This is a genomic window from Lactobacillus laiwuensis (genome assembly GCF_019972835.1).
Classification (GTDB): domain Bacteria; phylum Bacillota; class Bacilli; order Lactobacillales; family Lactobacillaceae; genus Lactobacillus; species Lactobacillus laiwuensis.
In genome coordinates this window covers 288,358-346,028 of record NZ_BPPB01000001.1, presented here as the reverse complement: position 1 = coordinate 346,028, position 57,671 = coordinate 288,358, and the positions used below count along the sequence as shown (strand labels likewise).

Annotated in this window: 54 protein-coding genes and 1 other RNA gene (2 of these 55 only partly in view); 10 read left to right on the top strand and 45 right to left on the bottom strand. The window is 34.2% G+C overall.

The window, feature by feature from the left end; all coding sequences use genetic code 11:
* From LDM92_RS01660 to LDM92_RS01630, 7 genes are all read right to left on the bottom strand, one after another.
* Positions 1–289 carry the 5' end (the start) of a formate--tetrahydrofolate ligase gene (locus LDM92_RS01660; RefSeq protein WP_223901763.1) on the bottom strand. It extends 1,388 nt beyond the left edge of the window, so only the first 289 of its 1,677 coding nucleotides appear in the window; it begins with the start codon at positions 287–289; its stop codon lies beyond the left edge, outside the window.
* A 261-nt stretch (positions 290–550) separates the two neighbouring features.
* Complete coding sequence (locus LDM92_RS01655) at positions 551–883, bottom strand: acyltransferase (protein ID WP_223901762.1); 333 nt, start codon at positions 881–883, stop codon at positions 551–553.
* Positions 884–895: 12 nt separating this feature from the next.
* Positions 896–2,125: a metallophosphoesterase gene (locus tag LDM92_RS01650; RefSeq protein WP_223901761.1), complete on the bottom strand. Its 1,230-nt coding sequence runs from the start codon at positions 2,123–2,125 to the stop codon at positions 896–898.
* A complete protein-coding gene (locus LDM92_RS01645) occupies positions 2,115–3,245 on the bottom strand; it encodes a THUMP domain-containing class I SAM-dependent RNA methyltransferase (protein WP_223901760.1) in 1,131 nt (376 codons plus the stop codon). Before LDM92_RS01645 ends, LDM92_RS01650 begins: the two co-directional genes overlap by 11 nt.
* 67 nt (positions 3,246–3,312) lie before the next feature.
* Positions 3,313–3,681, bottom strand: an RNA gene (gene rnpB / locus LDM92_RS01640) — RNase P RNA component class B.
* A 26-nt stretch (positions 3,682–3,707) separates the two neighbouring features.
* Positions 3,708–4,148: a DivIVA domain-containing protein gene (locus tag LDM92_RS01635; protein WP_223901759.1), complete on the bottom strand. Its 441-nt coding sequence runs from the start codon at positions 4,146–4,148 to the stop codon at positions 3,708–3,710.
* A gap of 91 nt (positions 4,149–4,239) precedes the next feature.
* Complete coding sequence (locus LDM92_RS01630) at positions 4,240–4,806, bottom strand: SLOG family protein (protein ID WP_223901758.1); 567 nt, start codon at positions 4,804–4,806, stop codon at positions 4,240–4,242.
* A gap of 69 nt (positions 4,807–4,875) precedes the next feature.
* Between LDM92_RS01630 and recU the strand changes: the two genes are divergently transcribed.
* Both recU and LDM92_RS01620 read left to right on the top strand, forming a co-directional pair.
* A complete protein-coding gene (recU, locus tag LDM92_RS01625; RefSeq protein WP_223901757.1) occupies positions 4,876–5,508 on the top strand; it encodes a Holliday junction resolvase RecU in 633 nt (210 codons plus the stop codon).
* Positions 5,498–7,864: a transglycosylase domain-containing protein gene (locus tag LDM92_RS01620; protein WP_223901756.1), complete on the top strand. Its 2,367-nt coding sequence runs from the start codon at positions 5,498–5,500 to the stop codon at positions 7,862–7,864. The genes recU and LDM92_RS01620 overlap by 11 nt, the downstream gene beginning before the upstream one ends.
* A 52-nt stretch (positions 7,865–7,916) precedes the next feature.
* Here LDM92_RS01620 and LDM92_RS01615 read toward each other — a convergent pair whose 3' ends face one another.
* The 8 genes from LDM92_RS01615 to LDM92_RS01580 form a co-directional block, all read right to left on the bottom strand.
* On the bottom strand, positions 7,917–8,126 hold the full coding sequence (locus LDM92_RS01615) for a DUF3923 family protein (protein ID WP_223901755.1): 210 nt from the start codon (positions 8,124–8,126) through the stop codon (positions 7,917–7,919).
* A 63-nt stretch (positions 8,127–8,189) separates the two neighbouring features.
* Positions 8,190–8,819: an endonuclease III gene (nth, locus tag LDM92_RS01610; RefSeq protein WP_223901754.1), complete on the bottom strand. Its 630-nt coding sequence runs from the start codon at positions 8,817–8,819 to the stop codon at positions 8,190–8,192.
* Positions 8,820–9,461 carry a DnaD domain protein gene (locus LDM92_RS01605; protein WP_223901753.1) on the bottom strand — a complete coding sequence of 214 codons (642 nt, stop codon included), beginning with the start codon at positions 9,459–9,461 and terminating at the stop codon, positions 8,820–8,822.
* A 75-nt stretch (positions 9,462–9,536) separates the two neighbouring features.
* On the bottom strand, positions 9,537–10,835 hold the full coding sequence (gene asnS, locus LDM92_RS01600) for an asparagine--tRNA ligase (RefSeq protein ID WP_223901752.1): 1,299 nt from the start codon (positions 10,833–10,835) through the stop codon (positions 9,537–9,539).
* 67 nt (positions 10,836–10,902) lie between these two features.
* Positions 10,903–11,385, bottom strand: coding sequence for a hypothetical protein (locus LDM92_RS01595; protein WP_046332113.1), 483 nt, complete (start codon positions 11,383–11,385; stop codon positions 10,903–10,905).
* A complete protein-coding gene (gene dinG / locus LDM92_RS01590) occupies positions 11,372–14,161 on the bottom strand; it encodes a helicase C-terminal domain-containing protein (RefSeq protein WP_223901751.1) in 2,790 nt (929 codons plus the stop codon). The genes LDM92_RS01595 and dinG overlap by 14 nt, the downstream gene beginning before the upstream one ends.
* 22 nt (positions 14,162–14,183) lie before the next feature.
* Positions 14,184–17,831, bottom strand: a complete 3,648-nt coding sequence (gene addA, locus LDM92_RS01585) for a helicase-exonuclease AddAB subunit AddA (RefSeq protein ID WP_223901750.1) — start codon at positions 17,829–17,831, stop codon at positions 14,184–14,186.
* 2 nt (positions 17,832–17,833) lie between these two features.
* The gene (locus LDM92_RS01580; RefSeq protein ID WP_223901749.1) at positions 17,834–21,307 is read right to left on the bottom strand and encodes a PD-(D/E)XK nuclease family protein; all 3,474 of its coding nucleotides are present in this window, start codon (positions 21,305–21,307) and stop codon (positions 17,834–17,836) included.
* Between the two features lie 75 nt (positions 21,308–21,382).
* Between LDM92_RS01580 and mvk the strand changes: the two genes are divergently transcribed.
* From mvk to fni, 4 genes are read left to right on the top strand one after another with little or no spacing between them, the layout of a single operon-like run.
* A complete protein-coding gene (mvk, locus tag LDM92_RS01575) occupies positions 21,383–22,291 on the top strand; it encodes a mevalonate kinase (RefSeq protein WP_223901748.1) in 909 nt (302 codons plus the stop codon).
* Positions 22,292–22,296: 5 nt separating this feature from the next.
* Positions 22,297–23,256 (top strand): diphosphomevalonate decarboxylase, encoded by a 960-nt coding sequence (mvaD, locus tag LDM92_RS01570; protein ID WP_223901747.1) that lies wholly within the window; start codon positions 22,297–22,299, stop codon positions 23,254–23,256.
* Positions 23,257–23,292: 36 nt separating this feature from the next.
* A complete protein-coding gene (locus LDM92_RS01565) occupies positions 23,293–24,375 on the top strand; it encodes a phosphomevalonate kinase (RefSeq protein WP_045928093.1) in 1,083 nt (360 codons plus the stop codon).
* A 9-nt stretch (positions 24,376–24,384) separates the two neighbouring features.
* Positions 24,385–25,401, top strand: coding sequence for a type 2 isopentenyl-diphosphate Delta-isomerase (gene fni / locus LDM92_RS01560; protein ID WP_223901746.1), 1,017 nt, complete (start codon positions 24,385–24,387; stop codon positions 25,399–25,401).
* A 60-nt stretch (positions 25,402–25,461) separates the two neighbouring features.
* Here fni and LDM92_RS01555 read toward each other — a convergent pair whose 3' ends face one another.
* The 4 genes from LDM92_RS01555 to LDM92_RS01540 are packed head-to-tail and all read right to left on the bottom strand — an operon-like array spanning position 25,462 to position 29,344.
* Positions 25,462–26,247, bottom strand: a complete 786-nt coding sequence (locus LDM92_RS01555; RefSeq protein ID WP_223901745.1) for an HAD family hydrolase — start codon at positions 26,245–26,247, stop codon at positions 25,462–25,464.
* A gap of 14 nt (positions 26,248–26,261) precedes the next feature.
* A complete protein-coding gene (locus LDM92_RS01550; protein WP_223901744.1) occupies positions 26,262–27,644 on the bottom strand; it encodes an RsmB/NOP family class I SAM-dependent RNA methyltransferase in 1,383 nt (460 codons plus the stop codon).
* Positions 27,628–28,602: a hypothetical protein gene (locus LDM92_RS01545; protein ID WP_223901743.1), complete on the bottom strand. Its 975-nt coding sequence runs from the start codon at positions 28,600–28,602 to the stop codon at positions 27,628–27,630. The genes LDM92_RS01550 and LDM92_RS01545 overlap by 17 nt, the downstream gene beginning before the upstream one ends.
* Positions 28,592–29,344, bottom strand: coding sequence for an SAM-dependent methyltransferase (locus tag LDM92_RS01540; RefSeq protein ID WP_223901742.1), 753 nt, complete (start codon positions 29,342–29,344; stop codon positions 28,592–28,594). The genes LDM92_RS01545 and LDM92_RS01540 overlap by 11 nt, the downstream gene beginning before the upstream one ends.
* Before the next feature lie 85 nt (positions 29,345–29,429).
* Here LDM92_RS01540 and lepB point away from each other — a divergent pair, with 85 nt between their 5' ends.
* The gene (gene lepB, locus LDM92_RS01535) at positions 29,430–30,008 is read left to right on the top strand and encodes a signal peptidase I (RefSeq protein ID WP_223901741.1); all 579 of its coding nucleotides are present in this window, start codon (positions 29,430–29,432) and stop codon (positions 30,006–30,008) included.
* A 56-nt stretch (positions 30,009–30,064) separates the two neighbouring features.
* Positions 30,065–30,256, top strand: coding sequence for an LBP_cg2779 family protein (locus LDM92_RS01530; protein WP_046324857.1), 192 nt, complete (start codon positions 30,065–30,067; stop codon positions 30,254–30,256).
* A gap of 451 nt (positions 30,257–30,707) precedes the next feature.
* Here LDM92_RS01530 and LDM92_RS01525 read toward each other — a convergent pair whose 3' ends face one another.
* From LDM92_RS01525 to LDM92_RS01420, 22 genes are all read right to left on the bottom strand, one after another.
* Entirely contained in the window at positions 30,708–31,610 is a 903-nt protein-coding gene (locus tag LDM92_RS01525; RefSeq protein ID WP_223901740.1) for a phosphotriesterase family protein, read from the bottom strand.
* A 5-nt stretch (positions 31,611–31,615) separates the two neighbouring features.
* A complete protein-coding gene (gene dgoD / locus LDM92_RS01520; protein WP_223901739.1) occupies positions 31,616–32,761 on the bottom strand; it encodes a galactonate dehydratase in 1,146 nt (381 codons plus the stop codon).
* Between the two features lie 15 nt (positions 32,762–32,776).
* Entirely contained in the window at positions 32,777–34,051 is a 1,275-nt protein-coding gene (locus LDM92_RS01515; RefSeq protein ID WP_223901738.1) for a PTS galactitol transporter subunit IIC, read from the bottom strand.
* A gap of 18 nt (positions 34,052–34,069) precedes the next feature.
* The gene (locus LDM92_RS01510; protein ID WP_223901737.1) at positions 34,070–34,369 is read right to left on the bottom strand and encodes a PTS sugar transporter subunit IIB; all 300 of its coding nucleotides are present in this window, start codon (positions 34,367–34,369) and stop codon (positions 34,070–34,072) included.
* Between the two features lies 1 nt (position 34,370).
* Positions 34,371–34,829, bottom strand: coding sequence for a PTS sugar transporter subunit IIA (locus tag LDM92_RS01505; RefSeq protein ID WP_223901736.1), 459 nt, complete (start codon positions 34,827–34,829; stop codon positions 34,371–34,373).
* 13 nt (positions 34,830–34,842) lie between these two features.
* Complete coding sequence (locus LDM92_RS01500; RefSeq protein ID WP_223901735.1) at positions 34,843–35,460, bottom strand: bifunctional 4-hydroxy-2-oxoglutarate aldolase/2-dehydro-3-deoxy-phosphogluconate aldolase; 618 nt, start codon at positions 35,458–35,460, stop codon at positions 34,843–34,845.
* Positions 35,447–37,501 (bottom strand): BglG family transcription antiterminator, encoded by a 2,055-nt coding sequence (locus tag LDM92_RS01495; RefSeq protein ID WP_223901734.1) that lies wholly within the window; start codon positions 37,499–37,501, stop codon positions 35,447–35,449. Before LDM92_RS01495 ends, LDM92_RS01500 begins: the two co-directional genes overlap by 14 nt.
* Before the next feature lie 259 nt (positions 37,502–37,760).
* The gene (locus LDM92_RS01490; protein ID WP_223901733.1) at positions 37,761–38,600 is read right to left on the bottom strand and encodes a hypothetical protein; all 840 of its coding nucleotides are present in this window, start codon (positions 38,598–38,600) and stop codon (positions 37,761–37,763) included.
* Positions 38,600–39,307 carry an ABC transporter ATP-binding protein gene (locus LDM92_RS01485; RefSeq protein WP_223901732.1) on the bottom strand — a complete coding sequence of 236 codons (708 nt, stop codon included), beginning with the start codon at positions 39,305–39,307 and terminating at the stop codon, positions 38,600–38,602. The genes LDM92_RS01490 and LDM92_RS01485 overlap by 1 nt, the downstream gene beginning before the upstream one ends.
* A complete protein-coding gene (locus LDM92_RS01480; RefSeq protein ID WP_223901731.1) occupies positions 39,307–39,672 on the bottom strand; it encodes a GntR family transcriptional regulator in 366 nt (121 codons plus the stop codon). The genes LDM92_RS01485 and LDM92_RS01480 overlap by 1 nt, the downstream gene beginning before the upstream one ends.
* A gap of 149 nt (positions 39,673–39,821) precedes the next feature.
* Entirely contained in the window at positions 39,822–40,661 is an 840-nt protein-coding gene (locus LDM92_RS01475; RefSeq protein ID WP_223901730.1) for a hypothetical protein, read from the bottom strand.
* Positions 40,662–40,739: 78 nt separating this feature from the next.
* Positions 40,740–41,567 (bottom strand): hypothetical protein, encoded by an 828-nt coding sequence (locus LDM92_RS01470; RefSeq protein WP_223901729.1) that lies wholly within the window; start codon positions 41,565–41,567, stop codon positions 40,740–40,742.
* Positions 41,568–41,611: 44 nt separating this feature from the next.
* Positions 41,612–42,421, bottom strand: a complete 810-nt coding sequence (locus tag LDM92_RS01465) for a hypothetical protein (protein ID WP_223901728.1) — start codon at positions 42,419–42,421, stop codon at positions 41,612–41,614.
* A complete protein-coding gene (locus LDM92_RS01460) occupies positions 42,421–43,125 on the bottom strand; it encodes an ABC transporter ATP-binding protein (RefSeq protein ID WP_109586302.1) in 705 nt (234 codons plus the stop codon). Before LDM92_RS01460 ends, LDM92_RS01465 begins: the two co-directional genes overlap by 1 nt.
* 11 nt (positions 43,126–43,136) lie before the next feature.
* Positions 43,137–43,490 carry a GntR family transcriptional regulator gene (locus LDM92_RS01455; RefSeq protein ID WP_223901727.1) on the bottom strand — a complete coding sequence of 118 codons (354 nt, stop codon included), beginning with the start codon at positions 43,488–43,490 and terminating at the stop codon, positions 43,137–43,139.
* Positions 43,491–43,566: 76 nt separating this feature from the next.
* A complete protein-coding gene (locus tag LDM92_RS01450) occupies positions 43,567–44,331 on the bottom strand; it encodes an ABC transporter permease (RefSeq protein ID WP_223901726.1) in 765 nt (254 codons plus the stop codon).
* An 18-nt stretch (positions 44,332–44,349) separates the two neighbouring features.
* Positions 44,350–45,105 carry an ABC transporter permease gene (locus LDM92_RS01445; RefSeq protein WP_223901725.1) on the bottom strand — a complete coding sequence of 252 codons (756 nt, stop codon included), beginning with the start codon at positions 45,103–45,105 and terminating at the stop codon, positions 44,350–44,352.
* A gap of 5 nt (positions 45,106–45,110) precedes the next feature.
* Complete coding sequence (locus tag LDM92_RS01440) at positions 45,111–45,998, bottom strand: ABC transporter ATP-binding protein (protein ID WP_223901724.1); 888 nt, start codon at positions 45,996–45,998, stop codon at positions 45,111–45,113.
* Positions 45,999–46,328: 330 nt separating this feature from the next.
* On the bottom strand, positions 46,329–47,570 hold the full coding sequence (gene pepT, locus LDM92_RS01435) for a peptidase T (protein ID WP_223901723.1): 1,242 nt from the start codon (positions 47,568–47,570) through the stop codon (positions 46,329–46,331).
* A 13-nt stretch (positions 47,571–47,583) separates the two neighbouring features.
* Positions 47,584–48,381, bottom strand: coding sequence for a Nif3-like dinuclear metal center hexameric protein (locus LDM92_RS01430; protein WP_223901722.1), 798 nt, complete (start codon positions 48,379–48,381; stop codon positions 47,584–47,586).
* Positions 48,374–49,057 carry a tRNA (adenine(22)-N(1))-methyltransferase gene (locus tag LDM92_RS01425; RefSeq protein WP_223901721.1) on the bottom strand — a complete coding sequence of 228 codons (684 nt, stop codon included), beginning with the start codon at positions 49,055–49,057 and terminating at the stop codon, positions 48,374–48,376. Before LDM92_RS01425 ends, LDM92_RS01430 begins: the two co-directional genes overlap by 8 nt.
* A 72-nt stretch (positions 49,058–49,129) precedes the next feature.
* Positions 49,130–50,713: an ATP-binding cassette domain-containing protein gene (locus tag LDM92_RS01420; protein WP_223901720.1), complete on the bottom strand. Its 1,584-nt coding sequence runs from the start codon at positions 50,711–50,713 to the stop codon at positions 49,130–49,132.
* A 173-nt stretch (positions 50,714–50,886) separates the two neighbouring features.
* Here LDM92_RS01420 and LDM92_RS01415 point away from each other — a divergent pair, with 173 nt between their 5' ends.
* Complete coding sequence (locus LDM92_RS01415; protein WP_223901719.1) at positions 50,887–51,327, top strand: 8-oxo-dGTP diphosphatase; 441 nt, start codon at positions 50,887–50,889, stop codon at positions 51,325–51,327.
* An 11-nt stretch (positions 51,328–51,338) separates the two neighbouring features.
* On the top strand, positions 51,339–52,568 hold the full coding sequence (locus LDM92_RS01410) for a CPBP family intramembrane glutamic endopeptidase (protein WP_223901718.1): 1,230 nt from the start codon (positions 51,339–51,341) through the stop codon (positions 52,566–52,568).
* A gap of 45 nt (positions 52,569–52,613) precedes the next feature.
* Here LDM92_RS01410 and rpoD read toward each other — a convergent pair whose 3' ends face one another.
* The 4 genes in view from rpoD to glyQ are tightly spaced (at most 14 nt apart) and all read right to left on the bottom strand, a layout consistent with a single transcriptional unit that may run on beyond the window.
* The gene (gene rpoD, locus LDM92_RS01405) at positions 52,614–53,735 is read right to left on the bottom strand and encodes an RNA polymerase sigma factor RpoD (protein WP_223901717.1); all 1,122 of its coding nucleotides are present in this window, start codon (positions 53,733–53,735) and stop codon (positions 52,614–52,616) included.
* 13 nt (positions 53,736–53,748) lie between these two features.
* A complete protein-coding gene (dnaG, locus tag LDM92_RS01400; RefSeq protein WP_223901716.1) occupies positions 53,749–55,554 on the bottom strand; it encodes a DNA primase in 1,806 nt (601 codons plus the stop codon).
* 14 nt (positions 55,555–55,568) lie between these two features.
* Positions 55,569–57,635: a glycine--tRNA ligase subunit beta gene (glyS, locus tag LDM92_RS01395; RefSeq protein WP_223901715.1), complete on the bottom strand. Its 2,067-nt coding sequence runs from the start codon at positions 57,633–57,635 to the stop codon at positions 55,569–55,571.
* Positions 57,628–57,671 carry the 3' portion of a glycine--tRNA ligase subunit alpha gene (gene glyQ, locus LDM92_RS01390; RefSeq protein WP_223901714.1) on the bottom strand. 874 nt of this gene lie beyond the right edge of the window, so only the last 44 of its 918 coding nucleotides appear in the window; its start codon lies beyond the right edge, outside the window; it ends in the stop codon at positions 57,628–57,630. Before glyQ ends, glyS begins: the two co-directional genes overlap by 8 nt.

Below are 57,671 nucleotides of genomic sequence, written 5' to 3'. Positions count from 1 at the left end.
CTCTCAAAGCAATCATGGTTTTCTGATGCAGCTGATTGTTTATGGCGTCTCCTAAACCAATTGTCATAGTTGACTTACCCTCTCCAGCTGGAGTGGGTGAAATAGAAGTAACCAATATAAGTTTACCAAGGTGCTTCTTAGCCATTATACGCTTTATTGCCTGCCAGTTAATTTTAGCCTTGTCATTGCCATATGGTTCAATGTCGGTTTCACTTAAGCCTACTTTAGCGGCTATTTCTTTAATGGGTAATGCGTGAGCTTCTTGTGCGATTTGAATATCTGATTTCATTGCGCATGCCTCTTTCTATATATTTAAATTTTTAAATCTAACTTTTCATTTTACGTAATATCCTTTTCATATTAGAATTTAGGTCCCACCTTTTGTTTAATCAATTGTAATTATATCAAACATTGATCATTTTTTATCCATTGCTAGCTACAAATTAAGAATTACGTTAAATTTAATTTTCAGCAACACGAAAAACAGGCCCGCCTCTAGGTATAACTACCAAATTTTGGGAGTTATATCATTTTCAAATACTTGCCTGCTTTATTTTTCAAGTCTTAATAAATAATATTGACCAAATTCTGCAATTTTGATTTTGTAAATTTTTAAAAACCGCCATTCGGAAATCATTACTGGTTTAGAAATTCTTTTTGCTTTGGCGCGAAATGGCAACTTAAATATTTCATCAGTCCAATAAGAATTAAAGTAAGTATAAGCTAATAAAATTAAGAAAATTAAAGCAAAAATTAAAGCTGGCCAGTTGAAAGATTTTGTACTTTCATATAAGAAAATTAGACATAAGAAGAGAACAATTAAAACCCAGCTAAAATAAATTAATCCACTACGACCCAAAATAATGAAATGTTTTTTTCTCATAAAGGCTCCTTTTCAATACCAAATTTCTGTTTCAAGGTTGCTATGATCAGTAGTATCGAATAAAGTTCTCATGTAATTGCTAAAACGTGGTCTTTGTTTGACCAAAAGCTTAAATTCAGGAGAAGAATATAACTTTTTTAACTGCTCTTTTTCAATATGATTATGTCCAGTAAAATATTGATAATTCATTTCTATAAACAAATGATTTACCTTCTGCAATAGCTCAGATTGTTCACTCTGTAAATTATCTTTCTTATTGGAATTTCCTTTCAAATTTTTAATCTGAATTTCCTTCAAATAATGGTGAAAATGAGCCAAATTTTGTTCTTCCAACTCTCTTTTAGTTAGAAATGGTTTCATGTTAAACGTATGACGTTGATATTCAATATGGTCCTGACTTACCTTGATTACACCATATCCCTGATCATATGAACAAAAACTGGAGGTTACTATTTCTACGGTAGGTGTTTTTTCTACTGGTCCAACTATATTTTGAGCATGTATATGACCGGAAAAAGCAAGTTTAATATTGAAGTCCTGACATAAGCGGCATAAAAGTTGAGCATTATTTAGGACAAAGCCGCGATTTACAGCAGGATTATGAACATATAGATTGTGATGCATAAATAAAAGAGGTCTCAGCTGATTTCTTTTAGCACTTTCCAACTGTTCTTCTAACCAAATAATTTGTTCTTCATTTATTTGTCCTTCGGTCATCGGCGCACTATTAGACTCCTGCTTACCATAAATATTAGAATCTAGCAGTATTAGAAGATAACGTTGATTTAGTTGCACGCTGTATGCTAATGAATCAGGATCAATGCTCAGTGCGCAGTCATATGAATTTTTAAATATTTCTTGCCAACTTTTTGGACTTATTTGTTGAGCATATAGTTGATTTGGCCCTTTAAAAGCCCGGGCCCATCCATCATAAATGTCATGATTACCAGGTAAAACCAATAGTTTTGTTTCTTTTAAGTGACTAAATATTGCAGCAAATTTTTGCGCAGAAATAAATTCTCCGTTAAAAGTTACATCTCCAGTAACAATAATTGCGGTAGGTTTCTTTTTATTAGCAAGGTCAACAAACGTACGTAAGGCTGTTTCTTGATAAACCAAATCTTTACCCTGACTAGTATTCTGAATATGCCGAAATGCCTGACCATCATCATGCAAGCTATCAGCAATTAGGTGAGTGTCTGTAATAACCCAAAATTCTGTATTTGCTTTTTCAGTAATCATTTTTCTTTGCCCAATATTGGTAAAAGTCTACTCTTAAGTTGCCGTTAAATAATTTGCGCTTTTTGGTGGCTTTTTTACCAAAAAATTTCTCAAAAGCAGGATCTCCAACTAAATAATATTGACTAAAACTATCATATTTTAACAAAGATTCGCCCATCTGCTTATAAAGGTTTTCAGCTGATTCTCGATCTTTCAGCCTTTTACCATAAGGTGGATTCGCAATTATAACTCCATTTTGTAAATCAGTAGCAAAATCCTTTACTGCAACTTGCTTAAAATAAATGTCTTGTAATACACCAGCATTATTGGCATTTAATTTTGCAATCTCAAGAATAGACTGATCAATATCACTTGCCCATATAGGTTGTTCAAGAGGCTTAATTTCACTTTTAGCTTCTGCGAGCAATTCCTGATGAATAGAACTGTCAAACCAATCAAAGCCATCAAAAGCAAATTTGCGCCAACTGCCAGGAGCGATGTTTTTACCTATTAATGCGGCTTCAATAGCAAGAGTACCAGAACCTGTCATTGGATCTATAAGAGGATGAGTGCCGTCATATGGGGTTAGTTTTAATAGACCTGCTGCAAAGTTTTCTTTTAGTGGTGCCCCACCATGTTCAATACGATAGCCTCTTTTGAATAAGCTGTCTCCAGTAGTATCCAATGAAATTCTGGCGACATCTTTATTGATACGAATGTCAAGAGGATATTCATTACCATTCTCTGGTAGAAAGCCGCGACGATGGTACTGGTCTGACATTTTATTTACAATTGCCTTTTTAACAATTGATTGGATGCCCGGTTCAGAGTGCAATTTAGACCTGACTGATCTGCCTTTCAAAGGAAATTTTGCGTCAATAGGAAGTAACTCCGCCCAATCAATTTCATAAACTTGGTTAAAAAGAGTATCAAAATCTGTTGCTCTAAACTCTTTCAGTAAAATTTTAACGCGATCTGCCGTTCTTAACCAAAGATTGGTTTTGACAATATCTTTTTGCCCGCCTTCAAAAAATACTCTGCCATTTTCAGTGCGCGTTAGATAGCCCATTGCCTGCAGCTCTTTGGCAACAACGCTTTCAAATCCTACGCCCATAGTTGTATATAGTTGATATTTTTCCATTTTAATTCTTTCTTTTCTTAAAAAAAGCGTTGAGCCCTTTGAAAAGCTCAACGCTGCCAATGCAAATTTCTGTAAGCCACGTTCTGTTAAGGTATTTGTGGCATAAATACCTTTAGCAGCCATCTATCTTTGCTATAACTAGCAACTTCAATCTTTAGTTCATTTCCCTAGATTGAAACGCCCCCACCAAGTTTGGGTTGCACGCTCGCAGGGTTTACCTCGTTCCACCAGAAGCGTTTCCACCTCTGCTCCGTCACTGTGGCACTTTTCAGAATATTCATGCATGTCATAATGATTTAGCACTTTTTTCGCCGTAATTTAAAATCCTTTAGCTTATTGAGCTAAATACGAACACTACCAGCATCGCAGCTCGTGCGTGCGTGGACTTTCCTCAGCCTGACCTTTTTTCCAGATCAAACCGCGACTGCTCAAAATTTGCACCAATAAAAATTATATCAAAGCTTACTCTTTTTGTAACCCATAAACTCGTTGTTCAAGATTATAAACTTTCCGTTCGAGGGTCGAAATGCGTTGAATGATGGCCATATTAGTAGAGCTTTCAGTTTGTGAATCAGACCCATTTATTGGATTAAAACTATGAGTAGAGCGTTCTTGACTTGGAGTATAAGTTCTAACGCTTTCTTGTGCTGTCACTGGGGTTACTTTTCTGGTTTTCTGAGTTTGAATAGACTTTTCTTTATGCCGATCGTCCATCAACTCTCCCTGCAGCTTGCCAATTTGACCATATAGATCTTCAATAATTTGTTCAAACGTATCATAATCAGCAATTACTTTGTCTAAAAAGGCGTCGACCTCGTCTGGATCCAAGCCTTTAACCTTTGTTCTAAATTGTTTTTTTAAAATATCCTTAGTGGATAGTTGAATATCATTTAAATCAGCCATGATAATATACAACTCCTTTTTATATCACTTTTATTCTAGCAAAAACTGGACTTGCTTAAAACTAAAATGTTAATTTTAAAGCAAAGTTATCTTATTGGCGAAATTCGTCATCTTGATTTTCTTGAAATTCTTCTGCTTCATCCTGCAGATCGTAAAAATCAATTAATTCTAACGGATATTCTGTAGTTTCCTGGTATTTTTTGATTAAATTATAATCAAACTTTGGTTTTCCCGAATTTTCCGGATCATAAATCATTAGGGCCCTATCGGTATGGATAAGCATAAAATTTTGATAATTACGCAGTTGCACAGGACTTTGATATGTTTCTTTAGAAGTGGAGGCAAAAAAATCTACTTGTTGTTTTAAAGAAAGGTATTTTTCCTGATTATTTTCGTTCCATCTACTGGCGAAATCCTCATAAGGAACAATGACAGATACTCTTAAAGAATATTTTTTGCGTAAGTCGATTGCGACTTCGCTAGCCCACTGTTCAACCCCAAGGTTAGCTCCTGTTATTACCCAGTCGAGTTGGTTATTTTCCAATAGATTAACCATATGTTTTTTTAAAACCAACTTAATAATTTTTATCTTAGGATCTTTGTCTCCAAACGTATTAAGTTCATAGTTGCGATATCCAGTTACCCACAATCTTTGCATAATGAAACAGATAGCTCCTTGTTCAAAAACTTTTTCTTTATTGCTATAATGCTAGCAGGAGTGATATTTATGGTCAAATATCCAACAGGCAGTTCTGCCGCTTTTCGTAAATTAAATTATAGTTATCAAGCTAAGCACCAAAAAAGAAGACACAAAAATATTAATTTTTCTGACCGGGGAATGAACCTTGAGCAGATGATTAATGAATCTAATAAATATTATCGTACAAAAGAAATCGCAGTGGTGCATAAAAAGCCAACGCCAGTTCAAATCGTTAAGGTAGACTACCCTAAAAGGTCACGTGCAGTAATAAAAGAGGCCTATTTTCGCCAAGAATCCACTACGGATTACAATGGGGTTTATAAAGGTTATTACCTGGACTTTGAAGCGAAAGAGACCAAAAATAAAACCAATTTTCCTTTAAAAAATTTTCACGAGCATCAAATAATTCACTTGGCAGAATGCTTGAAGCAAAAAGGAATATGCTTTACAATAATAGGATTTACAAGCTTAAACCGCTATTTTGTAACTCCGGCAAGTGCAATAATAAAAGCTTGGTGGACTAAAGATAAAAGTTCATTAACGTTAAAAGAAGTCGAGGATTGGTCAATAGAGATTAAAAATGGCTTTCAACCAACTCTGCCATACCTGAAAGCTGTAGATTCTTTCATCTCGGATAGGAAAATACACGATGACAAATAAAAATTCAAACTCAAATAATGGACGTGAATCACGTAAGAAATACAGGCAAAGTTTGCCTAAACCATTGTGGCGTCGAATACTTAAGTGGACATTTTTAGGCGTTTTTTTAATTTTGGTAGCCGGCATAGGTTTGTTTGCCTTTTATGCTAAAGATGCTCCTAACATCAGTCGAGCTGATCTTGAAAGTGGCGGCTCTTCAGGCTTATACAATACCAATGGTAAATTTATCATGTCCCTTGGTACCGAAAAAAGGTTATACGTTAAAGACAGCAAGGATTTACAACTACTTAAAGATGCTATTGTATCAGTTGAAGACAAACGCTTTTATAGAGACAAGCTGGGAATTGATCCTATCAGAATTGCAGGTTCCATGTTGACTAATGCTAAAAGCAAAAGCATTTCCGCCGGTGGTTCTACCATTACTCAGCAATTAGTTAAGCTAACAAAATTTTCAACAGCTGCTTCTCAAAGAACATTGCGTAGAAAGGCTCAAGAAGCTTGGCTGGCCATGAGAGTGCAGCGAGAATACAGTCATGACGAAATTTTAGAGTTTTATATTAATAAAGTTTACATGAATTACGGTAATACTGGAATTGGCACTGCTGCCAACTTTTATTATGGTAAAAAGATTGGGGATTTGGACTTGGCCCAAACAGCTATGCTTGCAGGAATACCTAATAGACCAACCGTCTATAATCCATACACCTACCCAGAATATGCAAAATATCGGCGTAATATTGTTCTCAAAGCAATGTTAAATAATAAAAAGATTTCTCAAGAACAATATGACGAAGCTAGGAAGGAAAGCATAAAAAAAGGTCTAAAACCTCATAATCAGCGAAAACAATCTAATTTACGCAAGATTAATGATCCCTATGTAAAAGAAGCAATTGCTGAAGTTAGGGCTAAGGGGTTTGATCCCTTCCGCGATAACTTAAAGATTACAATTAATATGGATCAAAAAGCTCAAAAGAAACTTTATCAACTGGCTAATAATGGTCAAGTTCCTTTCACAAATAACAAGATGCAAATTGGAGCTTCCGTAGTCGATCCAAGTAACGGCCACGTAGTAGCTATCCTTGGTGGCAGGCACCTACCCTCTTCAGTTCAATTGGGCTTGGATCGTGCTGTACAAACTACCCGATCAACTGGTTCTTCAATAAAACCAATCTTAGATTATGGTCCGGCAATTGAATATCTTAATTGGTCAACAGCTAAAATGCTAGATGATAGCAAGTATGTATATCCGGGGACTAATGTGCAACTTTATGACTGGGATAATAAATATGATGGCATGATGACAATGAGGCATGCCTTGGAACAGTCACGTAATGTTCCTGCAGTCAAAACCTTGAGAGAAGTTGGTGTTAAGCGAGCTGCAAAATTTGCTGGGAAAATGGATATTAATGTTCCAAAAGACTCTGGTTTGTCAGTGGCGATTGGAGCTAATGCGTCAAGCCTCCAAATGGCAGGTGCTTTCAGCGCATTTGCTACAATGGGAATCTATCATAAACCACAATTTGTTTCTAAAATTGAAACTCCTGATGGTCTTACCAGAAATTATGATTCTGAGGGCATCCGAGTAATGAGCAAGTCCACAGCGTATATGATTACTGACATGCTGAAAGGAGTAATTAAACATGGCTCTGGTACAAACGCGCAGATCAGAGGTTTGTATCACGCTGGAAAAACTGGATCTGTCAAATATTCTGAGCAAGATTTAGCACGCTACCCGGCATATGCTGCAACCCCTAAAGATTCCTGGTTTGTGGGTTACACCCCTAGCTATTCAATTGGTGTTTGGACGGGTTATGATAATCTGAAAGATGGAACTATTTCAGGTATTGGTCAACAATCAGCACAGCTTTTTTACAAGAACATGATGACTTATCTAATGAGAAATAAGGAAAATGTCGATTGGCAAAAGCCTGACTCTGTGATTCGCGCAAAAATCGCTAGAAACTCAAATCCTCCTGAAGTGTCATCTACAGGTGAATGGCAGTTGTTTGTTCGTGGTCATTCTCCTATTGGTATAGTTGATGATAGTAGTGATTATGATGAAGATGATGAGAAAACTAATACTAACGATTCTTCTTCAACCAATACTCAAGGAAGATATTCAGTTCATCACAATCAAAATGGTTCAACCAGGCAACCTGATAAGAATCAAAGAGAAGCCAAAAATTCAAAAGACAAGAAACAAAATAATACTAGCAAAAATAATTCGCAAAGTTCGGGTCAAAATAATGAATCTGGCCATTCTGATTCAGGTAGCAGTTCTGATCAAGAACAAAGACCTAACAAACCAGGAGGAGAAAACAACAATTCAACCAATAATGAAAATAATGAACATTAACTAATAAAAGCAACATTAACTAATAAAAGCGTCGAAAAATCTTTCGACGTTTTTATTTTCTATTGTTTTTCAGTATAAGGTAAAAAATGAATTCTATTAAAAAAATGACGGCAAAAAATATTGTTAAAACAGTTAAGGAAATCAATTTTACATACATAGTATTAGGAACGCCAGTTCCATCATATGGACGAAGCCATAAGAATAAAGCAAAACCTACAAATAAAATTGCTAAAATAAAATTAGTCGTTTGCCAACCACTCATAGTATAGTCTCCTTTAATATTATTTTGATAAAGAAATTATACTAAACTTTTATTTTTTAAACACTATTTTTCTATTAAATAACTGTAAGGATCATTTTTATCACGTGCTGTCATGGTATAGCGACCGAATAATATCATTGCATGATGAGTATGAATCCATTCGTCTTTCGGTAAAATTTCTTCTAACCTTTTTTCTACTTCAAGAGGTTTGGCATTTTGAGGCACTATATGAAATCGTTTTGAAATCCGTGACACGTGTGTATCAACTGCTATTGCTGGTATCCCAAATCCCTCTGCTAAAACAACATTAGCAGTTTTCTCGCCGACTCCAGGCAAAGAGATTAATTCCTTTTTATCTTGTGGTATTTTACTATCATATTTTGAAACCAAAATTTCCGCAGTTTCTTTTAAGTGCTTAGCTTTTGAATGATAAAGCCCAATTTGGGAAATATGATTTTCGATCTCTGGAATTGTTGCCACGGCCAAATTCTTAGGTTCAGGATAATCTTTCATAAACTTGGGCATTACTCGATTTACCATCTTGTCTGTTGTTTGAGCACTCATTAACACTGCGCATAGTAAATGAAAGTTATTGTCCCATACCAATTCACTTTTGGCATCAGGATACATTCGGTTGATGCACTCTAACACCTTTCTGGCTTCATTTTTACTAAGTATTTCGTCTACTTTCATTTAGCGATTCCTCCTCAAAAACTTTTGAACTTCACTGCTTGTTTTTAGGTTATGTCTTTGCCAATTGAGCAAAATACGATCAACATACTTCAGACTATAGGCTTGAGATAAGACAGCTTCGCGCAGGGCCAACTTAATAATAGCCGGATCGTAGTGATCTACATTGAGCCAAGCGGCAATTTCTTCTCGTTCAATTGGACTTAAATAGCGACCAAATTCAATTTCAAATTGTCGCACTAATTGATTTAATGGACTATTATCAATAGTAGTCTCCGCTTTTTTAACAGGCATTTTTTTATTAGCTGACAAAGTTTTATTTTCCAGCAATTGATCAAGCTTATCGTATAACAAATTAAGATTATATTTGTTTCCAATCATACCGCTGTTGTCAGTAACCTGATCAATTACAATTAAGTCTTTTTCAATTAATTTTTGAATTAAAGCAGTAATTTCTGTAACAGAAAAATTAGTATTTCCTGCAATCTGTTCATTGGTGGGAAAAAAATTGTTTTTCTGAGCAAACATTTCCAATTGGATAATGACCATCATTTCTGCATCGTCAATATTAAGTTGCGGATAATAAGCAAGTAGACCATTTGATAAGGTAGTGGAACCTAAAAAGCGGTAATCATTATAGTGCATATTAATTTCTCCCTTTAAAAAAGTTGAACTAAATCAGTCTTTAGTTCAACTTTCAACTATACTATTCAATTTAATTTAAGGTTCCAGACGATTAATCATTCTCGGGAATGGAATAGCTTCGCGGACATGATCTAATTTGCAAATCCAAGCAATAACACGTTCAAATCCCATACCGAAACCAGAATGAGGCACGCTGCCATATTTGCGCAAATCTAAATACCAGTTGTAATCATTCTCATTTAAACCAGCCTCATGGATTTGTTTGAGCAAAGTTTCATAATCACTTTCACGTTCAGAACCGCCCATGATTTCGCCATAACCTTCTGGTGCCAAAACATCTGCACATAGGTATTCCTTAGGATTATCAGGATTTTTCTTCATGTAAAATGGTTTAATTGATGTCGGGTAATTAACAATGAAAAATGGCCGATCAAATTTTTCAGATATAAAAGCTTCGTCAGGAGCACCAAAATCATCGCCCCATTTGAAATCACGTCCATCATCTTGCAAAATTTTTACTGTATCATCATATGATAAGCGCGTGTAGTTACCTTGAGCCGCAGGCTCTAATTTTTGGGGATCACGACCTAAAATTTCTAATTCATATTGACAATGCTTGAGCACCTGTCCGGTCACATATGACAAAAAACGTTCTTGCAAATCAAGAGACTCATCCTGATGCATCCAAGCCATTTCTGGTTCCATCATCCAAAATTCAGTTAAGTGGCGGCGAGTTTTAGATTCTTCAGCTCTAAAAGTTGGGCCGAAAGTAAAAATCTTGCCAAATGCTTCTGCACCTACTTCGCCGTACAGTTGCCCAGACTGTGATAGGTAGGCATCCCCACCAAAGTATTCAGTGTGAAACAGCTCGGTAGTTCCTTCAGGAGCAGAATGCATAAAAATGGGAGCATCAAATTTTACAAAGCCTTCATTTTCAAAAAAGTCAACTGTAGCTTTGAAAATAGTATTTCTGATGCGCATAATTGCAAAAGGACGTTTGCTTCTAAGCCATAAATGTCTGTGGTCAAGCAAAAATTCAATCCCATGTTCTTTGTTACCGATGGGATAACCTTCGTTGTTAGTAATTAGCTTTAAGTCGGAAATTTGAATTTCATAACCAAAATGGGAGCGCTCGTCTTGGTGTACAGTTCCCTTAATATAAAAACTGGCTTCTTGATGCAGAGATTTTGCTATTTCAAACACTTCATCAGAAACTGCATTTTTACGAACTACGCCTTGAAAAAAGGCTGTACCATCACGTAATTGTAAAAACACTATTTTGCCGCTTGAACGTTTGTCAGTCAACCAAACGTGCATCCGTACTTCCTGGTCAACATGCTGGCGACAATCTGCTATTGAAATTAATTCTGTCATAAATTTTTATTCCACTTTCCTTATCATAATCAAATTAATGATACCAAAGTTTGATCATTTTAGCGACTCAACCTATTAATTTTCCGTTTTTAAAATTATAAAGTTGATAATGATATTCACCGACTATATTTTTAGAACTTACTTCCCATACAGGTTTATTTTTATACCAGCCTAGATTAACTTCTGTAATTCTTTCGTTAGGCTCTTTTGCACTATATTTGTTGCGAATGAGTCCTTCATTTACACCTTTATTTGCTGAATAAAGATAGGCTTTTTTAGAGCCTGGTAAATAGATAAAATAGTAAGTCCTATGGTTTTTAGTTAAGCCTTTAAGTGCATAACTATTAACACCACGATTTAAATGATAGTTTTTTTCCGTGTATTTGATAGGAGTCTTTTCGATCGCTATTTTGTTAAGTTCACGGGTTTCTGACCGTTCTGGATTACCTGCCTTATAAAAAATAACAATGAAAGCAAAGTATAAAAAGATCAGAATTATAAATACCCATGCTAAAAATTTAAATGTTTGCTTTGTATCATCTTGTATCATAGTTTGTTAGTTTTTCCTGTAAATTACTTAAAGATGTTTTTTTGACTTTAACTGGAACTGCTGCCAGAAAAACCGGACCATAATCTTTTGACCAGATTCTTGAATCCAGTATTAAAAATTGGCCCTTATCCTTTTCTCCACGAATTAACCTGCCCATCCCCTGCTTGAAGCGAATAACTGCACGCGGCATTGTATCGGTGTGAAAAACATCTATACCTTTGTCAACAAGTTGTCTTTGGCGCAACTTAACTTCCGGTAAATCTGGTGATTCGAAAGGCAATTTGGTGGCTATTACCAAATCAACACCACATTCATGAAAATCAATTCCTTCCCAAAAACTGTCTGCTCCTAAAATAAGTGCTTGCTTGGCGATTGCAAATCTCTTAATAATCCGATTATTTGAACCGGAAACGCCCTGAGCCAAAATTTCAAAATCACGTAAACTGGGAGAATTGATAATAGCACTAAAAACTTTTTTTATTTGTTCTAAATTTGTCATTAGAACTAAAACATGATTTTTATTTGTCAGATCTTTCTCCAAAATCTGGGTTAGACTTTTATCATATTTTGGATCACTGATATCGGGAAAACCAGTTACAGATAAGACTTCAAGATGTTTGGCCAACTTAAATGTGCTTGTTCCGATGTACTTTTGCGGTGCTAAATCAGTTAAGCCGAGAAGCTTAATGATAAAGTCAAACCCATTATCACTGGTTAAAGTAGCACTAACAAATGATATATGGTCAAAGCGATCATATATTTTATGAAGTTCAGGCGTTGCGTCAAGCATTAACCAACTTAAGTTGGCACTTAAAGGATCTTGCGGATTAGTCAAGGTAATGATAAACCCTTCCGCATCCAAATAGGCTTTTTTATGAAGTAAATCCGATAATTGGTAGCTTTTGGTAATATAGTCATCAAGTTGATCGATTTGATCAGAAATTTCACTTAAAATAGCATCCCTATCAATATTAGAACTGTCAGTTTCATTGTACAGCTTAAATAAAATTTGATTTGTATTTTGCCTGATCCCTTCTAATTTTCGTTGCAATTCTGCTAGTTTAGTTAAAAATTGACTGTTCTTGGGAAATAGGTCTTTGCCCCTAAAACTGAGAAGCAAGTTGCCATTGGCTAAGCTATTTTGGCTGACTGCTTTCTTCTTCTTAGAACAAAGCAAACGCTGCAAATGATTAATAACTTTGATCAAATCAAGTATTGCTGGATCTAATTTTTCTAGGAGAAAATTAAACTGTACGTCACTGCCATACTGGTTAAATATACTGTCATCAGCGTAATAAAGCAAATTGCGCAGGTGATTAAGAAGTCCCCACAATGATTCAAATTGAAACGAGTCATTCCTTGAAGTAATCACATTGTCAACAAATCGATGAGCTTCGTCAATAACGAGGTAAGGATTCTGCCCCCAAATTGTATCATTATAATGATTAGCCAAATAAGCATGATTTGTGACTAAAATGTCAGCTTGCTCTTGCCTTTGTCTGGCTAAATTCCAGAAATCAACTTCGGCAAAAATGCTGCCGACACGGGCATCTCCAGGGTGAGCAATCTGAGCAAATAAAGGGGCACGATAATTGGTCAGCTGCAATTCATCTAGATCACCTGTCCTAGTTTCAGTTAACCAAACCAAAATACGCATTTGCAACACCAAAGTTAACTTATTGGGCGTTCCCTGGTATAGACTTTGGTAAAAACCATCCAAATCGAGGTAATGGCTACTGGCTTTTACTTCTTCTGCTTTTAAATCCAACTTGGTTACATTCAGTAATTGGGGAATTTCCTGATCTATTATCTGCTTTTGTAATACTTTGGTGGGAGTGGCAATTACCAATTTTCTGTTTGTGTATAATTGATAGGAATATGAAAACAAGTAGGAAAAGGTTTTACCAGTGCCGTTAGGTGCTTCAATCAATAGTGCTTTTTGCTTAGGAGCATGCAAAAATTGCTCAATTCGATTGATGAGGTCTACCTGAGGCTGGCGGTAATTAATTTTATTTTTAAATAATTTCTTTTTGTCCGTGTCACTTTTCGGAAAAACACTTGACTGTTGATTCTCAGAAGTGATTACTTTTTCTTGTTTTCGTAAAATTATTTGTCGTACCTGCTGATATTGAGAAGGTAACGGCCTTTTTTCTTTGCGTGCGTCATCAGCAATTGTAGTAAAGATCCAAGAAGTGTCACGAATTAGGCCGTGAGCCAAAGAGCTTAGCGTATTTAAAGTAGCTTGAGGAAGATTTTCAAGTCGTTCAATTATTTTTATTAATAAAATAGCGGTGCCGTAGGCATCAGAATCTGCTTTATGAGGGTTTAAATGTCTAATCTGCAGGCGAGTTGTCAAATCGCTTAACTTGTATGATGGTTCAGTAGGAAATGCAATTTTTGCCAGCTCTACCGTATCTATTGCGCGATTAGTTAGTGGTTCATAGCCGTGCTGCACTAATTCAAAATTTAAAAATGGCAAATCAAAATTAACGTTATGAGCTACGAAAACTGTGTTTTTCAAGATTTTAATAATCTTGGGTGCATAATAAGCAAAATCTTTTTCTTGAGCCACATCTTTATTGTGTATATGGGTCAAATTTTGGACAGCTAGCGGAATTTCGCGGTGAGGATTAATCATAAAAGAGTATGTCTTGACAACTTTCATATTCTTAATAATAGCGCAGCCAAACTGAATGATATGATTATTTTCTTCACGTTGCGTTCCCGTAGTTTCCAAATCCACTACAGCAAAAACGGTATGCTCGAATGATTTCATTTTGCAATTACCCTCCTTTCTTTTACTTTACTTCCACAACTTTGCAGGCATCTAACAAAACCAAGTATTTAGCCTTCACTTTTTTGTCAGCAAAGGAATTAAGAGCTCTTTCATAAAGGCGCAGCTGGCCTAAATATTTCTGCTTGATGTTTTTGATAGCTAATTCCAAATGAGTTTGATCAATATGATCGGTTTTATAATCAAATAATATTATGCCATCTTTTTCGGTAAAATAACCGTCTATTGTACCATGAATTAAAATTTTTGCGTCTGCATCACTGAAATTATCAAATAGACTATCGGCTGGCAACAGACTCGAAAATTCAATTTCACGGTGCAAGTTTTCTGGTTTTTGCCAAAATTTCTTTGCAAAATCATTATGAACAAACCAATTTATTTTTTCTAAATCTAAGCTGGAAACAATATTGCTATTAAGCTTATTTTGCTTAACTAATTCCTGCACTTCTTCTTTAACTTGGTCTGCTTTGCCTGAGCCATGATAATCGTAGTATTGCAGGATCAGGTGCATTGCAGTACCAATCTCTGCTCCTGTAAATCGAGTTTTAAACAGAAAATCAGGTTTAGTATCGATCGGCTGCAAGTAGCGGTTAGTGGAAGAAATGAAGTGTGCATTTTCCAGTTCAGTATCAAGCGGATCGTTAAACGCTTTTTTAATTTCGGATACAGACTGATAGGCAGTTGTCTGACTGGCGTCTTGAAAAGGATAACTAAAATTAAACAGTTTTTTTGTATATTCTTTTAGTGCTGAACTGTTGTCAGTTTTGCTTTCTTGCGGGCTAATATCTTCTTGAAGATGAACTTTTTCGCCTTGGTACTGGATATAAAGCAATTCTTGACTAGTTTCCGAGGCTGAATTGATATCATTAATTTTTTGACTTAAAAGCTTATCCCATCTGATTGACGGACCGATTAAACTCATAGGATTTGAGGCATTAATCTTACTGCTGAGCGGGAGACGTCCATTTGGATCTACCTCATTTTGCCATTTTTCAATTGTCTGAGGCAATTTCTTTAAATCTGCTACCAAAATTAACTTTTGTTTTGCCCGAGTCATACCCACATATAAAATGCGCGCTTCTTCTTCTAAAAGTTGTCTCTTCTTGGACATATTTGCAACAGCCTTAACAAGGGTGTCAGCACGATAATGTTTTTGTTTAATAGTTAAACCTACAGAATCTGAACTGATAATATAATTGCCGCTTAAATCCCGTTTTTGAAATTGGTGTTGCAAGCCTAAGTAAAAAACAACAGGAAATTCCAAACCCTTGGAACTATGTACTGTCATTAAGCGCACGGAGTTGCCGGCCTCTTTAGTTAAAAGGGGTTGCGCCAAGTCTTTTTGGCTGCGTCTCATTCGCTCGATAAAATTGATAAATTGATACAGGCCCTTAAAACCAGCGCTTTCATATGAAGCAGCTCTTTCATATAAAGCCTCTAAGTTGACTCTTCGCTGCTTGCCATTAGGTAGTGAGGTCATAATTTCAAGCAGGCTGGTTTTTTCATAGATGCTCCAAATCAATTCTGAAATTCTATGTGTTGCAGCAAATTTACGCAATTCTTCGAGTTGATTTAAGAAGTCTTTTACTTTTCGACTAAGTTCGTCACCCACGGCAACATAAGAAGTTAAAGCGTTGTAATAACTGGCATTCTGCGTGTGAATCCTGATAGTACTGAGTTCAGGCTCTGTAAAATTAAAAAGTGGTGACCTTAATACTGAAACAAGAGGAATATCCTGGTCTGGATTATCAATGATCCTCAAGTAGTTCATGATAATAGTTAATTCTAAAGTTTGAAAATAATTTTTGGCATCGGTAACCATTATCGGAATATGACTTTTGGCAAACTCTTGCATAATTTCAAGATTATTGCTGCGACTCCGGGTTAAAATAACAATATCACTGTACTTAAAAGGTCTCAAATGACTGCTATTTTGCGAGTTTTTGTCATAAATTAAGAAATTTTCCTCTGTAAATTTTTTAATCCGGTTAATAACCAGCGCAATTTCAGCCGAATCAATATCATCAGGATCATCATCTTGAGACTGGTTTTCGTTGCTATTTTTTTCATGAAATAGTATTTCAGTCGCATCAGGTAGGTTTGAAGGATAATATTTGGCACCATAAGTCAGCTGACTTTCATTGTTATAATCAATACCTCCAAAATCATCCGTCAAAATATTTTTAAACACTTGATTAACAATAGAAATAACTGGCTGAGAAGAACGGAAATTGTCCGACAATAAAATTCTTTCTTCTTTTGCTTGATTTTCTTTAAGGGCTGCTTCTTGATATTTGTGCAAAAATAAACTTGGTTCAGCTTGCCTAAAGCCATAAATTGATTGTTTAACGTCACCAACCATAAAAAGATTGTTTTGACCATCTTTTTTAATTAATTGCAAAATATTTTCTTGTAGCGGGTTGATGTCCTGATACTCGTCGACCAAAATCTCATTATATTTGTTTTGATAAAAGGTTCGTGCCATTTGGGATGCAGAAGTGTCTTGACTGAGAATTTGGTATGCTAATTGCTCCATGTCACTAAAATCAAGCAGGTTTTCTGCTCTTTTTAACTGATTAAAACGGTCAATCAGTGCCAGTTCTGCTTTCACAATTGCAGCCATTATTTGCTGACCTTTTTGCATCATAGACAATTGCTCTTTTTCGTCAGTGGCATAAAAAGAGGTAAAGGCCGTAAAAACCTGTTCTTTTACTTCTTTTTTAAAATCAGAGCACTCATCATAAAAGGCAATAATATCTTCGTCCCACTTGGCAGATTTGCGCATACTTCCACGAAAAATGCAGTCACGTAGTTTTTCTCTTTGGTCATCGTAGGCAGCATCATTTTTGAGAGCAGCCAGATAATGGGCAAGACATTTTGCAAATAAGTCAAAACTTTCTTTAACTTTGTGCAGTTCTTTAGTAGCCATGACCGCACTTTGACACAACTTCTCTAACTTATCAGCAAGGTTTTGAAAAAGGTCTACTAAATAAGGCTTAATTTCTTTCTGCCACAAAGAAGATTGGCTTACTTCTTCTCCCATCTGATATTTTTGCGGCAGTTCTTTGAGCCATTCTCGATAATCAGGTTTTGCCATTGCGTAATTATATAAGTCTAACAATAAATTCTGCGGTGATTCCGCATCCCTGTCACCTGCAAAATTGTCATAAAATGCTATGAAGTCCTTATCTTTTTTCTCTAAAAACTCTCCTTCAACTTCTTTTAGTGCTCGCTCGCGCATTAATTCCGCTTGTGAATCGTCAGTGAGTATACTGAAGCTGGGGTCAATGTTAATTATGTAATAAAAGCGGTGGATTACATCCAGACAAAAGGCATCAATTGTAGAAATATTGGCAGAATCAATCAAATTTAACTGTTGACGCAAGTATGAATTTTTTGAAGACTTCTGCATTTCATTTGTTAATACTTCTTTAATGCGTTTTTTCATTTCAGCTGCAGCTGCTTTTGTAAATGTAACTACTAACAGGTGATCAACACTCACACCAGATAGAATTTCTTTCATTAAGCGCTGTACAAGAACGGTGGTTTTGCCACTACCTGCGGAAGCCGATACTAGTATGTCGCGGCCATGATCATTAATAGCTTTTTCTTGAACGGCTGTAAATGAGGTTTTTCCTTTTTCTTGAACCATTTTTAATTTCCTTCCTTTAGCCGTTTTTTAATCTTTTCCAGTAGTTCATCCCTTTTCAGGCTCCCTACTTGATGATACTTATTTTCTTTCAACATGGCGTCAAAAAAGAAAATATCACGAAAGTCTGAATAAGTTAAGGCATTTTTTCCATTCCCATATTTATAGGGATTCAGCTTTATTTTTCCTGCTAAAATTTGACTAGAGGCATCTTTAATAAGCTCTTCATCGTATTTCAGCAATAATTCAAGTTCATCACTATTGAAATAACTGCCACCAAACTTTAAAGTTCCATCTTTTGTAGAACTGACTCCGGCATAAATGGAAGAAGTACTGCGTGGTTTATTTAAGTCAGGCTCAGCCGCGAGCATTAATAGCTGGTCATCATTAATTAAACCAGTATATTTAAGTTTAATTTGACCGTCTAAGTTGGCATCTCTGATCTGCAAATTACTGTCATACAACTTATTGCTATTTAGCCTTTCAGTTTGTCTGGTAACCGTTTGGTAAAAAGCACCTAAAAGTGAGAGTGGGTCAGAACCAGCAAAGAATTTGTGGTTTTGCGTTAAGACGTCTAGATATGAAACCATTTGTAAAGAAATGCCCTGGTAAAATAATCCCAGATCAAATTTTTTAGCGGAAGACTTATAATCAATTACTTGAGCAATTAATTTGTTTTGATCAGGAACCTGAGCTAAATCAACCCGATCTATTTTGCCTCTTAAATTAACGTAATGATTGCCTTCAATGTCCGGTACCTTAAAATTAAGTCCCTGCACCTGCTCACCTTTTCCAAAACTTAGCTCTGAATATTTAGCACGCAGAGGGGTTTTGGAAACTGCATGATGCCAATTGCTTGCTACTTTACTAGTAGTTTGATCAAGGCATTTAAATAAGAACTCATTGAATGGGTCATTTAATAATTGCTGGTATCTGGCCTCATTTTTCATTTTGGTACGTGCAATTGTAAGTAACTGATTAAGTGTTTCGTCATCAATTTCTTTTAAATCAAGTGAACGGTCATTTAGTTCCTTAACCAAACGATCAAAAGTTTCGTGGAAATAATTGCCTGCTTGGATAAAATCAAATTCATTTTCAAATCTCTTATGAAGGTGTAAACCATATGTTAAAAAATATTCGTACGAATTTTCATAAAAAGTTTCCAATTGAGAAACCGAAGAATTAAGGTTTGACCCATATAATTTTTGTGCCAAATCAGGACCGATATTTTGGGGTTCATTTATGAAGTTACTTCCCTTTATGACTTTAGCTGTTTTTTGCGGGAAAAGTTTAGCGGTTAGCTTTAACAATTCTTTAACATCAATGTCTTCTTTTGCCTGGTTAAGATAGCTTAGATATCCTAAACTCGCTTGGGGATTGGTTATAAAAGATAACAGTTGGCTATATTCTTCAGGTAAATTGTGTTGCGAAAATTCTGGTGCACCTGCTGTTTTAAACCTTTCATAATAAATTGAAGGCTGCACAGTGCTACCCTCATCACTCGCTAAAGAATACGATAAATAAACCTTATCTTGTGCTAAAGCTAGGCAATTACCAAATTGGTAATTTTGATCCCAATTGCTTAGCTGTTGTTTATCTTCAATATAGGAGTCCTCGCCAAAATCTTTTTTTAATTCAGCCAGATTTTCTGTACTTAAAAAGCCTGGAGTATTCTGCATTTGTGGTAAGCCGTTAACTGTTGCCCCCATAATAAAAACTTGTTTGTAGCCACTAACTTGAACGATACCCATTTCGGATAAATTTACGGCGTCCAGAGTAGCTGGAATTTGCGAAAAAGTAGCTTCCTTAAAACCGTTAATCAGTACTGCAAAAAAGCCTGCCAGATCAAAATTATCAGGGTTAATTAATAGATAATCATGCAGCAGATTGATCAAAAGATCCCAAACCTGCTCTGACTGCCTGGCTTCTTGTAAAGCACCACTTTCTTGGGCAGCAGCACGCCATTTTTCTAAAACTTCATTGACCTTATTAGTAATTAAAAAATTAAAAAATGTCGTAATAGCTTTTTGGGTATCCTTTTCTTCTTTTAAATTATTAAAAAGCTGGGTAATTTGTTTAATAAAATAATCCTTTAATTTTTCTATTTTATTTACTTCTTCAGGAATTTTATCTAATCCGATGACTTCTGCAGCCATATATTCCGCAAAATTTCTCCGCCATAAATGATGGTTGATGCCATGGGCGAGGACAAAATTTTCTAATTGATCAACATCATATACATAAGCCGTTTCATCTTGATACCAGTCAGGTATTATTAAACGGGTTTTCATTATGGCCAGCAAGTTTTGGGTCTGCATAGGCCTAGTCAATAATTGGGCAATATTCTCAATTAAAACCACCAGAGGATGATACTTCATTTCTTGCTGTAAGTCATTAAAGAAAGGAATTTGATTCTGCCGTAAAATTGGGGTTAAATAAGTTTCATATTCATGCAGATTCGGTGCCAGAACCAAGAAATCACGGTAGCGGTAGTGCTGCAGTGCAACTTGCTGGTAAATGGTATGAGCTACGTAATACGCCTCTGCATATCTGTTATCTGCACGCACAAGCTGCACTTGCTTAAGCTCACCAACATTGCTAACAGCCTCAGTCCAAAACTCGTTAAGCAATTCTCTTTTACTGGGTCTATGATTGACAGCTGTGCTTATTATTTGATGTGCTAGACTATGATTTTTAATATACTGCAATAGCTTATTGATGGTAGTTTGAATAACGTAATCATAGTCTCCCGGTTCAGGTTTAGGGTTAATTTCACCCATTTTTGTTTTAAAAGCCAAAGTAACGCTATGGGCTTTGGCCATTAGTAATTTGACGGTTAGACATTCCTGAAGAGAAAAATGAGAAAAATCGCTAAAGTAAAAGTCTGCTTGATCTAAATTTTTTTGTGTAGCTAAAAATTCATTTAACTGCAGCTGTATCTCGTTTGAGGTAGAAAATTTGCCTGTGATGGCTTCAATGAACGCTGAATAAATAATTTTAAGATCAGAGATCTTATTTTTGGTTTCAAGTTCAAGCGCATCTAGGTCAATATCATCAAGGTTCAAATTACCTTCGCGAACTTGCAAAATTGTGTCGTATAATTGTTTTATTAAGCCTGGATTTAAGTCAGTAGTTTGAAAAAGGTGCAGCTGGTCTTTCTTTTGGTCAATGATTTTTGCAAGCAGCATCGCCGCAGCAGCATTATCAAGTTCTGTTGGCAAACCTTTTTTTGCATCTTTTAAGAAAAACCAAGCTAAGCGAGAAAATGATAGAACCTGTAGATTTTTGACAGACTGTTCAGTATGCTTTTGACTAGTAGCCACTCTATTTATTGCCCTGACTTCTGTGGTAAACTTAATGTGGTTAGGAACGATGACAAAAGTTTTATGATCAGGAAAGTGCTGATAATTTTGTACTGCTTCCTGTAAAATTTTTTCTTGCATGGGATCGGTTTGGCGACCGACTAAAATCTTGATCATCTGTTCTCTTCTCCTTTGTCATTATTTTAGCATAGGAACCAAAATTTTTTACAAACAATAAGGATCTTAAATAAAATGAAATCAAGTTTTTTAGCACACGGGAAAGTTATTCTTATAGGTGAACATTCAGTAGTTTACGGCTATGATGCGTTAGCGCTGCCAATAAAATCATTGCATATCAAAACTACTGTTGAACCGGCAGAACAAATGTGGATGGATACGGCTCATTATCAGGGGCCTTTTTTTATGTCTCCAGCTGAATATGACGGATTAAAATATGTTGTTAAAACCATGCTGACAAAAGCTGCCAGTAATGAAACTCTGAAAATAACTTATACAGGAGAGATTCCAATAGAACGTGGTTTAGGTTCAAGCGCCACAGTTGCTCTTGCTACAACCAGAGCAATGAATGCCTATTTCAAACTTAACTTAACGGAAAAAGAAATAATTAAAATCACTAATCATGCAGAAATGATTAATCACGGTAAAGCTTCAGGTCTTGATGCTGCAACGGTTAATTCAGATTATCTGGTCTTTTTTAATCAAAAAGATGGTCCCAAGCCAATTAAAGCTAAATTAGGCGCAACTTTACTTATAATGGATACTGGTGAATTAGGCAGTACCAAAAAAGCAGTTAATCAGGTTCATGATTTGATGATAAAAGTTCCCAGTGGTAAAGAAAATATCAAGGAATTAGGCAAATTGGCTGATGAAACTAAATCAGCATGGTTAAAAAAAGACGCTGAAAAGGTAGGTTCATATTTTAATCGAGCACAAGAGATACTCCATTCATTTAATCTTTCAACCGGAAAAATCGATCATTTGCAAAAAATTGCTCTTGCAAATGGTGCATTAGGTTTTAAATTATCTGGTAGCGGGCTTGGCGGAATTGTAATTGCCTTGTGCCAAAATCATGAAGATGCTGTCAAAATAGCAGATAAATGTCAAAAAATAGCTACAAATAGTTGGATTGAGGAAATATAATTCTTATGGAAAAAACAGTTCGTGCCCATACAAATATTGCACTGATCAAATATTGGGGCAAAGCAGATTCAGGTTTACGTTTACCTTTGATGTCTAGCTTGTCAATGACACTTGATAAATTTTATACTGACACCAAGATTTCAGATAGTTTAGAAAATCAATTTTGGTTAAATGGCGTCAAACAAAATGGACAAAGCAGCAGCCGTGTTTTTTCTTTTTTAAAATTGCTACAAAAAAAATTTGCTTTGACCGGCAAATTAAAAGTTGAATCATATAATCATGTTCCAACAGCTGCAGGATTAGCTTCTTCTAGTTCAGCTTTTGCGGCTTTAGCGGGAGCTTTTTGCGTCCATTACAGTATTACTTTGTCTCCTGTCGAACTTTCCCGTTTGGCTCGTTTAGGTTCAGGATCAGCCAGCAGGTCAATTTACGGTGGTTTTGCTATTTGGCGAAAAGGACACGATGATGAATCATCTTATGCCTATGCTTTAGATGAAAAGCCTGACATAGATTTGCGATTGCTTGTGGTTGAGCTGAATAACCAGCAAAAAGATTTGTCTTCCACTCAAGGGATGAAGCAGGCGCAAACTTCGCCATTTTTTATGCCTTGGATTGCGCGTAATCAAACAGAATTAAAACAAATGATTAGCGCTATTAAAGCAAATGATTTTTCAACTATTGGCAGTTTGGCAGAACTGAATGCTTGTGAAATGCATGCAGTCAATTTAAGTGCACAACCAGGTTTCACATATTTTGAACCCGCAACTATTAAAGCAATCAAACTTGTAGCTGATTTGCGTAGCCAGGGTATAGAATGTTACTTCACAATAGATGCCGGACCTAATATAAAAATCTTAAGTCAATTAAAAAATGTAAAAGATATTACTAATAGGTTTGTATCCGAATTTGATAATGTTAACATAATAAATGCAAGTTTTGGTCCAGGTATTTCATGTCTGAACTAATTAATATAAATTAATTGATTAGGAGATTTAATTCTTTTGATAACAGAACAAGCACCCGGAAAATTATATATTGCTGGCGAATACGCGGTACTGGAACAGGATTGTCCCGCTATCTTAGTCGCAGTTAACCAGTTTATCCGTGTTTCAATTATTAAGTCAAAATCAGGAACTGGATTAATCCATTCTAAACAATATTCTCAAAGTTCGATTCACTGGGTCAGACGGGGAGCAAAAATGGTAATCGACAACCGTGATAATCCTTTTGAATATATTTTGGCCGCCATTTCTTACACGGAACGTTTTTGTTTAGAGCAAAAAGTCAAGATGAAAGTATATGATTTATATGTTAATTCTGATCTAGATTCTTCTGATGGCAAAAAATATGGTTTAGGCTCCAGTGCGGCAGTGACTGTAGCAACAGTTAAAGCAATACTTCGTTTTTATAATGTGCCTTTCAGCAATGAATTAGTTTATAAACTGTCAGCCATTTCACATTATTCTGTGCAAGGTAATGGTTCAGCCGGTGACATCGCTGCAAGTGTTTATGGTGGCTGGATTGCTTTTCAAACTTTTGATAAGCAATGGCTTGCTGATGAATTAGCACACAAATCTTTATCTGAAGTACTGAATGAGGCTTGGCCTGGATTAAAAATTCAGCTTTTGACCCCTCCTGCCGGTCTTAAATTAATGATTGGTTGGAGTCAAAAACCTGCATCCACCTCAAGACTAGTTGATGAAACTAATGCCAATAAAGCCGCTTTAAATGGTCAATACCAGGAATTTATCAGGCTTTCGCGTAAATGTGTTCTTAAAATGATTGCCGGATTTGAGCATAATGATATTCAGTTAATCAAAAAACAAATTCGCGTTAACCGTAAGCTTCTGCAGCATTTTGCGCAAATAAATCAAATTGCTATTGAGATACCGCGTCTTTCTAAACTAATTAACATTGCAGAATCATTTGGTGGTGCAGCTAAAACTTCAGGTGCTGGCAACGGAGATTGTGGCATAGTAATTGCAGACAGGAATACAGATACTGCTTTTCTTGAAGATAAATGGCGGCAAAACGGTATAATGCCTTTGGACTTTCGTGTACACCAAATTCGGGTTGTTGATTAAGGGAAAATTATGTCAATTAGATCTAATCGTAAAGAAGAGCATTTGGATTTGGCACAAAAATTTTATCAAAATGAAAAACCAAATAGTTTTGATCAAATGCATTTAGTGCGCCCTGCACTTCCAGAAACTAAAGTTGATCTTCGGGCAATACAAACTACAATGTTTGGTAAAAAAATTGCGGCCCCCTTTTTTATTAATGCTATGACTGGTGGCTCTCACAGATCTTATCTGATTAATAAAGAATTAGGTCGAATAGCCGAAAAAACAAATATTGCATTAGCATTAGGTTCTGCCAGTATTTTAACTAAAGAACCTGATTTAGTTGATAGCTTTTTGATTGCCAGGCAGCAAGATACTGATGGTGTTTTAATAGCAAATGTTAATGCAAAGACTTCAGCCGAACAAGCTGAAAAGATTGTCATGGAGTTATGTGCTGATGCTCTGCAAATACACCTAAATGTGGTACAGGAAATAGCAATGCCAGAAGGAGATCGAGATTTTTATTGGCTTGATAACTTAAAAGAGTTGCGACAGAAAGTAACAGTTCCAATTATTATAAAAGAAGTTGGTTTTGGGTTAGACAGAGAAACAATTCGTTCCTTAAAAAAAGAAGGCTTTAGATTTTATGACGTTGCAGGAAGTGGCGGAACCAATTTCGCTCAGATAGAAAATGCACGTAATACTAATAATGTTTCTTATTTAAATAATATTGGCTTACCCACCGTTATTTCGAGTTTAATGGCAGCCAAAGAGAAAGTTGAATTTACTGTTTCTGGTGGTGTGCGTAATCCGTTAGATGTTTTTAAGGGTCTTTGCTTAGGTGGAAAATTTGTCGGAATTTCTAATGTATTTTTACAGGCATTACTTAAGCATGATGCAGATTACCTGCAAAATCTTATTGAAGAGTGGCAATATGAACTTGCCTGTCTTCTTGCAATTTACGGTCAAAACGATCTTTCTGCTTTGACCAAGATTGATAAATATTATGACTTTTCACTAAAAACTATTATTGAGCAGTTATTATAAATAAAAATGAGTACCATAAATTTTTCGGATTTTGGTACTCATTTTTATTTTGACAATAATTTAATTTAATAAACGCCATATTTCCTTTTGAACAGCGCTATCATTACTTGATCCTATAATGTGGTTGGCAGCTTTTTTGGCACTCGGAAGGGCTGTTCCAGTAGCATAACTGCTACCAGCATATTTTAACATTCCCACATCATTGCCGCTATCGCCAAAAGAAACCATTTCCTTTGGACTGATGTTGTACTTGCTGCCCAAATATTGCAAACCTCGTGCTTTATTCATTCCTTTTGTCGACATATCTATTGATGTAGCTGAACCGGAAACAAAACCAATTTGAGGGTATTCCCGTTTAAGTTCTTCTAAAAGTTTAACCATTCTATTTTCTGGAACGTCAAAAGTTACCTTAAAAACTTGGTCATCTAGATTATTAAAACTATCAACAACTGTCAGTTTTTCATAATATTTTTTTAAATCTTCTGCATATTCAGGACCATCACTTTTTAAAATATATGCACTTGCAAGACCAGAAACCGTTACTTTTTCATCATATTCTTGGATGATTTGTAAAATCGTGAGCCAGTCTTCTGCAGAAAGGCACTCAACATGAATTACTTGCCTGCCTTGAGCTACGAGTGCCCCATTATCAGCAATGTAATAAAGCTGATTAGCCACTTGGGGAAATCGGGAGTACAAATTTTCAAATTGGTTTCCACTTGCAACTACAAATTTTATGCCTCTTTTTTGCATTATTTGGAATTCTTGCAAAAATAACTCTCGATCATAAGTTTTTTGGTCAGTTAGCCAAGTTCCGTCCATATCAGTAGCGATTAATTTAATCATTCTTTTTACTTTCTCTAAATTCGTAATCCTTTGGGATAATAGTTTTTAATAATATGATTGCTTACTTTGCCAAAACCTAAGATAAGGTTTTTAAAACTGACCAGAATAAAACCATTCATATTTAAATCAGTTTTAATAGTTTCTCCATGCAAATACTTTAAATAATTGTTACTACTTAAGTCAACTACCCTATTCTGCTTTTGTCCGGCTAAGACCATAGCCAGCTGATGTCCTGGTTCAAAACGTTTTTTCTTTAAAATCCCCAGCTCAACGCCATTGGCTAAAATTTTAAGATGTATATCAGAATTTGTATTTATAGCAGGAATAAAAACATGATTATTATGTACTTGACATTTAACTTGCCAGTTCTCAATTTCTGATGGCAACTTAAATTTATCTAGTATGCTGGCAATCAAATGTACATCCGATTTGGTTAAAGCAGTTCGTGATTTCTTTTGGTGTTTTGACTTTTTGCTTGTCGACGTGAAGGTTTGTTCCTTAATTTTTTCGTCAAGTCTTAATTTTGCCACATACTGTCCTTCTCCAATATTGGCAGTAGGCCAAAATCGTGCTGTTTTAGCTAACTCAATATTATTTTCTGACCATTCTGGATGACCATGGTCAATATATTGTTCATCTATTTTTAGTGGCAATATTGTAAAACCAAAAGTTTTAGTTAGCCAAGAAACTACTTGCTCATTTTCTTCTGGAGCAAAAGTACAAGTTGAATAAATTAGTTCTCCACCTGGCTTAAGCATTTGAACTGCAGCAGACAAGATCTCTTTTTGCCTTTGCTGACAAAAAATTACGTAATCCTGTGACCAATACTCAATAGCTTGAGGGTCTTTGCGAAACATACCCTCACCACTGCAAGGAGCATCAACTAGAATTTTATCAAAATACCGCGAAAAATATTTTGTTAATTTTTCCGGTTTTTCGCTCGTAATTAGCGCATTGACTACTCCCCAACGTTCTAGATTTTCGCGTAGTATTTTTGCTCGACTAAGCGAAATTTCATTTGCCAGCAAAAGTCCCTGGCCTTTTAGTTGTGCGCCAATCGCAGTACTTTTGCCACCGGGAGCTGCACATAAATCAAGAATTTTTTCTCCGGGTTGAGCTTCAAGAAAAAAAGCAGGAAACATTGCAGCAGGTTCCTGTGAATACACTGTTCCGCTCACCCATTCAGGATCTTTTCCACTTATTTTGCCGTAATAAGCATCAGGAATTAGTGGGATTTTTTCACTTTGACTATAAGAAAGAGTTTGATTTTCTTTCAATGAATTAATTCGATATGCGTTTTTGGATTTTTCACTAATTGCATTAAAAAGTTGGTCAGCCTTTTGCTTACCCAAAAGCTTAGTATATTTTTTGATAAAATCTTCAGGCAGTTTTGGCATTATTTTGTTCCTTTCGTAATAAGTGCAGAATACCTAAACCGTATAGAATAGAAATTATTATCCAACTAATCATTAAGAGCCATATTAAATGCTGTGGTTTGGAAACGAATTTACGCCATACCAAAAAGAGATAAGCACCAAAAGTAAGCACAAGCTCAACAAGCAAAATTCTAACCCCATGATTGATTAACCAATTTCGTAACAGACTACCTTTCAGATTTGTTTGTTTAACAGTTTTCCAATCCATAAAGGCTAAGAGTAAGTTACTTGCTGCAGCAATTAACAAAAATAACAATATAAATAAAATTTCACGAATAATTGAAAACTGGTGTATCTGATGATTTTTTACAAAAACCGGTGTCTTAGCTTTTACTTTATAATGCTTAGCGATTTGTTGAATCACTTTATCTGAACTGTCTATTATAATTTGATAATCACGCAGTTTGAATTTGCCTGTTGGCTGTTTTGGACTAGTAGTCAAATAATAACTATTTTGTTTCATTTGCCGATAATGCTTTAAAGTTCCTATTACTGTATAATATTTTTTGTTTATATAAATATATTCGTTTCCTTGTGTTTTTAAAGTAGGAACCTCTGCGTTTAAACCCAGTACTGCAAAAGAAACACGACCTTTAAAATCATCTTTGGTAAAGTATCTTCCAGATTCGGTCGGTAATTTTAACACATCATGATTTGACCACACGAGAGTTTGATTTTTCTTAGATTTAGAAATCATATGAACTTGAATTTTATTCTGAGGAAATCTTTTTTTCAAATAGGTCAAGAAAGACCTAACTTCTTGATCTTTTTTGACTTCAATATAGCGAGTATTATTGCTTAAACCATATGCCTCAAGTAGCTGGTTCGCTTCACGTGACTGCACATTTGACAACATACTGCCGATACCTAAAAAAGATAAAAATATAATGACGATTAAAATAGTTTTCTTAAATTTCATGTGCTATCTCAAAAATGTGTTCATTAATAAAATCAAAACTAGGAAAAGTTTGATTAATTCGTTTTAATTCTTTTGAATGATGTACTAATCCTTTTTGCCAAAAAGCCTCTGAATTGGTCGCTCCGCTCTTTTCGCCTATAAAGAGCAGATGGCTTGTTGCATTCAACTTTTGCCAGGTTGATACAACTTTTGTATCGCTATTACCAAAATTAGGAGCCCAAGAACATATTATTAGATCAACATTACCAAACATTTCAACGGCCTTAGCGGCATCAAAATTTGCGACTGACATAAATGACTTGGAACCAGTGTTTGAAGTTTTTGACCAATCTAAGTTATCTGTGACCGTCATTTTAACACCTACATCAGATAAAGCTTTGCTCCAATATGCATTACCTGCCATAATTTCCAGTCCGGTTTTAATGTTTAAACTGTCTGTAATTGTTTTAGCTGTCTGTAAATTAGGTAGCGACCAAACGCCAAAGTTTATAGCTAAAAATTGCCTTAAATTATTGATTAACTGGTTAATAGCTCTAAATTGTTTAATTTTAGTTTGCGAAAGACTACCACATATTTCTTCAAATATATCTGGTAAAAACCCCAGTTTTTCTGGCGCTTTTTTTAAAACTTGTTTTTGGCTCACGATAGAAATAATATCATTAATTTCCTTGACTTGATGATGCACTTGTTCAATATTAAGCTGATCATCTAATTGGTTAATTTTACTTAAAAAATTTATCATTATCAAATCCCTATAATGATTTTAACATTCAAACGGAAAGATTTCAGTTATAATAAAGGGTAGCATAATAAAGGAGAAAAAATTTATGGCGAAAAAAGTAACAAAAAAGCAAGACGAAGAGCAAGAAAGCTTAGGTAAATTTATTCTCGACGTTGTCATAATGATGGCAGTTATTTTAGGTGTATTCTATGTTGTATTCCATTTTGTACTTTCTAATGACAGAGTCTCTGGACCGTCTATGCAACCGACTTTTGAAGATAATGACCGTTTGATTGCGGTGCGTAATTTTACTCCTCAGCGTAATGATGTTGTTGTTTTGCTTGCTCCTAAGGCAGCTAATGATCTCCCAGGGGCGTATTACATCAAGCGTGTAATTGGTCTTCCTGGAGATAAACTTGTTTCTAAAAACGATAAAATGTATGTCAACGGCAAGCTTTTACCTGAACCATATCTAGAAAATCATTTCAAAAAGGCTAATAATGCTGAAGGACAGACATATACGACGAATTTTACTTATAAAGTTCCGAAGGGTTACTATTGGGTAATGGGCGATCACCGTGATATATCTAAGGACTCACATATTTTTGGTCCCGTAAAACGACAAAATTTGGTTGGCAAAGTCAAATTCAGATATTGGCCATTTAATAAAATTCAGGGTTTTTAATTTCCTTTGAATTTTAATATTTTTCCGCTAAAATAAATTGTAAAGGAGAATTTATTATGAATCAGCAATTAGAAGAATTATCCGATGCAATTATCGATTTTCAAGTAAAACATCATGTTACTGATACAGATTTAGCTTTTGCAAGTCATTTGTCAGTTGAAAAAATTCACGCAATGAAAACTGGCGAAGGCGAGTTTACTCCTGAAGAAATTAATCAGTTGTACGATTACCTTGCTGCAAATCATTAAAAAGTTATCTAAAATGTCAAAACCCGGAAGATATTATTTTTGCGGGCTTTTTAAATATAATTTTGTGAGAAATGATTTTAAAAGATTTTATTAATTATGATAATATCTTGGGCATCAGTCATAGAAATATTTATGTTTTTTCGTATGCCTGATGGAATTTGAAAAAATGGTTTGTAAATTTTGGGCGATTCCCTATCTGATTTTTGGTTTTATATTTTTCTGTTTCGCATTCGAAATCTTCTCTGGCTGTTTAAAGAGTCTGGGAAAAAATGTTCTTTGAAGTTAAATTAAAAAATTTCACAATTTAAAAAGACCGACAAATCAACGTTTTATTGACGTGATTTGTCGGCCTTTTTTAGTTAGGTTAGAGTTTTTTCCAAGACTCTTTAAATATCTAAGTAATTAGTCTAACTTCCTTGTTATACTCTTTGTTATTTGTCCATTTGAATCATTAATTCCCTAGTACTTTTTTAGGATTATCAATAACCATTTTAGCAAAATTATCATTACCTATTAGTGGCACCAACGAATGCTTTAATGTTGTAATAATATATCGCAATCCTGGTTTACCTTTGTATGATAAAAAATATGATTTCCTTCCCATATCACCTGACAAACAAATATGATCTACATAGCCATCCTCAACTAATTTACAAAGTATTTGTATACGATCTCTATCATTAGTGCTTAACTCACGGCCAATATGGTCAAAACTTATATTTACTCCAGTATCACATATTCTTTCAATATAGTCTATATTTTTGGGAATATCTACATGACTTAAGCAAATATGCTTTAAGTCTGCCCCTTGATCTCTTAAAATTTCAACCTGTTCCATAGCCATCGTTCCTTTATCACAATGAGTAATCATAGGAATATGGGTAGCCCTTTGAACCTTGCCCTCAATTTGTAGGATCCTTTTTTCGCTCTTTGTTATTTGCTTAAAACTTGTTCCTGCTTTCATGGCAACTGGTAACAGATGATGTGAACTTACTCCATTTTCAATTTCATTAACTAAAAAATCAAATATCTGTTTATCCGACATTTTATCAATCCACTTTGGCATAAATTCTTCTTTGTGGAATCCTGTAACAAAACCTATATTAATGTTTGCTCCTTCAGAAATTTTTTGTAAAGCAATAGGATTTCTGCCATAGTTTATCGGAGTTAGATCTATGATCGTACTACCACCATTATTTTTAAAGTCTATAGCCTCAGCAATGCTTTTATCTAAGTCATCAAAAACATAGTCTTTATATTTAGGCAAGGGATTTGGATTTACAAAGAGATGATCATGTATATAAGTAATGCCCAAATCATTTGAAGATATGGTTCCTTTAACAGTATTAATCATAGTTATTACCATTCGGCAATAGTGCCATCATCATTGACCCAAGCCGGATTATTCCACACTAATCCCTCTTGTGCGACATCTTTAATTTTGTCTTCATCCATTTCAATGCCAAGACCTGGACCTTTTGGAATGTCAACGAAACTATCTTTATACTGAAAGATTTCTTTGTTTTTTACAAAATCAAGTAGGTCAAAACCTTGATTATAGTGAATTCCTAGACTTTGTTCTTGAATAAAAACATTCGGAGTACATGCATCAACTTGAAAAGTTGCAGCTAATGCTACTGGGCCGTACGGAGCATGTGGAGCAACAGCCATATCGTATGCCTCTGCCATTGCTGCTATTTTACGCTCTTCCAGTAGGCCGCCACAAAGAGAAATATCAGGTTGAACTATATCAACTGCTCCCTGTTTAAAAATATTTTTGAAACCCCATCTGGTGTATAATCTTTCTCCTGTTGCAATTGGGGTTGAAACTTCATTTGAGATTTGAGCAAAATACTCTTCATTTTCAGGTAAGACCGGTTCTTCAATGAACATAGGATGGTATTCTTCTAAAGCTTTGGCTAAGACTTTCGCCATTGGTTTGTGTACACGCCCATGAAAATCAATGCCAATAGACATAGCATTGCCAAATTTTTCACGAATAGAGGCAACTCTTTTGACAGCAGCATTCACTTTTTCTAAAGAATCAACATAATGCATTTCAGAAGTAGCATTCATTTTAACTGCTCTAAAACCCTTATCCCAACGTTCTTGGGCCATTGCCACAACATCTGATGGACGATCTCCTCCAATCCATGAATAAACTTTTATCTTATCCCTAACGGCTCCACCTAATAGTTCATAAACTGGCAAATTTAAGGCTTTACCTTTAATGTCCCATAAAGCCATTTCTATTCCTGATATTATGGTTCCATTAATTGGTCCTCCACGAAAGAAAGATCTATGAAGGCGTTGCCATATCCTTTCAATTTCAAGTGGATTTTTTCCAATCAGCTTACTGCACATCTCTTTTGCTCCAGCAACAACTGTTTCTGTTTTCGTCCCTGAAACTAACTCTCCCCAACCAGAAATGCCTTCGTCAGTATTTATCTTTATAAATATCCATCTAGGTTTTACTTTGTAAACAATAAAATCTGAAATTTTCATATTTTTCCTCAAGTTTTAAAAAATCATCTTAAATAATTCAGCTATTTTATAGATAATAAATCCTACAATGTGTGTACCTGCATCCTCAGTAGATATATATTTAACTCCATTTGCTAAGTGGAAACCACCAGCAATAGCAAGTTGTGTATGTATTGGAGCTAAAGCGGTTCCAATCCAAAGAACAAAGCAAGTAATAACAATAGTTGACAATATTCCTCTAAAAACATTACCTTTGCTAAATGCTACAGGCCAAGCTGACAGCCACATAGCTTGGTAAGCAATATCAGAAATCGGCAACAGACGATTTCCAGGTAAAATAGCTGATAATATTAATGTAATCGGTACCATAATAATTCCGCAAGCAATTGCTGATGAATTAGCTACTGTCAAAGCAGCATCTATTCCAATGGTAAACTTATTTCCTGGAAACTTTTTATTAAGTAGTTCTTTAATAGAATTAGCAAAAGGTATCAATCCCTGCATTAAAATTTGCATCATTTTGGGAGTCAAAACCATAGTAGCTGACGTGCTCATTCCTACAATTAAAATTTTACCTATATCTTCACCTGCTAGTGCGCCAATAATGATTCCTATGATAAAACCCATAAACAATGGTTCACCAACAAAGCCAAACTTTTTTTGTATCTTTTCCGGTCTGCCATCAATCTTATTAATTCCAGGAATAATGCTCCATAGTTTATTTAATGCCCAAGCCACCGGAGCCCATCCAACTGAATTTGCAGTTGGAAATGAAATTCCTTCTAAACCAAAATATTTTTGTGCTAAAGGAGCTGTCCAATCGGCTAGTTTAAAACTGATAGCAGCATCAACAGCCGAGGCAACTAATGCTGCAACAGCACTTTTGGTTAAATACCAAACTAAAGCACCAGTAAAAATGTAGTGATTATATGACCAAAAATCGACCATAACTGTATTGGTTGTCTTAGTAATTATCATTAATATATTTAAAGCAAGAACAATAAATACAACAATCGCAGCCAAAGGAAATGCCCATGTTGCGGCAGCTCTAGCTGGCCATCCTACATCCATAATACTTGTTTGGATTCCCCAATGCTTGACCATCAAATGGACAGATGGTCCTACCTGTTGTACAAACCAATTAATTACAATATTAACGCCAGCAAAACCAACACCAATTGTTAGTGAAGATTTAATTAGTGTGCCCATTTTTACTTTAAAAATAATACCCAAAATGAAGATCACAATAGGCATCATTACCATAGGCCCTAAGCCGCTAATCCAGTTTAAGCCTGCAATTACCCAATTCATACTCTCACACTTTCTCCCTTATTCTTTTAAAGCCCTTAGTATTTCGGCGCTAGTTTTTTCTTCGCCTACTCCAGTTACAAAAGAAGTAGCCTGGATTACAGGAATATTTTCTGTGACATTTTTGTCCAATTTTCCAGTTGGAACAATAAAGTCAACTTTATTGGTTTTTAGATTTCCCTGAACTTCTGAAAACTTACATTGAATTATATTTGGCATAGGAAGTCCATTCTCAGAGGCTATACTTTTAACTTTCTCAGAAGCTAATGTTGAAGTGATCATCGAGGATGCACAACATATAATAATAGTTTTTTTATTCATTTTAATTACCTTTCTCGAATAAATCTAAGATTGTTTTCTTATTGTTAGCATCTAATACGTCTTGTAAAAAATTTTGGTTTTGAATTAAATTCATTAATTGCTTTAAAAGTTCAACTTGTTTATCGGGAGTGTAAAATAAAATTTGTATAATAATATTTACTCCGCATAGTTTAGTTGGATCATCCATTTGTTTAAAAAAAACTGGCCGTTTTAAGGTTGTAATTACCAATTGATTAGTTTCACAATGTTGAAAATCTGTGTGTGGAATTGCTACACAAATTTTTCCTGTATTTAATCCTGTTGGGAATTTTTTTTCGCGTTCCTTAATACTATGGAGATAATTTATATCAACTTTTTCTTCTCTTAATAGGTGATCACAAATTCTTTCATAATAAGAATTACAACTTTCAAATACCTGATTGATAAAAATATCATCTTCTGACAATAAAGATTTGTCCATATAACCACCTACTTTATGACTTTTCAATTATATCAATTAGAGACTGGCGTAATTTTGGAACATCTTTATTAATAATGTCTTCTTTCAAAAAAGCACCTGAACCAATTCCAATAAATTGAGCACCATTTTTTAAAAAGATCCCGACATTTTCACTTGAAATTCCGCCAACTGCCATTAGTGGTATCTTTCCTAAGGGCCCTTGAAGATTTTTAAAATATTCCGGTCCTACTGTAATTGCAGGAAAAATTTTAATTATATCTGCTTTATAATTAAGCATTTGTAATACCTCAGTAGGCGTATATGCACCTGGTATTGTTATTACGTTTTTTTGTTTAGCATAATCGATCATATTTTTGCTAAACAAACATGAACTTAATAAAAATTTTGCATTAGCATCCACCGCAGCAATTTCATCTTTAAGGTTTAATACTGTTCCAGCACCTATTAAGATTTTTTGGCCAAATTCTTTATTTAGGTTGCTGATGTATTCTGAAGCAGACGGTGTATTCATTGTTATTTCCATCGCAAAATTTTGTTCTAAACCTTCGATTGCCTTTGCAATAGCGTGGGCTTCATCGAAAGTATAGTTTCGTATTATGATTGTATATTTGGGAAAATTATTTATCCCCATTTTTTTCCTCCACTTCTACAAATTTTAAGATTATTTGATAGACTTCAAATGACGTTTTACAGCATAAAATTTTATTAATAATATTTTTGTCCATCGCAAGAGAAGTAAATTGATTAATTGCCTTTAATTTATTATCTGTATGAGAAAATGCTACCGGAGCAATAATGTTGACTGTTTTGTTGTAGGGCATTTCGATTGGAGTTTTTGATACTAAAAAACCAATTCCACTACCCAAAATTCCAGTTTTAGGTAAGGAATGAGGAATAGAGATACTAGTTCCCAAAAAACTATAATTATCTGGATTATTAATCTGTCTTTGTAATTCAAATTCATATCGCTTTTCAATTTTTTTGTCTTTCAATAAAGGCTTAATTGCTTCATGCAAGGCAACTTTCCATTCGATATTTGTATCTTTATTTAAAACGATATAGTTAGGGTGAAGATAAGAAAGTAAATTATGAGATTTTTTATCATCTGAATTATCGAAGTTTTGTTTTAAAAGCATTCGATTTATGTCAGCTTTTAGTACTTGGTTATCGGTTAAATTGGCATACCTTGAAATAAGCTCGAGAAGGTTATTTATTTCTTTATCCGTTTTTTCTATCTTTAGCTGGTTTAAAACTCTATACCGTAAACCAATTTTTTCTGAATAGTTCATATTTGGCTTAACAACGAACTGTACTTTGTTGGTATTTAATGGCAATGTAGTAAAAACAATGTCAAATCTTTCTTTTGAATTGTTGAATTCTCTAATTGACATAGTACAGATGAAATTTAGTTCTGGTAAAATTTCTTTTAAAATTTTTATCAAAATGTTTGACATAATTATACCGTTTGAACAAACTACAATAGCTTTATAGATTGGTTTGTTGATATCACGATTTTCAGGAGTACTAGCAAGTAAGTAACCAAAATAATACGTTAATAATTGCACTTCTCCTTTAGGAAAAGTCTTGCCAATCCAGTCTTCAAGAGGCCTAATTAAATTTTTTATTATTTGAAATAAAATTTGGTGGTTTTCGCTATTATTCAACTCTAATTTTTCAATATTTGGCAATTCGTACTTAACACGATAGCAAGCAGGTCTTAAATGATTCATTAATCTTTTTTCAAACTGCTTTTGATCATCAATCTGAACTAACGTTTTTTGTTTAAAACCCTCTACTATTTGATGAATAAAATGTAAAATTTTTACTTCATCTGTTCCGTATTGTAAATTTGTTTTATCATATACGTTAGAAGCTAAAATTTCTAAAACTAACCATTTCAAATCTACATTATCCAAATTTTCTAAACCCGAATAGGTTTTTAAAAATTTATATTCATTTGTTTCGGTGATAAAAGGATCTGAAGGACAGTTAGATTTACAATTGGAATTTTGACTTCTATACAAGATTGTTTGAAACAAATTATTTAAAGCTTTAAAATATATGTCCGAAAAAGTAGCTTTGAATTTTTCTTCAATATCTAGTATTAGAACAGTCGCTTTTTTTGCGATTGTTCTATTTTTTGTAATGGATATAATCAGATCACTTGTAATTAGATTTGGATTATTTAAAAATAATTTAGTTGCTAATTTATAAATATCATCTTTTTCCCCTTTTAGAGAATATCCTTCAACCCTATTATAAATAATTTCTAAATTATTTCTCTTAACAAATTTTTGCGCTTCCTTAATATCACTAATAACTGTGGTCTTCGAATATTTGAGAAAAGATGTCAGATGGTTCAAAGAAACATAACTTGTTTTTAAAATTAAGTAAGTAATGATTAAAACTTTACGATCATGATCTGATAATTCACCAAACTGATCTTCCTTACCTGCCTGAATTAGCAGTCTAATGGAAGTATCATATTCGAAAGTTCCATTTTTATGTCTAGTTATTTCTGGAAAATGTTTTGCCCTCAAAGTATTATTTATTAATTTAACAGCATAATTAATTTGTCTTCTGCTAAGCGATAATTTCTGCATCATCTCCGATATCGTTATGTTAGGTTCTTTTAGTAAAAGGGAAATTATTTTTTGAATACGCTCATTCATTTTCAAATCCCCCTTTCAACTCTAATTATAATCTGCCAATTTAACTTTTTGTATGCGCTTTCGTTTCTAAACTTGTACAAGTGTATGCCTTTGTTATACATTTACTTTAAGATGATATTTGCAAATGAAACCTTTTAATCGTATAACAAATTCCGTGTTTTTGTTTTCTTCTTTAAAATATTTTAAACATAAAAAAACCTGAATTAAATTATCTTAATTCAGGTTTTTATTCTATAAATATTTTTTTATTAGATAATCACTATTTCCCCTCCCTAGCCTCAAAGAATTTACTGAAAAGAATTGTATCCAAAAACCAAAAAAGTAAATTGATTACAAGCATTAAAATTAGAGCTAGAGCCAAATCATCATTTGTTCCTGTGGTTTCCCCTATCATAAATCTAAACGGGAACGAAATTATTTGTAGACCTATATCACTTGCTTTGATTGCAAGCCAGGCTACTAAAATAATTACAAAAACTGCAATTACCCGAAAGTAAGCTTTGCTGAGAGCTTCCGGAAGAAAATCCAAAAGAGCACGACTGGAGTAATTTAAAAAGCTGATAATGAAGTAACCAAAAAATGCGCAGAGAATAGTCATCATGATTGCTCCAAAAAAGTTAAACATAATCTCCAGATCAACTTGCTGCAAATGCCGTCCAATATCAGCAAACATTTCGATTATGACAGTATGAAACTGACTGTCAAAGGTAAATGTCACAGCACTTAAGATAAAAGCACAAATTATTTCCAGTATCACAAAGAAAAGTAATGCACCAAAAGAACTTAAAATATTATCAAAATAGAGTTTTTTGTCATCAATTGGAACTAAACGCCAAGTTTGATTGCCACTGACACGTTCGTTTTGAAAACAGGTGGTTAAATAAAATATCCCGGTAAAAAGCCACGCTGATAACACAAAAATGGTCAGCCATAAGGTGAAGAAATTAGAAAAAATAGTTCTATTAATGTATACATGGCCGTTATTAAAATTGAAAAACGACATCGCAAATGAAGCTACGGTCTGGATAATTAACAGAAGAGAAATCCATTTGGTTTTTAATCTGAAAAGCACCGTAAAATAGCGATTAAAAATAGCCATTATTCATCCTCTTCTCTTTGATAAAAACTCTCATAAAATTCCTCTACACTTTGATTATCAGCCCTAATTGCTTCAGTCGACTTTTGCATGCAAACAGTTTTATTTTTAATAATAACAACTTCATCCAAAACCGCAGCTATTTCATTGACGAAATGATCTGAAACTAAAATAGTGGATTTTTCTTGCTTCCATAAGATGATCGACTTAATAATTTTTTTGCGAGCCATTGCGTCAATACCAGAAAAAGGCTCATCTAAAAGGTATAAGTCAACTCTTCTAGAAAAAGTCAATGCAACAACCAGCTTCTCTTTCATACCCTTTGATAATTCAGATAAGCGCAGATCAGGTTTTAAATTCATAAATTCTCTTAATTGTTCAAATTGTTTGAGATTAAAATCCTGATATAAAATTTGGTAAAATTTGATGATGTCGCTAATTTTTGTTGAATTAGCAAAACCTGTTAAGCCATCAGTAAAAGAAAGATGTCCTTTTCTGTCGGCCTCCTTGGTAAAGCCAGCAACTTTAACAGTACCACGATAGTTTTTAGCTACGCCACTGATAATTCGCATCAAAGTGGTTTTTCCTGCACCATTTTCACCCAAAAGAGCAACAATTTTTCCGGGTTTAAGTGTTAAGTCAAGATTAGTTATGATTTTTTTCTGATTTTTTTTGTAAACTAAGTCTGTTATTTCTAAGGGATTGCCCATTATTTACGCTCCTCTTTAAGATATTCAGTTAAAGATTTGAGAATTTGTTCATCAGAAACCCCGAAAGAGTTCATACTCTGAACAAATTTGTCTAGTTCAGCGTTAATTAATTCCCTTTTCGTTTTTTCAAGTAAAGTAGTATCTTCAGTGACAAAATTACCTTCTCCCCTCTTGGTATACAAAATGCCTTCAAAGTTCATCTGTTGCAGAGCACGTTGTACCGTATTGACGTTTACAGTGAGTTGCACTGCTAGTTCACGCACGGAAGGAATTTTTTTACCGGGCTTCAATTTGCCGGTAATTATTTGTCGATATAGGTATTGCTTAATTTGTAAGTAAATGGGAATGTTATCTTTAAATTCCACAAGTCCACCATCCTTTGGCCGTAATACACCTATAGTACACTATCATAAACCAGATTTATTTTTTCCGCAAACCTTTTAATTGTTGTAATAACTTGCTTTTTTGTGAGAAATTACAAAATTGTAAAAGTAATTTTTTCTTATTTGCCTACCTACTTACGTTCACTGGCTTCATAAAAATGATTAAATAAGAAAACGTTGCTGCCCAACAAAATAAGATTGCAAATTGTGGTTGACAAAATTGCAAAAGGTAAATCACTAGAATAAGCAAGTCCGTAATTAGCTGGATTAAATACTGACAAAAGAATTTTGTAGACAAATATATGTTGAATTTTAAAAAAGAACCAGATCAGTACAAAAATTATGAATAAATGGAGTATCTTTACAAGTGCTCCATTAACGTTGGCGGGTACAAAATCTATTATGGACTGGCTAGCAAAGTTAAAGAAACTGATAACAAAATATAAAAAGAAACAACTTAAAATGGCTAAGACAATCGTACCAATTACAGTCCAGAAAACATTGTAATCAAAATTAGGATGCAGATCCATTAGGAAATCATGAAGTCCTCGTTGAAAATCTTTATCAACCAAAAAAGATAAGAAACCTAGCATAACTGTAGCAACTACTTCAAGCGCAAGCATGTAAATAAAAGATACAAATGTACTTAAAACATTATCAAGATAAAACTGGCTGTCACTTATTCCAGCTAACCGCCAGGTTTGACTGTGATTAAATTTTTCACTTTGCAAAGGGGTTAAAATGAATACAAATAATATGACAAGAAAGGCTAAGATGACAAAATATAATGTCCATTCCGGTATCAGACCGACATTATTTTGGGGATTTTTGCGGATATGCCAATTTGTAACTTCATAATAAGTAAAAAAGGCACACGCTAATGCTGCGATTAATTGAAAAAAAAGTATAATGTGTAATTTTCTTGTTTTAATTTTAAAAAATCTGTTAAATAACCTGCTAAATTCTGCCATTTTGGACTCCTTATTTTTTATTTTTGCTCGATGACAAATTGCCACTCAAATAAAATTTTTATTATGCCTCTATTCTATTTACTCTGCTTCAAAGAAATACTTAAATAAATAGATATTAATAACGTACATTATTAAATTAACAACTACAACAATTACATTAACATATGGTAAAGCGTTGTTATAAGCTGGATTTAAGTTTAAAAAATGCAAAAGGCTGCCTAAAACTTGATCGACAAAAATTTTTTCTGCTTTGGTGAAAAGCCAGGCTATTACGATAACAATAAAAATATGTAATAGTTTCACAATTAAGCCGTTTGAAGCTACAGGAAGATAATCCATGATAGCTTTACTGGAAAAATTTAAAAAGCTGATCAATAACGAAATGAAAAAGCAACATAAAAGTATGAGTAGCGTGATATCAAAAATAAAATGAATTGTATTTAGTTCAAAATTTGGTCTAAATTGCTTAAACATTCTTTCGCAGGAACTACGAAAAGTCTTGTTCATGAAAAATGAAGCAGTTAGCAAGATACCAGCAACAATAATGTTAAGAATAATGAAATAAACAAATGTTGCAAATGTGCTTAAGCTGTTAGCGATGTAAAATATTTCGTCACTAATTGCAGTTAAACGCCATGTTTGGCTATGGTTAATCTTTTCATTTTTAACAATAATATAAATGAAAAAGAAAATGACAAAAAAGACACCTAATAGACAAAAGCCCATTAACCAGTCAGGTAAAAGCTCAGTATAAAAATTTAAAAATTCACTTATCTTACCTGTTCCAATTAGCAGACCAAAAACAGAAAATGCAAGGGCACCAACTGTTTGAATTATTAAAAATGAATAAACATTTTTTGCTTTTTCTACAAAGAATCTGCCAAACAAACTTTTAAATGAGGTCATACTCTTTCCTCCCTACTACGAAAATATTGTAAAAATATTAGGATTTACTTCTCTTCTGCTTCAAAGAAATGATTGATTAAAAAGACGTTGATGCCAAGCATTATTAAATTAACAACAAACATCATACCTACAACATATTCTAATCCCGCAAGATCAGTAGCTTTTAGTAAAAAAAGATTTACAAAAGAGTTTATCAATACTCTATAGAGCTTAACAAGCAGTCCCATTAATATGATAATGATGAATATACGAATAAAAGAAATTAAAATATGACTCGATGCTTGTGGTAAAAAACTTAAAATTGCCTGACTGGAAAAGTTAAGGAAACTAACCAAAAAATAAATAAAAAGAGCAGTTAGAATTACCAACAGTATAATACAAATAAAAGTAAGAAATGTGTCAGTATCTAAATTGAGTTCAAACCGCAGATTTTTGCCAAATTTGGGATATGCAAAAATAGATACAAAGAATAATCCAAGCGCAATGATAAAATCTAAAAAGACAAAATAGATTAGAGAAACAAATGAACTTAAGATATTATCAATATAAAACGTGCCATCGCTGATTGGTGCTAGGCGCCATGTCTTACTTCTATTTAAGCGTTCATTCTGAACGACAGTTAAAATATATAAAATAGGTCCAAACAAGAAAGTAAAAGAAGCAAATAGAGCCATCCATCCTGGAAAAAATTCAAGGTTATTGTTCAAATTTAAGTGAAACCTGCCAGAATAAAAACTAAAATAAGTAAAAAAAGCTGATGCCAGAGAACTAATAAATTGCAGGACAACTAGAAGATGAACATATTTGGCTTTTTTTTCAAAAAGTTTGCCAAATAAATGGTTAAACATGACCATTATTCATCCTCCGCATCGTATAAGCCTTCATAGTAGTCTTCAACACTCTTATGATGTTCTCGTATCTCTTCAGTTGATTTATGAGCATAAATGGTTTTGTCCTTGATAATGACAATTTCGTCCAGCATACTAGCGATCTCATTCACAAAGTGATCTGAAACGAGAATTGTTGATTTTTCTGGTTTCCATAAAATGATTGAGTTAATAATTTTTTTACGAGCCATAGCATCAATACCAGAAAAGGGTTCATCCAATAGGTAAAGGTCAACTTTGCGCGAAAATGCAAGTGCAATAATTAATTTTTCTCGCATTCCTTTTGACATCTCAGATAATCGCATTTCAGAATCTAATTTCATAAACTGACGAAGTTGCTCAAATTGTTTGCCATCAAAATCTTGATAAATGATTTCATAAAATTTAACAATATCTTTGATTTTTGTTGAGTTGTTAAAGCCCGTTAGACTATCAGTGAATGATAGTCGGGCTTTTCGTTGAGCCTCTTTACTTTCACCAGAAAGTTTAACGGTTCCACGATAGTTTTTAGCCATCCCACTAATTACCCTCATTAAGGTCGTTTTACCAGCGCCGTTTTCGCCTAAAAGTGCTACTATTTTCCCCGGTTGTAAATTTAAGTTGATATTATTTAAAATTGTCTTTAGATTTTTCTTGTAAGTTAAATCTCTAATTTCTAAAAGATTATCCATTTTTTTACTCCCTACTTTAAATGATTAGCCAAAATAAGATGAGTTTGTTTTGGCGTGATTCCTATGCTTTTCATGTTCTGAACAAACTTACGTTGTTCAGCAACGATCATGTCTCTTTTGATTTTTTCCAATAATTTTTTATCGCTAGTAACATAATTACCCTCTCCCCTTTTAGTAACCAGAAGACCGGAATTAATCATTTGTCTAAGCGCTTTTTGAATAGTATTAACATTCACTGTTAACTGCTTTGCTAAATTACGTACAGAAGGTATCATCTGATTTGGCTCAAGCTTGCCGGTGATTATTTGGCGACATAGATATTCTTTTATTTGTATATATATCGGCAAACTGTCTTTAAAATTCATAATTCTTTTCCAACTGTATTACATTTATAATACACTATAATATTACAATAAACTTAAAAGTTATGCAATTACTTACTTAAAATCTTTTTCTGCGAAAGATTAAATAGCCGGCAATGACAAAAATAAGAATATAGACTAGACTACCCATTAAAAGCTCTTGATTGTTCAGGTGGGTAGTTAAAACATACATGCCATAATTACCAAACTGCCTAGTCAAGTCCACCATATTAAAAGGGTTCCATTTCATAATGTTCACCAGTTTGCCTCCGTTCATTAGGTCTGAAGAAATGCTTTGACCCATGAATGTAATTAGAAGGCTTGCTGTAATTACAATTGCACTACTATTAATTAGACACGAGAGTAAAAAAACAATAGCAATAATTAACATTGTAGTTACTAAATCTATTAGAGAAGCAGTTACCATGTTTAGCCATACCGGCTGATGGTATAGATAAAGTTCTGACCAGTTAACTTGATAATTAAATATGGTATAACGCAGACAAATGGTATAAAAAAGAGCTAGCAAATGCAGAAAAACATCGTATAAGAACAAAACAATATACTTCGATAAGTAGACATATATTTTATTCGAAGACTTATATAAGAGTGTTAAAATCGTATTGTTTTGAAATTCCATTGAAAAACAGGTGGCACCTACTATCACTAGGATAAACATGATGAAATCAGAAGAATCAAAAGTTAATGTTAAAATTAGCTTTTTACTTTCATCTGCTAAAGCGAAACCGGTAATAAGAATTAGAAAAAATAATATGATAGCTGCGATCCAAGTAATTTTGCGGTGCACTAATTTATATAATTCCTGCTTAATACTATAAATCATTATAGTGATCTCCTCTCTTTATACTCGTCGATGCTTGAATAGATAATATCCTAGAACCATAAAAACTATGCCGTAAATGATATTGGCTATAATTAGTTCAAGACTTGATAAATTCGATTTTAAGCTAAGGCTTGGATTTGATAATTGCTGGGAAATAAAAATCATATTTAAAAAGTTCCATTTAATAGTACTTATAAAATGGGGAAAGGTTTGCATTAATCCTTTGGAAAAGCTGGCACCAAAAAATGCTAGTACAATTCCAAAACAAACTACTACAGCATTATTTTTAACCAGCATAATGAGCATAAAAGATAAGCCAATGCTAAAAAAAGAATAAATCGATGCTCCTGCCAGGTTAGTTACCAGATCATTTAAAAGATTATTACCATTTTTGTTAACTAACCAATTATATCTGACATTATTAAAGGGAATGCTTAAAATCAAGGTAAGTAAAAATGCAATCACTGTTAGGAGAAAACTATAGACTAAGACAACCAAAAACTTGGAAAAGTAAGTTTGAAACTTGCTCGAAGTCTTATACTCCAGCATGATAATCGTGTTATTCTTGTATTCCATTGAAAAAATTGCAGATGCTACGGTAATAACTATTAAAGGAATCCACTCAATTGCACCAAATCCGTAGCTAAGGGATTGGCGCGTAATAGGATTAGTAAAAAAGTTGTAAATCATTGTTACAATGAGAATAATCAGACCATACAGAGCAATGTTTTCATGCCTGAATTTATAGATTTCCTGTTTAAAGCTTATAAGCATTTTGTCTAGCCTCTTTTCTTTTCCAAGACATCAACTACAATTCGTTCAAGGTTGGCTTCAAGCGGCAAAATTTCTTTTAAATGAACACCTTCGTTAAAAAGCAGATCTTCTATTTTGTATATGTCGTTTTGACTTACTATTAAATAATTTTCATTTTCTGTAAACGTGATCTGGTAAGCAGCAAAAATCTTTTTTGCAAGTCTATTATTTTCAGTAGTCAAATGGTATTTTTGGTGACTAATTTTTTCAAATTCTTTGACCTCTTTATTCAATATAATTTGTCCTCCGGAGATTAAGACAACTCTCGTCATTACTTTTTGTAATTCACTTAAAATATGACTTGAAATTAAAAAAGCTGTTCCTTGATCAGAATATCTTTTGATTAATTTTCTTACTCGAATCGTTGATTCAATGTCAAGTCCGTTCATTGGTTCGTCAAGAATTACAACTTGGGGCTGATTTAATAAGGCGATTGCTATGCCTAATTTTTGCTTCATCCCCAGTGAATATCCTTTAGCCTTATTATTAATATATGAATCCATTTGTAATTCGGAAATTAAGTTTGCCATATCTTTTTGATCATGAGCATAAAGGGTCAAATTCTGCATTCCAGTAAGAAATGGGTAAATTGCCGGATGTTCAATTAATGCTCCAACCTTTGTTAAAGCATGATGGTCATTTTCAGACACATTTTTGCCATTGACCTCTATTTTTCCTTTAAATTTCATTAAGCCTAAAATGGTTTTCATAATAGTTGTTTTCCCAGCACCATTAGGGCCTATCAAACCGATTATTTCACCAGCTTTAACATCAAAAGTAGCATTATTCACTAGCACTGTCCTGCCCACATAAGTACTAACATTATCAACTTGTAGTGCAATAGAACTTCGCATGATCACTAATCCTTTCTCTTACATTATAATAGTGAACTATTTATCTAATACACTAGTATAATAAAATAAATAATCAACTTTTGCAAGGAGTCTTTTGCCTGTTGTCTTAGAAAAATTTAAGTGTTCCACAAATTATCAATATAAAATTTTAAAAAGAAAAAAGGCACATAAAACCATTTTTGATAATGATCCTATGTACCTAAATTTAAATTTCTATTAATTGTGCATAATTTTACTAACCTTTTGGAAGTTAGATAAACTTTATCAGAATAACCTTTTAATTTTTAATTATTTTGATAAAAAAGATTAACAACGGCCGTTTTTGTTTCACTATTTTTTAGCAGCAGCATTCATTTGTACCATTTTTAGCATAACATCTACTGCTTTTGCCATAGATTCAAGAACGGTATATTCAAACCTGCCGTGCATGTTTTCTTGCCCGGAAAAAAGATCAGGACAAGGTAAGCCTCTATAAGTTAAAAGTGAACCATCAGTGCCACCTCTGACAGGGTCCTCGTTGATCGTAAGTCCTTCAGACTCATATGCTTTTCTAGCTAAGTTAACAATTTCCATATGGTCTTTAAGAATATCGGCCATATTGTAATATTGATCTCTCATGTTAAGCTTAATTCTTTCGGTGCCAAATTCCTTATTCATTTGGTTAACGATTGTTTTAACCTTATTTTTGCGATTTTCAAGACCGTCCCTTTCAAAGTCACGAACAATGTATTCCATTTGCGCATTGTCAACCGTACCAGCAAAATGGGTTAAATGATAAAAGCCTTCTCTTCCTGCCGTTTTTTCAGGAACTTCGTTTTGTGGAAGTTGATTTTGGAAGTTAATGCCAACCTGGATAGCATTGATCATCTGATCTTTAGCTACAGAAGGGTGCACATTTACCCCTTGAATATCAAGGGTAAAGGTTGCAGCAGAAAAGGTACCCCAATCTAACTTTCCGGGAGCCCCGCCATCGACTGTGAAAGCAAAATCAGCACCAAATTCTTCGATGTCAAAATGCTGAGCACCCATACCAATCTCTTCATCAGGAGTAAAGCCAAAGCGAATCTTACCGTGTTTGATTTCTGGGTGGTTTAACAAATATTCTGCCACAGTAACTAATTCCGCTACTCCACATTTATCATCCCCACCCAGCAAAGTGTCACCAGACGCTGTAATGATAGTCTGTCCCGCATATTTCTTTAAGTTTGGAAATTCTGCCGGATCTAAATAAAATTTGGAATCTCCTAGACGAATTTTTGATTTGCCATCATAATTTTCATGAACTTGCGGTTTGACATTTTCCGCGTTAAAGTCTGCGGTATCGCAATGCGCTAAAAGACCCATTACAGGTACATCATAATCTACATTAGCTGGAATTTCGGCAATAACACAGCCTGATTTCTGATTATAATGCACATCAGATAAGCCTAATTTTTCTAGGTCAGGTAGAATTACTTCTTTTTGAAATACTTCTTGGCGTTCGGTTGAAGGAAAACGATCAGAGTGCTCATCAGAGCGTGAATTAACTTTTACATATTTTAAAAATCTTGGTAATAAATTTGGATACTCCATCTTATCTCCTTAATTAAAATAAATCTTGAAATGGGTTAGTCGATACTTCAGATTGGGTGATTTCGACATTCCAAGAGTTTTCTTTATTCCATTCAAGCAACTTTTGATAAATTTTTTCTTTAAAAATCTTTTCAGTGTAGTGACCTGGATCAACTACCGTCAGACCGGCAGAAATCATATCGTGGCCTGTATGGTAATAAACATCTCCTGTAATAAAAGCATCAATATTCTCTTCTACTGCTTGATGCCAATATTTGCCGCCATCACCGCAGATAAAACAAACTGAAGATATAGTCTGCTGATTATCAGCAGTAATTAATCTTACCATTTTTACCTGCATCTTGTCTTTGACGTAATAAGCAAATTCCTTGGCAGATAGTGGCTGAAGCAATCTCCCCTTACGTCCTATGGCAATGCCATCATCATCTGGACAAAAAGGCTCAACGTCTTTCAAACCCAACTCTTCAGCTTGCCAGTCGCTTGAGCCATCTTCAGCTTTATCTGAATTAGTATGAATGGAATAGACCGTAATGCCATGAGCAATTATTTTACCGTACATAGCGTATTGGGGATTGGCAAAATCCAAGTTTGGAGCAGGGCGAAACATCAAGGGATGATGGCTGATAATCAAATTCACTCCTTTTTGAATTGCTTCGTCTACCACTTGTGGTCTGACATCTAAGGTCGTCAATATTTTAGTGACATTCTGCTGCATCGAGCCTATTTGGATGCCAACCGGATCACCTTTACTAGCTATTTCTTCTGGAAAATGTTGCCTTAAAACGGCAACTATATCCTCTACTTTAGTCATTTATTTCTTCCTCGATCATTTTTATTTCTGACTCAATTTTGTGCATATGGACTAAATCTTTTTCTTTAGCCTTATTTAAATTAAGCAGTAATTTCTTGTGATATGCAAGTTGACCTCGCCATTTTTGATAAAAAATTTCATTTTTTTCTGTTAAGATTTCTGGACCAAAAAATAGTTCTTTTTCTGTCAATTTGACAATTTTATTAGTTTTTTCTGCCTTAATTAGTTCGTATGTGTGTCCTGCTTCAGCAATAATTTTTTCTCTTTTTATTTGATAATTATGATTCATTAACCAGTTTCGGACACCGGGCTCACCTATATTTGGCTCAAGGATTAAAGTTTTGAAAATAGAATCTTTTAGCCAAGCATCATTTAAAATCTGCGTTATTAACTTGCCGCCCATTCCGGCAATAATTACTGTATCAATTTGATCAGCAGAATTAATAGTATCAAGTCCTGCCCCAAGCCTAGTTTCAATATTCCCATCTAAACCAGCAGCTGCTATGTCTTTTTTCGCATTCTCTAGTGGTCCAGATGCAACATCACTAGCAATAGCAAACTTAATCTTATTTTCTTTCACTAGTTGAATCGGTAAATAGGCATGATCTGTACCAATATCTGCAATGCGTGCACCACGGTCAACCATTTGTGCCAATGAGTTCAATCTTAAGTTCATTTATATCCTACTTTCTTCATAATAAAATTTTAGCATAATGAATTTTTATTAGATAAAGATAAAATAACGATTCTAAATACTTTTTTTATTAGCTTCTAAATCGATCTTACGATCAAACATGCTTGCTTCATCTGTAGATATGTGATGAGCAACTTCGATCACTGTTCCGGAAAATTCTTTTAAAAAAGTAGCGTGAATTTTTCGAGATAATTTTGTGTCCAATGAGGAAGTAGCTTCGTCTGCTAACAAAATTTGCCTTTTCTTGAGCAGTGCGCGGGCAATTTCTATACGCTGATTTTGTCCTCCTGACAAATTTTTACCTCCAAGGCCAACTTGATAATGATACCCCTTTTTTCTTACCAGTTCTTCTAGGCCAGCTTTAGCAACGACATTATTCAGTTCTTGTTTGGTAACCTTTTGTCCTAAAGTAATATTGTATTCAATCGTGTCATTTAAAATAAAAGGTTGTTGATTGATTAAAGCAAAGAGTTCATGGTCTTTATTCCAATTACCACTAGCCTTTTCTCCATTTATCAGGTAAGAGCCTAAATCCAGCTTATATTTTCCTATCAAGACTTTGAGCAAAGTTGATTTTCCCCAACCTGAAGGAGCCTGTAATAATATTTTTTCCCCCTTTTTGATTACCAAATTTACTTTTTGAAAAATAGTTTGTTTATCAAAATAGATTGTGGCATTACTTAAACTCAAATTATTGAAAACAGGGATTGAACTAATATCGCCAGCGGGTCTTTTATACTTTTGTATTTTTATAAATTTAGTCCAAATGGGAGTGGTCGTTTTAATATCATTAACGCACATAAAAATATTAACTATCGGATTCACGAAATTATTCGAAAGCTGCACAATCATCATAAAAGTACTCAAGGCAATATTTCCTATAGTTATCAAATAAACTCCAACACTAAATGGAATAATCATGCCAAAACAATATGCGGCAAAAGAGGTTAATTCGTTTGCAATGCCCTTGGATAAATTCGTTGATTGTAAGGCGTCCTCCATTTCGCGAGCGCTTTTTATTAAGCGTTTAGCAATAGAATTTTCTGAATTATATAAAGAAAAAATGGTTGTGCCGTTAATCGTTTCCGTAACGGTAGCGGTATAATTACTATTTGCCCTTTCCCATTTTTTAGAATTAGCAGAAATTTTTTTACCGGCAAAATTTTGAACTAAGGCTGGAATTATTGCTGCAATAAAAAAGACCAAAGAAATAAACCAAGATGTAATCACTGCAGTGATAATAGCGGTCAAAAATTTTAAGATGTAATTAAAAATTTTTAATTCGGCAACAACTTTATTAGTCTCAATTTGTTTAAGGTCGTTTGTCATAAATGAAGTATCAAGTTTAGCTTGATCATTAATATTAACGATATGATCAGTTGCTATCTCTTTGATTTTGATGTTAATATCATGGATCAAATTTAAAAAGGAATACTGAAAAAGTATTCCAATTATACTGAAAATAATTAATCCGCTAATGGCGAATAAAGTTAATCCGAGTAAATTTCCCGTAGGCTTTTGAGCAAAGGAAATGAATACTTTTAATAGATAAGCTAAAAATACTGACTGAAATGAATCAAGAATTGAAATAATTAGAAAAAGAAAAAGTTTCCATTTCTTTGCATATTTGATAGCCATGTTATCCCCCTAAAACAGTATTACAAGTATAATGGAACAAATTAATAAATGCCACAAAATCCCTAGTATAATTTTAATTTGCCGGCAAAAAAGTGAGAAAAATTTTCTTTTTCTTTCTAAATTGCTATTTTATAATTGATAATAAGATTTAAAAGAAAGAGATTTTTGACTTAATGGATAGAACTGAACCTGTTACTTTGACAAATATGTGCATGATTAAAAAAAACGATAATATCTTAGTTTTGGATCGTAATGACCCTTATTGGCCAGGATTGACTTTTCCGGGTGGTCATGTGGAAAATCACGAATCTTTTTATGATTCAGTAGCGCGCGAGGTTAAGGAGGAAACGAATTTAGATATTAAAAATCCTCGTCTTTGTGGAATTAAACAATTTTATGATGAAAATGATCACCGCTATCTTGTTCTTTTTTATATAGCGACTAAATTCACTGGCACAGTCAAAGCCTCAAGAGAAGGCAAATTGACGTGGATGACTAAAGAAGAACTTTTTCAACATAAATTAGCATATAATTTTGACCGCGATTTGCTAGTATACTTTAACGAAGGTATTGATGAGCATATCTTGGACGGTAAACGGGATGAATTATTTTAAGGAGTATCGAAATGCTTTCTGAACAAGAAATTAAGCGTTGGCATTTTGGACAAATAATAGTTCAAGAAATTCTAATCATTGTGGCGCTTGTGCTATTTTTTAAAATCAAACCCCTGACCAAGAGTAGACTAGGAGCAATAGTAATTCTGCCAATTTTGTTCATACTGGTTCTATTGCAACTATCCCTTTTATGCGAAAAACATCCTGAAAGAAAGTTAGTTCAATTTAATCATTATTTCCAGTCTGTCAATATATTATTATGCTTTTTTGCACTACTCACTTTGGGAGCAGCATTCATCAAAACTTTGAATAATAAGAATGCGATCTTTTTATTAATTCCCCTTACATTATACGAACTCATTATGCTTGTTCCGATGGGAGAACTGGCATGGGGCAAAATAAAGAATCCGATTGGGCAGATCATAACTTTATTGTTGTTTGCAAGTTTGATTGTTTCGATACCTGAAATTTTAACTATGGATAGCCATTCTTGGCTTCAAGTTCTCAATACCACAGGAATCACAGGTAGCATTTGTTTTGTGATTTCATCAATTGTTGTAATGAAAAGCTGGCACTATCAAAATCCGAGTTTGAGAATAAGTCCAAGAGCTAAGTATTCAGTCCTTGCGGTTATTTTTATTTTTATTATTGCTGACTGCCTAATTAATGCTTTTAATGATGCAGATAATTTAGGACAATTGCTAACTCGCTGGGATTTTCATATAACAACAAAACACGTAACTCAGTATATTTGTCAGGGCATAGAAGCTGGTGTTGCTGAAGAATGGCTAATGCGGTTTTGTGTTTTAAGTATATTACTCAAAATATTTAAAAATTCTAAAAATCAAGTTTTATGGGCAGTATTACTGGATGGTTTGATTTTCGGATCAATTCATCTTACTAACGCGGTGGTGCAACCACTCTCTGCCACGATTTTACAAATGATTAATGCTTTTGCCGCAGGTATTGTTTTTGCTGCAGTTTATTTATATACAGGTTCTTTTTTGGTTAATTTGGGCTATCATGCAGTTTATGATATACTAGCCTTCCTAGCTACTGGCTCAACAGTTATGACAGTACCCCATATCTTTGACTGGGAATATCTCTTTATTACCACTTTGATCTATTTGGCTTTTGCTTTCTTCTTATTATCAGGTAAGCGAAAAAGTGTTATCGAATATAATTTGCAGCAACGGGGACTAGAAAATAATCATGGTGCCAGCGAATTAACTTTTAGATAATAAAAAGACAAGATTTTTTGGAATCTTGTCTTTTTGTTTAGCTATTTAATCTAGGAAATCACGTAATTGATTTGACCTACTTGGATGTCTTAATTTCCTTAAAGCTTTAGCTTCAATTTGACGAATCCGCTCACGGGTAACTCCAAACACTTTGCCAACTTCCTCAAGTGTTCTAGTTCGACCATCATCAAGTCCAAAACGTAAGCGAAGAACATTTTCTTCTCGGTCTGTTAAGGTATCAAGCACTTCTTCTAATTGCTCTTTGAGCATTTCATAAGAAGCATGTTGCTCAGGACTAGTTGCATCTTTATCCTTAATGAAGTCTCCTAGATGAGAATCGTCCTCTTCCCCGATTGGAGTTTCTAAGGATACCGGCTCTTGAGCTATCTTTAAAATGTCACGCACTTTAGAAGTAGGCATGTCCATTTCTGCCCCGATTTCTTCTGGAGTCGGTTCACGACCTAAGTCTTGCAGTAATTGCCTTTGGATTCTGATTAGCTTATTAATAGTTTCGACCATGTGAACTGGAATTCTAATAGTTCTAGCTTGGTCGGCGATCGCACGAGTTATTGCCTGCCTGATCCACCAAGTTGCATAAGTTGAGAACTTGAAACCTAGGCTGTAATCAAATTTATCCACGGCCTTCATCAGACCCATATTTCCTTCTTGAATCAAATCAAGAAATGACATACCACGTCCTACATAACGTTTAGCAATCGAAACAACTAAACGCAAGTTGGCTTCTGCCAGCTCCTGTTTAGCTTCTTCATCACCTTTTTCAATCCTTTTTGCCAAAGAAATTTCTTGATCAGCATTTAGAAGTGGTACCCGACCGATTTCTTTCAGATACATTCTGACCGGATCATTCATTCTAACGCTTGAAGGTGCTGACATATCTTTTAATTCAGCTTTTTCAACATCTTTTTGCTTTTTCAAGGCTAATCTCGATGGATTACCCTTTTCATCAACTATACTGATGCCGTTATCTTCAAATTCCTGAACTAATTGATCGACTGCTTTTCCCTGTAGTTTATAGGGCTTAACCAGTTGAGCAACAAATTCCTTTTCAGTAATAGATTTATCTTTTTTAACATCTTTGACAACCTTTTTAACCATCTTGTCTAAAGATAATTTTTCGTTGTTAGCTGCTTGTTCCTTATCTGCCACAATAAGCCCCCCTTTAACCCTGAATTCTTTTTAACTGCAAAATTTTGCGAGTAATATCTAATATTTCGTCTGTGTCAGTTTTGCGTTTTGCGTCTTGTAAATCATTCATTAAATGTTGCAGTTTAATATTAATTTTGCGCATATTTAATGCGTTTATTTGCTCATCAATTTCGCGGTCTGAAAAATCCTGGGGCATGTTTGTCATTTCAGCATTAACTATTATACCTTGAAGTTCGCTGGGAATAAAATCTAAAAAACTATTAACTGTTGGATTTTCTTGATTTTCACTAAAATTTAACCATAATTCCGCTAATCTTTGATATTTTGAATCTGAAAATAAAAATTGATGGGCAAGTAAATATTCTTGAGCATGCTTTGAATGAATAAATAAATATAATAAGCGAGTTTGAATAGGATCACTGGCTTCCTGCTTTTGAGCCTTATCTATTGGTGGATCTGAATAATTATAGGACTTACCTTGTTCTTGACCAGGATAACCTTGATGTCTCTTTGCTTTATTTTGCTGCCTGCGGTATTTTGTCAAGTTCACTTTAAGTGAATCTTGTTCCACTCCTTGTTCCTTGGCAATTTTGTTTAAATATAAATCTTGTTCAACTGGATTAGACAACTGAACTATTTCTTTCATGGCATCATCTAAGTACGCTAATTTTTCCCTGTCATTTGCGAGATTATATTTCTGTTTTAACCTTTTCAAGAAAAAATCTGTTGGCGTCAAAGCACCTTTGACTTCGTCCTTGTATTTTTCAATACCATATTTTTTTACAAATTCATCAGGGTCAAGTTTTTCAGGCAAAACAACAATTCCTAAGTTAAAGCCTCCAATTTGGTTGAACATTCTTGTTGCCCGTTCTTCAGCATGTATTCCAGGGTCATCGCCGTCATAATTGATAATGATATTTTTAGTAATCCTGCGTAACATATATACTTGTTGATCTGTCAAACTGGTTCCCATTGAAGCAATGCCAGACTTTATTCCGGCTTTATATGCTGCAATTACATCCATGTATCCTTCATACAAAATCAAATGATTTTCACTGCGAGCTGCTTTTTTTGCTTCTGCAAAATGGAATAGAGTTTTTGATTTGGTAAATATTTCGGTTTCTGGACTATTAATATATTTAGCTTCAGTTTTATCATTAGAAAGTCTTCTTCCAGAAAAGCCAACGACATAGTCTCCTTCGTTGCTAAGCGGAAACATTAACCGTTCTCTAAAGCGATCGAATAAGTCCCCATTTTGCGATTGAACAAACAAACCACTTTTTACCAGGTCCTCATCTTTAAAATTTTGTTCCCTGAGATAAGTTAAAAGCAAATTATTTTGTTTGGGAGCATAACCAATCCGGAAATGATTAATTATGTCTTGATTAAGGCCACGTTTTTCTGCGTAACTATGCCCTGGCTTTCCTGCGTTAGTGGAAATTAGTACTCTGTGATAAAAGTCGGCTGCTTCTTCATTTATTTTGATAAGTACATTAGAAAATTTGGGTTTTTGACTGGAATATTCACCAATATCAATATGAGCAAAATCAGCTACTTTTTGGACACTTTCCGGAAAAGTTAAATTTTCCTTATACATCAGAAATGAAAAAACGTTGCCCCCTTTACCGCAACCAAAGCACTTAAAAAATTGTTTTCCTTCGCTAACAGTAAATGAAGGCGTTTTTTCTTCATGAAAAGGACAGAGACCAACAAAATCTTTGCCCTTCTTTTCAAGTGAAACATATTGACTTATGACATTGACAATATTGACATTATTTCGAACTTTAGCAATTGTTTCTTCAGGTATAAGACCAGCCATCTTTCCACCTACTTTTATTTAATAACTAATTTGCTTAGATCACCGAGCCGCTTTGCAAGTTGTGCTATCCCATTAAGCTGTGCTAAACGGTTATTTTTAATAGCTTCATTCTTATCCATAATCATATTTGTCTCAAAGTAAACATCAATAACAGGCTGTAGTTTTACAAAGCCATCATAAAGTTCTGAAAGATCATTAACCTTGCTCAAACTGCTAACTCCATCAACAAGTTTAGTTTCAGTATCGTTTTCAAACAATTCCCTTTTTACTTCATTTTGGCCCTTATATTTAGCTTTTTGCAAAATATTGTTTATTCTGATTAAGCTTTCAACAACTGGTTTGAATTTATCATCATCATGGTGTAATTGCAAAACTTTTGCTGCAGCCAAAATTTGAATTGGGTCCTGTTGACTTGAAGCCAAAACTGCATCTATGATGTCATACTTATAGTTGTTTCTTTGTAGGTACTGCTTAATACGATCACGAATAAAGGATGAAATTTCCTCCTCCTGCTCAGCTTTTTTAGGTAGTTTAGCAGGGGTCTTGTTTTCAAGAGCTGAAACAATCTCTGGTAGAAATTCGTTAAATGGTAATGACCATTTTTGATTTAATAAAATTCGGACAATGCCGTAAGCATAGCGACGAAGTGCGTATGGATCATTTGAAGAACTAGGAATCATACCAGCAGCGAAGAAAGTAATAATAGTATCTAATTTATCAGCAACAGATAATAATGAACCTACCGTTGTTTTAGGTAATTCTCCTTCAGAGGTAGTTGGCATGTAATGCTCTTCAATGGCAGCAGCAACATCATCGTTTTCTCCAGCTAATTTGGCATAGTGCCTGCCCATTACTCCTTGAAGTTCAGCAAATTCACCCACCATTTGGGTAACTAAATCAAATTTGTAAAGCTGACTGGCACGGTCAAAATCTTTGACCACTTGATCATTTAGTTGCCATTTGTTAGCCAGGAAGTCACCTATGATCCGAACGCGTTTCATCTTTTCGGACATTGATCCAATTTTATCGTGAAATGAAACATTATCCAGTTTTTGTGCAAAATGACTAAGAGGATATTTACGGTCTTCATCATAAAAGAATTGCGCGTCATCAAGACGTGCTACTAGCACTTTTTCATTACCTGAAACAACATTATCCAAATAGTCTTTGTTACCATTACGTATAGCTATGAAATGATTGATTAATTTATCATCTTGATCATAAACTTCAAAGTAACGTTGATTATCCTTCATGGAAGTTATTAAAACCTCTTTTGGCATTTCCAAATACTTTTTGTCAAAAGAGCCGGTGAAAACTGTAGGATATTCAACCAAATTTGTAACTTCTTCAAGTAAACTTTTATCTGGCTTAATTTGCCAATTATTCTTTTTAACCAATTTGTTCATTTGATCAACTATCATTGTGCGACGTTTGGTTGAGTCAACAATTACAAACTGATCTTTTAAAGCATCTTCATAGTCACTAGAGTTAGCTAGTACAACACTGTCGCCTAAAAAGCGATGACCTTCAGTTTTTCGGCCAGCAGTGATATCTAAAATTTTAACTGGTATTACTTCATTACCATAAAGTGAGACTAGCCAATGAATAGGGCGAACAAATTCAAAATCATGAGAATCCCACCGCATCTTGGTTGGAAAGGTCATAGCTTTGACAATATCGCTCATACCTAAAAGGATATCAGTGGCTTTTTTACCTTCTTTTTGAACATGAACATAAGCATATTCGGTACCTTTTAATTCCTCAAAATAAATATCATCAGTAGTCATTCCTTGACCACGAGCAAATCCTTGAGCAGCTCTAGTCCAATTTTTATCCTGATCCAGTGCAATTTTTTTGGCAGGACCCTTTTTTATTTCATCAATATCGGCCTGTTTTTCAGAAAGTTCCTCTACTAAAATAGTCAATCTTCTAGGTGTTGAAAATTTTTTAATGCTTTTAAATTTAAGTCCGTTTTCTTTAAGAAATTTGCTGGTTTTTTCAGCTAATTGCTTAACACTCCTTTCAACGACATGGGCCGGCATTTCTTCAGTACCAATTTCAAATAAATAATCTTTAGCCATTTTCTAGTCCTGCCTTCTTATCTTCTGCATTTTTTA

What these genes read in the sequence shown, in the direction of transcription:
- LDM92_RS01450 (WP_223901726.1), bottom strand. Translation starts at nt 44,331, where the DNA reads ATGATTTATAGTATTAAGCAGGAATTATATAAATTAGTGCACCGCAAA.
- fni (WP_223901746.1), top strand. Translation starts at nt 24,385, where the DNA reads ATGTCAATTAGATCTAATCGTAAAGAAGAGCATTTGGATTTGGCACAA.
- pepT (WP_223901723.1), bottom strand. Translation starts at nt 47,570, where the DNA reads ATGGAGTATCCAAATTTATTACCAAGATTTTTAAAATATGTAAAAGTT.
- LDM92_RS01465 (WP_223901728.1), bottom strand. Translation starts at nt 42,421, where the DNA reads ATGGTCATGTTTAACCATTTATTTGGCAAACTTTTTGAAAAAAAAGCC.
- LDM92_RS01530 (WP_046324857.1), top strand. Translation starts at nt 30,065, where the DNA reads ATGAATCAGCAATTAGAAGAATTATCCGATGCAATTATCGATTTTCAA.
- LDM92_RS01485 (WP_223901732.1), bottom strand. Translation starts at nt 39,307, where the DNA reads ATGGGCAATCCCTTAGAAATAACAGACTTAGTTTACAAAAAAAATCAG.
- recU (WP_223901757.1), top strand. Translation starts at nt 4,876, where the DNA reads ATGGTCAAATATCCAACAGGCAGTTCTGCCGCTTTTCGTAAATTAAAT.
- LDM92_RS01425 (WP_223901721.1), bottom strand. Translation starts at nt 49,057, where the DNA reads ATGAACTTAAGATTGAACTCATTGGCACAAATGGTTGACCGTGGTGCA.
- LDM92_RS01620 (WP_223901756.1), top strand. Translation starts at nt 5,498, where the DNA reads ATGACAAATAAAAATTCAAACTCAAATAATGGACGTGAATCACGTAAG.
- LDM92_RS01430 (WP_223901722.1), bottom strand. Translation starts at nt 48,381, where the DNA reads ATGACTAAAGTAGAGGATATAGTTGCCGTTTTAAGGCAACATTTTCCA.
- nth (WP_223901754.1), bottom strand. Translation starts at nt 8,819, where the DNA reads ATGAAAGTAGACGAAATACTTAGTAAAAATGAAGCCAGAAAGGTGTTA.
- glyS (WP_223901715.1), bottom strand. Translation starts at nt 57,635, where the DNA reads ATGGCTAAAGATTATTTATTTGAAATTGGTACTGAAGAAATGCCGGCC.
- LDM92_RS01540 (WP_223901742.1), bottom strand. Translation starts at nt 29,344, where the DNA reads ATGATAAATTTTTTAAGTAAAATTAACCAATTAGATGATCAGCTTAAT.
- LDM92_RS01410 (WP_223901718.1), top strand. Translation starts at nt 51,339, where the DNA reads ATGCTTTCTGAACAAGAAATTAAGCGTTGGCATTTTGGACAAATAATA.
- LDM92_RS01415 (WP_223901719.1), top strand. Translation starts at nt 50,887, where the DNA reads ATGGATAGAACTGAACCTGTTACTTTGACAAATATGTGCATGATTAAA.
- dnaG (WP_223901716.1), bottom strand. Translation starts at nt 55,554, where the DNA reads ATGGCTGGTCTTATACCTGAAGAAACAATTGCTAAAGTTCGAAATAAT.
- LDM92_RS01490 (WP_223901733.1), bottom strand. Translation starts at nt 38,600, where the DNA reads ATGGCTATTTTTAATCGCTATTTTACGGTGCTTTTCAGATTAAAAACC.
- dinG (WP_223901751.1), bottom strand. Translation starts at nt 14,161, where the DNA reads ATGAAATCATTCGAGCATACCGTTTTTGCTGTAGTGGATTTGGAAACT.
- LDM92_RS01555 (WP_223901745.1), bottom strand. Translation starts at nt 26,247, where the DNA reads ATGATTAAATTAATCGCTACTGATATGGACGGAACTTGGCTAACTGAC.
- LDM92_RS01455 (WP_223901727.1), bottom strand. Translation starts at nt 43,490, where the DNA reads ATGAATTTTAAAGACAGTTTGCCGATATATATACAAATAAAAGAATAT.
- LDM92_RS01510 (WP_223901737.1), bottom strand. Translation starts at nt 34,369, where the DNA reads ATGAATAAAAAAACTATTATTATATGTTGTGCATCCTCGATGATCACT.
- LDM92_RS01650 (WP_223901761.1), bottom strand. Translation starts at nt 2,125, where the DNA reads ATGATTACTGAAAAAGCAAATACAGAATTTTGGGTTATTACAGACACT.
- mvaD (WP_223901747.1), top strand. Translation starts at nt 22,297, where the DNA reads ATGGAAAAAACAGTTCGTGCCCATACAAATATTGCACTGATCAAATAT.
- dgoD (WP_223901739.1), bottom strand. Translation starts at nt 32,761, where the DNA reads ATGAAAATTTCAGATTTTATTGTTTACAAAGTAAAACCTAGATGGATA.
- LDM92_RS01500 (WP_223901735.1), bottom strand. Translation starts at nt 35,460, where the DNA reads ATGGGGATAAATAATTTTCCCAAATATACAATCATAATACGAAACTAT.
- LDM92_RS01505 (WP_223901736.1), bottom strand. Translation starts at nt 34,829, where the DNA reads ATGGACAAATCTTTATTGTCAGAAGATGATATTTTTATCAATCAGGTA.
- LDM92_RS01420 (WP_223901720.1), bottom strand. Translation starts at nt 50,713, where the DNA reads ATGGCTATCAAATATGCAAAGAAATGGAAACTTTTTCTTTTTCTAATT.
- LDM92_RS01655 (WP_223901762.1), bottom strand. Translation starts at nt 883, where the DNA reads ATGAGAAAAAAACATTTCATTATTTTGGGTCGTAGTGGATTAATTTAT.
- LDM92_RS01635 (WP_223901759.1), bottom strand. Translation starts at nt 4,148, where the DNA reads ATGGCTGATTTAAATGATATTCAACTATCCACTAAGGATATTTTAAAA.
- LDM92_RS01580 (WP_223901749.1), bottom strand. Translation starts at nt 21,307, where the DNA reads ATGATCAAGATTTTAGTCGGTCGCCAAACCGATCCCATGCAAGAAAAA.
- lepB (WP_223901741.1), top strand. Translation starts at nt 29,430, where the DNA reads ATGGCGAAAAAAGTAACAAAAAAGCAAGACGAAGAGCAAGAAAGCTTA.
- asnS (WP_223901752.1), bottom strand. Translation starts at nt 10,835, where the DNA reads ATGACAGAATTAATTTCAATAGCAGATTGTCGCCAGCATGTTGACCAG.
- LDM92_RS01645 (WP_223901760.1), bottom strand. Translation starts at nt 3,245, where the DNA reads ATGGAAAAATATCAACTATATACAACTATGGGCGTAGGATTTGAAAGC.
- LDM92_RS01470 (WP_223901729.1), bottom strand. Translation starts at nt 41,567, where the DNA reads ATGACCTCATTTAAAAGTTTGTTTGGCAGATTCTTTGTAGAAAAAGCA.
- LDM92_RS01615 (WP_223901755.1), bottom strand. Translation starts at nt 8,126, where the DNA reads ATGAGTGGTTGGCAAACGACTAATTTTATTTTAGCAATTTTATTTGTA.
- LDM92_RS01545 (WP_223901743.1), bottom strand. Translation starts at nt 28,602, where the DNA reads ATGAAATTTAAGAAAACTATTTTAATCGTCATTATATTTTTATCTTTT.
- LDM92_RS01630 (WP_223901758.1), bottom strand. Translation starts at nt 4,806, where the DNA reads ATGCAAAGATTGTGGGTAACTGGATATCGCAACTATGAACTTAATACG.
- LDM92_RS01605 (WP_223901753.1), bottom strand. Translation starts at nt 9,461, where the DNA reads ATGCACTATAATGATTACCGCTTTTTAGGTTCCACTACCTTATCAAAT.
- LDM92_RS01440 (WP_223901724.1), bottom strand. Translation starts at nt 45,998, where the DNA reads ATGCGAAGTTCTATTGCACTACAAGTTGATAATGTTAGTACTTATGTG.
- LDM92_RS01550 (WP_223901744.1), bottom strand. Translation starts at nt 27,644, where the DNA reads ATGCCAAAACTGCCTGAAGATTTTATCAAAAAATATACTAAGCTTTTG.
- addA (WP_223901750.1), bottom strand. Translation starts at nt 17,831, where the DNA reads ATGGTTCAAGAAAAAGGAAAAACCTCATTTACAGCCGTTCAAGAAAAA.
- LDM92_RS01525 (WP_223901740.1), bottom strand. Translation starts at nt 31,610, where the DNA reads ATGATTAATACTGTTAAAGGAACCATATCTTCAAATGATTTGGGCATT.
- LDM92_RS01515 (WP_223901738.1), bottom strand. Translation starts at nt 34,051, where the DNA reads ATGAATTGGGTAATTGCAGGCTTAAACTGGATTAGCGGCTTAGGGCCT.
- LDM92_RS01460 (WP_109586302.1), bottom strand. Translation starts at nt 43,125, where the DNA reads ATGGATAATCTTTTAGAAATTAGAGATTTAACTTACAAGAAAAATCTA.
- LDM92_RS01595 (WP_046332113.1), bottom strand. Translation starts at nt 11,385, where the DNA reads ATGATACAAGATGATACAAAGCAAACATTTAAATTTTTAGCATGGGTA.
- mvk (WP_223901748.1), top strand. Translation starts at nt 21,383, where the DNA reads ATGAAATCAAGTTTTTTAGCACACGGGAAAGTTATTCTTATAGGTGAA.
- LDM92_RS01445 (WP_223901725.1), bottom strand. Translation starts at nt 45,105, where the DNA reads ATGCTTATAAGCTTTAAACAGGAAATCTATAAATTCAGGCATGAAAAC.
- LDM92_RS01475 (WP_223901730.1), bottom strand. Translation starts at nt 40,661, where the DNA reads ATGGCAGAATTTAGCAGGTTATTTAACAGATTTTTTAAAATTAAAACA.
- LDM92_RS01495 (WP_223901734.1), bottom strand. Translation starts at nt 37,501, where the DNA reads ATGAATGAGCGTATTCAAAAAATAATTTCCCTTTTACTAAAAGAACCT.